Source organism: Microscilla marina ATCC 23134 (genome assembly GCF_000169175.1).
GTDB lineage: Bacteria > Bacteroidota > Bacteroidia > Cytophagales > Microscillaceae > Microscilla > Microscilla marina.
The window spans coordinates 1-57,671 of record NZ_AAWS01000043.1; the positions used below are offsets into that span (position 1 = coordinate 1).

A 57,671-nucleotide genomic window follows, 5' to 3' on the forward strand; every position below is an offset into this window, starting at 1 on the left:
AGCCTATGCGCAAATATGACTCGTTTGCAGCAAGAGTTGTTTGCGCAAAGCAAAGTGGTAAAAGTGAAGGAGGGCACTTATAAAAACCAACCCATCAAGCTTATCACGATGCAGGTAGCGCCCAAGGCACAACAAAAGTTCAAGGTAAAAGAAGTGGTGTATTATTTTAACCCAACAAAAAGGTTCCTTGAAAAACAAGTGGTTCGCTTTACCAAAGCCCATGTGCTCACAAGCCAGGAGATTTATTACCTGCAACTCAATGCGCATTACAAAGGGTATGTGCCCGCCACTGCTCAGGCAGCCATCAAAGGGGGCAAGTACCAAGGTTATACTTTAGAAACAAGTCGCTAAGTAACGTGCTCAAAAAACGGACAGCTTCAAAGCCCCGATTTCTTATCGGGGTTATTGTTGAGGGCTACGCCCGAAATCCCGTTTACGGGGCGAACACGTTACTGACAATCAAATTTGAAAAAAATGAATCATTTAAAATATATACTTACGGTGGTTGCCTGGGCAGTAGTGGGGCTTGCCTGTACCCAGGCACAGGTGTACAAAAACAGCCATTATACCCACCAACGCATACAAGGTGCCGCCAATGCTGGTCAGACTGTACACTTGCCGTTACCTGTCAGTCCGTCGACAAGCATAGGCGAGGCAAGACTAAAAGTTCAACTAGACCTGGGTGAAACCTACAGTTTTGGAGATTTGGACTTTACGACAAGTCTGGAGGTAACCGTTACCGGAGAAAAGGACGGTAATTTTGTGCAAAACCTCTGCAACTGTCAACTAGAGATTAGTGCCAAGGTACCCGAAAGGCTGTACCACTTTGACTTTGCCAGTACCATCAACAACTTTGATGCATTTAAAATAGCCATTACTGCCCGTCAGGTAACAGTAAATGTGGCAGACCCTACCCAAAAGCAAAATCTTGAAAATGCCCTCAAAGCCAGTCTTCGGGTAGTAGCAAGTTATGACATTGCTTATGGTATAGGTGCCGCAGGAGTAACCGCCAACAACCTGAAGGTAGACCTTGAAGGTAAAAAAGCTACGTTTAGCTGGAACAGTGATGACTACATGCCCAATTATCAAATCCAGGTGTTGCGTTTGCACAACTATGTAAACCCAGACAACAACAGTTATGATTGGTTTACCTGGGCAAATAACATTGCTACTGTAGCAAGCGTTGATCAGCTGCAAAAACAAATCAAACAGGAACTCATTATTCTGACAGCAATAGATTGGAAACGGGCGCTCACCTTAGAAACCGAAAGCAGTCAAAAAACATTGTCTATGACCCTTGCCGAAGGCACAGGGTACTATGTGTGGAGAATACGCCCCATAGGTACACTTTACCCGGGTGGGGTGGCCAATGCCAAAAACTGGGGGCAGTGGTCAAGCGATGATGTGCCCGGCTCTCATTCTTTCGGTGGTAAATGGGTAGTGGTTGACCTTAAAAATGGCACCCTGAAACCCCGCGACAAAAACCAGCGGGAAGTAGACGTTTTTCACTTTGTAGACCCTGACGAAGGCCGCAACAATATGTACAGTCGTACTTTTACCGAAGGCAACCGGGTAAGCGAAAGTATTACCTATGCCAACAAGCTAAACCAAGTGAAACAAACCCAGACTTACCTGCCTTCTAAGCAAACCACCCTGGTTACCCAACAAATGTATGACTACAGTGGACGACCAGTAATGGCTACATTGCCAGCACCTTTGCAAAACCAAGGGTTGAAGGGGTATTATGAGGGTTTGGTAAAAAACCAAAGCAATCAGCAATTATATCGCCCCAAACACTTTGACAAGGATGCCAACTACCGCAACCCTGCCAAAATAGACCAGTCCACGGGCAACCCTTTTAATTATTATACCGGAAAAAATCAAATTCCTGACGCTGAAGGGTATGCATTTACCCGCACCCTTTTTTACCAGGATGGCAAAGTAAAAGAGCAATCGGGGGTAGGCAAAACCCACATGATTGGGGGAGGCGGCAAAACTGTCAAAACCTTTTACTCTACTGCGACCGAAAACGAATTGATCCGTTTGTTTGGAGATGAAGCACCTGCCGCCAGTAGTGTGCTCAAAACCATTAATATAGACCAAAACGGTACCGCAAGCATTAGCTATGCCTCTAAAGAAGGGAAGGTGATAGCGACTTGCCTTGCCTACCAGGAACAAGACAACATGAACGGGCTCAAAGACGGGGTAATACCTGCTACTACCGAAACCCTCAAGATCAACGCCAACCATCAGGGGTTTACCAAAGTGGTGTCGAGCAAACGCTTGTACCTGGTCAATGAAAGTCCCCTTACCTTTAGCTACAAGGCAAACTGTACCAACCCTGTGAGTGGGTGTGATTTTGCCCTGAGGGTGGTGATTCACAAACTGGATGAAGACGCTGACCCTGCCACCCCTTGGGTAAAAAACCTGGGTACTACACCTGGTACAGGCTGGAACCCCCTCGCAGCCAATAGCCAAATACTGATTAGTGAGGATGTAAACGTGGTGTGTGGAATGAATACACAGTTTGCCAACCTCACGCTGGAACCGGGTGCCTATTTGATAGAAAAGCAGTTGAGCCCCCGTAATTTGGCAGGTACCCGACAACTGCCCCCAGCAGTGCTAAACGCCCAAAACCAAGTAGCAGGCGGTATTCAGCCCTTGATTACTATGTTGGGCAAGTGGATGGACAGTGTAAAGTGTAACAACGACATTCAAGTTTTTTTTGATAAGGTAACAACCCTGCAAAACGATATTGACGCGGCTAGAGTTTCTGGAAACTTTGCTGCGCTGGATGCCAAATATCAGGCAGACTTGGGCACCACCCCGTTTTTTACTGATCAACACGCCGTGGCGCTTAAGGTTCCTTACGACATAGAAATTACCAATCCGGGTTGCGGCATCATTCGCGTGCCTATTAACCTAAGTACGGTGTTCGACTTTAAAAATATGGTATATGAGCTCAAAGACCAAGATGGGGATGGTAAATATCGGGTCAATCCGTTTGTTCAATTTGTGCCTGGCAAAACTGAGTTTTTTCCTGACTTTGAAGGCTTTGCCTATAGTTTTTTCTGGAAAATAGTGCCCGAAAGTATAGGCAGTATATCCGATACCATTACCCAGCTGGTGGCTGATGCCGGAGGCAAATTGATGACCGAAGCTACTTTTGAGTCTTCTTACATTTACCTGGGCAACGACCTTACCCAAGGTCAGTTGAACCTGTTGGGCATAGACACTCAAAACCAAAGTTTGGCGGAAGCGCGAAAAGCAGCCAAAGACCGGGTAAAGTACATTTATTATAAGTTTTTGGCGCCTTATATGGAAGGGTGGTACGAGCCGGGCACTTTCAGCCTGATGACCCACCACATGCTGACCGATACCTACAACGCCAGTGGCAAAGACAAAGACCATAATGTAGTGTATGATACACTGGCAACCAATCGTCAGGATGCTTGTGGTCAGTCTTTGAAGCTTGCCGTAGACCCCAACGACACCGACAAAACAGCCCAATACTACGCCGAAGACTTGTTCAAATGCTGGCAGTCGGAGCTGGCCAAGCTAAAGGCACAAGTAGACCCTGATGGGAGCATTGCCATTAATTACAAAGCTGGTTCGGGGGGAGTGTCTAAAGAGGTAGACGACAGAACAGGTGACCCTAAAGTACACGATAGTACCTTTGACGATGCCTTGCCCAAAAACCCTTTGGTGCGTTGGTTTTTGAAAAAAGTGCTCAAAAGTAAGTTGAGCAAAAAAATGCGGGACCAACAGGTAACTTCTGGCACTAACAACCAAAAAGACAATAAAATTGAGATAGAGTACTCGCAACACCTGGTAGAGGAGTATTTGAACTGTACGGGGTATCGTTTTGCCAAAGTCATAGATAACCAACACTTGGCTCAAGGAAGCCATACCCCTTTGAGCCAGGACGTATTAACCAGCTTGCCTACCGAGCAAAGCACCTACGCCAGCAGTGTAGACGACTACTACCAAAAGGTGTTTGCAGATACAGCCACTGTAAACCTGGCGCGCCGCAGCAAGGCATACAATGGTATCGACCGAAGCTATTATCCCGACCGTGAGTGGGCAGTGATGATGGGCTCACAAAACAAGTTTGCCCATATTTTAGACCCAGTGTATGCTTTCAAGTATTTTCATTATGCCATAGACAGCAACAAAGTAGTAGAAGTATTGACCTGTTACCGTGACTTTGATGGTTGTAATTTTTGTGGCATAGGCGAGGTACAGTGCGATATTACAGGCAAAGACTGGACAGCCGCCCAGCGGGAAGTGTTTTTGCAAATGTTGCGTAGGTTTAAATCGGGAGGACTCAAGGGCGAATATGACGAATTGGTCAAAGCCAAAGATTTTGTCTCTCCTGTATACATTGACGCCAGCGGTGAGGTGAAAACCTGGAAAGACGACACCAAAGTAGACGACTATGACGCATTGAAAAACAATGGCTTTAAGGATGACCAAGGCAATCGCCTGCCTACCATGGTGGAGGTGCAGATCAATAAAATGAATCAACAGGTGGTCAACTTCTGCGACTCAAGCCGCATTGTATTTATGAAAATGCTACAGGACACTCTTCAGAAAAAATGCTACGAAATAGTAGACTGTAAAGGGGATGTAAAAAGTGAAAGCCAAATATCTCAGGAAGACATACAAGTACTGGCAAATGTACTGGTAGATGAATGCAAGCGTCGGGCAATGGTGACTTCTTACCAAAGCAAAACCGCCTCGTGCAAATACCTGCAAGACACTACCAAAACCTATACTGTGCCTGTCATAGAGTATGGCGTGGGAGGGGGCGCTGCCACCAGCGATATTTACGGAGTAATGCACTACCGAAACCAAGGAAATTTTAACAGTGATTTTACCCAAACCACCGATACGTTGGTAACGATCAATTACCGGGGCGATACGACCAAAATCAAAGATTTTACGAACAAGCCTCTGAGCTATTTTGAGTGGCTACGCTACCTGGAAGTAACCACGATGGCGCCATTGATTGATATGCCCAATGTGTGTGGTACTACCAAGATACCTTCTGCGCTGGACGAAAACCCAGAGGGGACTCAAGGCATCAGCACTGACAAGGCAAATAATACGATGCCTCACCCCAATAAACCATTGGGAGACCACCTGTCGCCGCTGACCAAGCTCAAGGTAGAAATATCAACCAATGAAACGACCAAAAAGGAAGAGGTGAAGGTCAATGGGCAAACATTTGAAAAGGATAAAAAATAAACCTTCAGAAGTAGGCCAGGCTGAGTGGATCGGCCTGTGCTTTTTATTCACAAAAAACATCGCTTTGAAAATTTTATACGCATGAAAAAGCATCAAACTTTGAAAAAAAACAAACCCCCCAAGTATTTAGGGAAATTTGGGCGCGGTTGGTCTACGCTGAAGGCAGGCCTGCTTTTGGTAAGCCTATTGGCAATCAGTCACTTTGCCCAGGCACAGGTCACCTACAATACCTGGCTGGGAGGCCACAACAACAACGATTGGAACACTGCTGCCAACTGGGATCAGAGCAGGGTGCCATTGGCTACCGATCACGTAAAAATTAATGCAGGAACCGTGAACCTGAATGGCTCGCATACCACTGCCGGCTTTTGGGTAACCAATGTAGCCACGGTTAATATTGGCGCTGCTAACACCCTGACGGTTAACGGAAGCTCAACTATTACTAATGGGCAACTCAATGGTGGAAAACTGATAAGTAATGGCAGCAATACGCATGATTTCTTCACTACCAATGCTACTTTATTTACTGAGGTAGAAGCTGTTGCCAGGGAGGTGAATTTAACAAGTTCACAGTTTCACGAAAAGGTGCGTTTTACCAAAATGCTTAACGCGTCTTATAGCAATGGTAATACCTACCACCAAGAGGCTACTTTTATAGGCAAAGGTGGATCGGCCTGGTACGTTTCCTATGCAGCAGCAGACACCTTTAAAAGCCACATCATTGTAGGTGGAGATAGTGGAACTTATGTAACCGTAGGAAGTCAAAGTTTTACAACTACCCTGTTGGATGGGAAAAAAGTGTTGATAGACCAAAATAATTCAACATTTGCTGGGCTGTCCCTCATCAAACTACATCAAAAAGGAAGCACTCTACAAAACTTTGATCTTCAAGGCACATTGGTTCTGAAAAACTGTATTTGGGAAGCCGCCGCAGTAACTTCTGTCAATGCGAGGGTTTTAAGTGCCTACTCTGTATATCATGGAGAAGCCATATTTGAGGCAGGTCATTATCCACAGAGTCAGAGTTATGGCAATACCTATCATCAAGAAGCATCTTTTACGGTTTCTAATTCAAGTAACTATGGCTGGTATGTTTCCAGAACAGACCCAGACATTTTTCACGAAGATGTAACTTTGGGAGGGCATGTTTACAGCCTTATGTACTTTGGGGGAGACCAAACCACCATTATTCCTGATGGAAAAGCACTAAAACTGGCGCCTAATAATTACTATCCTACAGTGCTCGATATTAAAAACGTACACCAGCAAGGGAATACCCCTCAAGAGCTGCATGCCGGACAAAACGTGCATTTGACAAATAACCAGTGGGAAGGCGAGCTCTCAGTAAAAGCGGTACGAATCATTGGTAAAAACTCTACTTATCACAACAATGTGTCTTTTTCATCTGGCTCTTACCCTGGAGGTTCTATCAACGGGGATACTTACCACAAACAAATGACCATTAACCACACTGGTGCCTACGACTGGCACATAGCCAACACCACCCCTAATATTTATCATGGGGCATTGTTGCTAAGGGTAGAAGGTCAGGGAAAGCTACACATGGCATATGGGGCAGGTACGCACCGTTTTGCCCACGACATAGTGCTGGAAAGAAAACATGCTGTAGGTAAAGTGGTGTTTGGTGCTGGCGGTGGGCAAACCATATTAGAAGGAGACAACCTGCAAACCATCAGAGCAGTAACGGGCAAAGTCGGAGAGGCTGATTTTCATCACTTAAAAATTAACAAAACTACAAACCATGTAGACCTGCAAACCAATATCAATATTGTAGGTACCCTTGAGTTTGCTCAAGGGTTGGTCAAGGCTACCCCCGAAAGTAGTGGCTTGCTCACGTTTGATACCAACGGAAGCTACCAAAATATCTCTGCCACCAGCCACGCATCGGGGCAAGTGCGTAAAAAGGGCACTGGAGACTTTACTTTTCCGTTGGGCGATGGTACCCAATTACATCCGCTCACCCTCAGCAACTTATCGACCCTTGCCTGGATCAATGCTTACTATAAGGGCAGCAACCAACCCACTGGACAAGCAGTAGGAGGTGTTTGTTACAAAATGAACGATTGTGAGCATTGGGTAGTAAAAAGTACCTCTCCGGTAAGCTTTCAGGCGGCAGTAGGCACTGCCAACGCTTGCGACTTGCCCGCCAAGCCAGTATTGATGTGGTACAACAATACCGACTGGGAAACGCTGAATACTACCCACAATACGAGTAGTCAAACCCTCAACGCCAACCAAACCACGGGTACTTTAAAAAATATTACACATTACCTTACTTATGGAGAGGCAGTAGAGGTAGGTCCCATTAGTACCGCTGGCAACGGAGGCGTTACCTGTCAAAACACCAGCCATACCTATACGGTACCTTTAGTAGCCGATGCTGCCTATCAATGGACCGTGCCCGCAGGTTGGACCATTACCCAAGGGCAAGGCACCCACCAGATGACGGTAAACATAGGTGCCAATGCCGCTACCGGAGGCAATGAAATACAAGTAACCTATACCAAAAATGGTTGCACTACCTTGCCCGGTAAGTTTATTGTCATTATAAACCCAGTGCCTACTACAGCGGGTACCATCAGTGGAGCAAGCGAGGTATGTGTGGCTACCCAAAACCTCAACTATTCGGTAACAGCCATTGGCGGTGCCGACGAATATGTATGGACCTTGCCCGTGGGCATGGTACAAGCGGGTACCGGGGTGAGTGGCACCATCAATACCCAGGACAACTTCATCAATGTAGATGTATTGGGCAGTTTCAATGGTGGAGACATTACAGTGAAAGGCAGCAATGCCCAGTGCAGTGCTGGAATAGAGAGTACTTTAGCCGTGACCCAAAAGGCGGGAGCTAATGTGGTTCTGACCATTACCCAGCAAAACACCTGTAGTACGGCTGCCGATGGTAGTATAGAGGTAACCACCGATGCGGTTTCTTACACTTTGTTTAAAAACGGGCAAGAGGTAAGCACCCACAAAGACGTGGCGGTAAGTACCTCGCCTTTTACTATTGCCAATTTGGGCGATGGTGACTATTACCTGAAGGTAATGCAAAGCGGAGGCTGTAATACCTTGAGTGATACGGTGACCCTCAAAACCGATGACTTGGTGTGGGTGAGGCAACTGGGTTCGTCAGGTTTAGATGATGTATATGCTTCGGCTACCGATGCCGTCGGAAACGTGTATGTGACAGGGGTTTTTAACCAAACACTTACTTTGGGCGAAGGCGCCCACCAGGTAACATTAAGCACTAGTGGGGCTTATGATATGTTTGTGGCAAAATACTCACCAGATGGCAAGCTACAGTGGGCAAAAAAAGCCGGGGGTAACCTCGATGACTACGCCAATAACATAGATGTAGATGCCGCCGGAAACGTATATGTGACGGGTTTTTTCAAAGGTACCGCTACTTTCGAGCATATTGTCGTGGCTACTCCCACTCCCCATAATGTATTAAATTCTAATATGTTTGTAGCCAAGTATGATACCCAGGGCAACCTGCTGTGGTTCAACCGCAGCAGCGATGCCCATGTAGCACAAGGCAAAGGGGTAAAAGTAGATCCATCAGGAAATGTGTTTGTCAGTGGTTGGTTTTATAGCACCATAGATTTCAATGGGGCAAAACAAATGACCTCAGCTGGTAGATCTGATCCATTTTTGGCAAAATACGATGCCAATGGAAATTTTTTGTGGGCACAAAGTGGAGGAAGCGATACGCTTGACCACGCTTATAATATGGAGGTAGACCAAGCCGGAAATGCGTATTTGTTGGGTAATTTTGCGGATACTAGTACCTTTTCCGGGCAAACCATTGAAAGCAAAGGTTTGCAAGATTTTTTTGTTGCCAAATATACCCCTACAGGTACGCTTGCCTGGATAAAATCGGGTGGAGGCAGTGGCAACGAAAGTGTGCAAACCAAAGCTGTAGTAGATGCAGCGGGCAATGTATACCTGGCGGGCTATTTCAATCAAAACATTTCTTTTGATGGGCAACAGCTTACTTCCAGTACTTCCATATTTGATATGTTTGTGGTGAAATACAATGCTCAGGGAAGCCTTCAGTGGGCGCAGGCAGGTAATTCATCGTTTGGCATAGTAGCTACCGGAATTGCGCTTGCGCCTACCGGGGATGTTTATGTAGGCGGTTGGTCGCAAGGGCAAACCTACCTGGGCACCAATCAACAATTGCTGCAAAGTGAAGGACTGGTAGGGTTTGTGGCGCAGTACACCCCCGATGGAATAGTAAAACAAATAGATAAAAAAATTACCGGACCTAAGGTTGTAAACTCCACTTGGCCATTCTGGGTAAACAACCTGAATATTGTGGGTCAAAACGAGCTTTACATGATTGGTGGATTGGCTACAACTGCTACCTATGGTAATACTACTTCGCTCACCAACAAAGGCAGTGTAGATGGGTATTTGGCCAAGTTTAGCAACAAAGGCACCGCTACCCTCACAGGCATTACAGGCACCGCAAATGGATGCGCTGGGGCTACTCAAAACTACCTGGCTACAGGAGTAAGCGGGGTGACCTCCTACAATTGGGAACTTTCGGCGGGGCTCGAAGAAGCAGGCACCGGAAGAACGGGTACATTTAGTACCAATACTCCGCAGGTTGCGGTGACGTTTCTGGCGGGCAATGCCAGCGGCACCATCAAAGTAAGCGGTACTGGAAGTTGCGGCGTTACTGCCGTGGTGACGCAAGCCGTGTCTATAGGTACAACGCCTACTGGCACGGGCACCATTACTGGAGCTGCTGCCGATTGTGCCAACCAAACCGCCTCTTTTAGCACTACTGCCATTGCAGGTGCCAGTCAATATATCTGGACTTTTACCCCTGACGACAGCAATATTGCGCCTACCATCACCACCACCAATACTCCTGCCTATAGTTTTGCCCTGAGCCATAGTGGGCAACTCACTGTAAAAGGAAGCAATAGCTGTGGCGAAGGTGCCTTGAGTAACCCTTTGGCGGTTATAGTACACCCATTGCCAGAAGTAACTGCTGGGTCAGCCAGTGTGACTACTTGTATGAATGCCATGGGAGGAGAACTTGCTTTTAACCTTGCTTTTAGCGGAGCAGCTACTTACACCGTGTTGAAAAACGGTGCCCTATACAACAATTTGGTAGACCAAACCGCTACCGCAGGAACCCTGAACCTGAGCAGTTTGCCCTTGGGTACTTACCAGGTAACCCTGACCACCGCCCAAGGCTGTGTAGCCACCAGTAGCAACACCGTAACCGACGGCAGCCCGGTCATTACAGGCATCGAAACGAGTGCCATTAGCTGCGATGCCAGCAAAATGGGCGTATTTGCCAACAGCAAAATCCGTTTTGACATTCGCACGGGTAAAGTACCCGCTGGCTTTGCCGACTATACCTATGCCTTGCTCGACGAACAGGGCAATGTAATCGTACCCGAAACCGTGATCAGCAACGCAGGCAATATACTGGCAGTAGACGATGTGGTATTGACAGTGCCCAATCCGGTGCAAGGTGCCGAGTATGCCCTGGTGCTAAAGGCTTACAAAAACCTGGACCCTGTAAGTACGGGCTGCACCACCTGTAGAGTAACCTATTGTGAAGCCCGTAAAAATATCAAATTTGCAACTTTGGGAATCAACGCCTCATTGCTTGGCGACGATCCTCAATACGTGTGTGATGCTGCGGGTACTAAAACTATTCAGTTTCAGGTAGGGGTTACTACCAACGACTTGAGCCTGGCGCCTGCTGGCGGATTTAAAATGGAGTTGTATAGCGAAAGCGCGGGACTGGTGGCCAGCAAAACCGAAGCTACCTTGCCCGCAAACAATAGCTGGAACATAGACAACATAGGAGTAGGTAAATATACCGCTTACTTTTATGGAGGTCTGAACAACTACAATTGTCAAAAAAAGGTGACATTTGAAGTAGAAGACCTGGAAGTAGACATTACGATGAATACCACCTCAGAAACTTGCCTGAATGCTCAAGATGGCAAAGCCAATGTGGTGGTGGTAGGCGCCAAAAAAGAGGTGACCTACGAATGGCAAAAAGCCGATGGTACAGTATTGAAAGACGACCAGGGCAATACAATTACTGCGGCAAGTATTGAAGACCTCGCTCCGGGCGACTATAAGTTAATAGTGACCGTAGGTGGCATTTGTCCCAACGAGAAACCCTTTACCATAGAGGCTTACAAACCGCTGGTAGAGTTGTTGGTGGCAGAAGTGGCGCTGCAAGAATGCGAAGTAGTAGCCCACGCTGAACTAACTACTGAGGGAGCAGCCCAATACCCCAATGGAGCGTATAAAATTACCTGGTATGAATTGCCCATTGACGATAGCTTTACCCCAGGCAACGAACAAGACTCCACCAAGTATGCTTTCATCTACGAAGCCACCGTATTGGCGGCTGTGTCGTCTACCGAACCCGATATAAAAGATACCATTCCGAGAGATAAAATGGAAAGTGAGGGTTGGTATTATATTGAGATAAGCGGACCAGACGGGTGTGTGGTCAAGGGTGAATATACCCACATTGAAAAACCACGCATAAAGCGGGTATATGACCTCAGCTTGCGCTGGAAAACACCAGAGGTAAAACCTAAAGAGCCTGAATTGCCCAGGTTTGAGTTTGATGTGGCGTTTCAAGATGCCAAAGAAACCATCAACACCCAAACCAGCAAGTGTATAGAAGACCAACAAGATGTATTGGCGGCTACGTTCAAAGCCAACTGTGTGGCGCCCGACGATGAACTATCGGTCACTTTTGAACAAAAGCAACACCACTACACCTTGTACTATTTTGACCGCGCCGGGCAACTGACCCAAACCGTGCCGCCAGCTGGGGTAAAGCCCTTAACTACGGCCACCCGCAGCCAACGCCCGGCACACACTATGCGCACTACTTACAACTACAACAGTTTGGGGCAAATGGTGAACCAACATACCCCCGATGGGGGCACCACCAACTTTGTGCACGATGACAAAGGGAGGATTCGCTTTTCGCAAAATGACAAACAAAAAGATGAAAATGCTTATGCTTATGTAAAATATGATGCCTTGGGCAGAACCATAGAGGCAGGGCGTGCCACCCAGTTTATCGACAATGGGCAAACCCTGGCCTTTCCAGCGAATGCCTTTGAGATTGGGCAGGTAAACCTGAATGATGTGTTGGCGGGCAACAATTCCTTCCCGAATACCGGGCTGAGCGAGCAGGTATTGAGCTTTTATAATGTGCCGGGCGCCTTTGCCAACGACCAACATACAGACAAAAATGCCTTTTACTTCAATGAAGCCAATACCCAGACCTATTTGCGCAACCGGGTGAGCTATACATTGGCGTATAACCAAGGCAGCACCGACCCCGTGCGCACTTATTTTAGCTATGATCCGCACGGCAATGTTACCTGGCTGGTGCAAGAAACCCCCGGCTTAGACAATGGCAAAACGGGCAGCGAAAAATTCAACTACCGCATGCACCTTGCCTACGACTACGACTTGATCAGTGGCAAAGTGCTCAAGGTGAGGTTCAACGACGATACCAGTCGTGCCGACCGTTTCTTGCACCGTTATGCCTACGACGAAGACAACCGATTGACCCTGGTAGAAACCTCGCGCGATGGCTATATTTGGGACAAAGACGCGAAGTATGACTATTACTTGCACGGACCGCTCAAGCGTACCGAATTGGGCGAAGATAAAATTCAGGGCGTAGACTATGCCTACACCATCCACGGGTGGATCAAGGGAATGAACAGCCCAATACTGGATGTAAACCAAGACTTGGGCGGCGATGGTAAATCGGGCAGTGCTTTTGCCCCCGATGTATGGGGTATGTCGCTTACTTTTTACGACGGCGATTTTGTCCACAACAACGGTAACTCGGCATTTGCCCATACTGGAGCCTATACTTTGAAACCGGGCGCCAATCGCAACCTCTACAATGGCAACATTGCTACCTGGACCAGTGCCTTGCGAGGGGTGAGCCAACACCAACAGATACAAAGGGCTTTTCAGTACAAGTACGACCGCCTGAACCGGATCAAAACGGCGCACATGTATGAGTGGAACGGCACCGCCTGGGCGACTGCGGCTACTAATAACGCCTTGCACACCAACTATAGCTACGATGGCAACGGCAACTTGCTGACCCTAAAACGCTACGACAAAACGGGTAGCTTGCTGGATGACTTGACCTATAGTTACAAAACCAAAACCATCAACGGCATTGCCCAGCCGATCAACCAACTGGACAAAGTGACGGATGCAGTGACGGGCAACAAAATTGAGAAAGAGGTGACGGGCACCAACCAGTATGACTACGATGACATAGGCAACCTGGTACACGACCACGCTGAAGACATTGTGATTGTGTGGAACATACAAGGCAAGGTAAGCGAGGTACGCCCTGCCACCGACACCTCCAAAAAGCCCCACATTCGCTATTGGTACGATGCCAGCGGCAACCGCCTCAAAAAAGAAGTGAGCTATTCGCCTACTATAGCGGCAGCCACTGATAACAGGGGAGGTTTTGTAAGAAGCTTTGCCGATGCCCCCGAAAAGGTGAAAGTGAGCTACTACACCCGCGATGTAGACGGCAACACCATGGCGATTTATGACCAGGCGTACGACCAAACCAATAGTACCTGGAAAACCACCCAAAAAGAGTTAAGTTTGTACGGCAGCGAGCGTTTGGGTACGGTAGAAACTAGTCAACCATTGAGCAATGTATCTGGTATTACCAATGCTGTAGCGCGTTTGGTGGGCGAAAAACGCTACGAGCTCAAAGATCATTTGGGCAATGTACGTTCGGTAGTGACCGACCAAAAACGTTATATAGAAGAAAACGGCTTATTTACCGAATATGCCAATGTACGTACCTTCAAAAACTACTACCCCTTTGGGATGAAACAGCCCGGCGATGAGATTGACCCGATGCTGACCCCGGCAAGCTTGCCTACTGCCTGGACAGTGGTTACTCAACAAGGGTGGGAAGGTGACCCTCAGCAAAACGCCCTTAAGGTGAGTTTGAGCACGACACCCACCACGGCATTGTGGGAGGTAAGTAAAACCCATGACTCGAAAGTACAAGGCACTTACCAAATTGGTTTTGACCTGGTGTTGGAAACCAACAGCGACAATCAGCTCACTATAACGGTCAAAGATTCGGTGAGTGGTCAAGTGCTCAAAGAGCAAGTGTTTACGACAGCGGGCAGCCACCAGGTAGGCTACCAGGCTATAGGCGACAAAACCCAGGTAGTGTTCAAACTGACCGACCCTACCCCTAATGTGGGGAGTTTGCTGGAAGTAGTGGGCATTACTTTTAATAAAACTGATTTTGGTGACTACCGTTATGGATTTAATGGCAAAGAGAACGATCAGGAGTGGGGCAAACTGATTCAGGATTATGGTGCAAGACTTTACAACCCTGCATTAGGACGGTGGTGGAGTGCTGATCCAAAAGAAAGCAAGTACCCTAGTTTAAGTTCTTATCATGCTATGGGTAATAATCCTATTATAACTATTGATCCTGATGGTAAAGAGAATATTGTTGTCATAGGTAATCAAGGTGTAACGTTGAGTGCTGATAGGCGAGCTTATCCTAATAACCCTGAAAAAAGTATGTTTCTTCAGGCAGGCATAGAAGAGGCAAGAACTTTAAAAAATAATAAAACGCAAAATGGTGAAGCTACCACTATCATTGTATATGAGGGTACTTATACAAAAATCCAACTTAGCTATTATAAGCGCATTGCTGCTGAATCAAAGGTTAACTTTATTGTTGTTAAAAATAACAAACAACTTGTTACCTATGTAAATAAAAGCGGAGGGTATGTCAACGGAAAGCGTTCAAAGCGATGGAAAGACTTAATTACTGATTTTAGTTATATTGGACACGCAGGACCTGAAGCTCTCTATACTGGTTATGAAGCAGACGGAAAAAAGAAAAGTATAAAGGAGAGTTTAGATCCTTGGAAAATCTCTTCTGAGGCTTTTCATAAAAATGCATTTTGCCATTTGAATGGTTGTGGTACAGGAGCAGATAAAATAGTACAAAGGAATGGTTCTGTAGTAAAAGGTGATTATGCGGTGTTCCTACGGTTTAAAGGTGGAAAGAAGTATAGAGGACTTGCAAGGTCTTTAAAAACTTATAGAACCCCTATTTATTGGAGATTTAACGGGGAGTATAAGCCATCAGTCTTTAGGTATGCACGTCCTATAAATCGGAAGTTTTTACTAAAGAAAAAGAAGTTAGGGCGAGAAAAAAATCCTACTAGGAATAATAACAATAATTTAAACACAGGAAGTCAAAAAAATACAAGAGTAAATGGGAGGGCTTTAAAGTAGATAAGTTATGAGATATATTGTGGTAGTTTATTTAATTTTTCAGACACATTTTATTTTTTCACAGGATTCTTTGTCTATTTTTTTAAAACACCCTAATGATCAACTTGATTTATTAGTGGAGGGTATTCAGGTGTCTGGCTCAAGTGTTACATATTTTAAAGTGTTTGGGGATGATTTTGATATTCGTCTTAAACTGGAACGTTATACAAAAACAGTCAAGTTTTTACAAGAGTTAGTGACTGAAAGAGCAGTTCGGCAAATTTATTTGTCAGGAAATGGAGCTAATCAAAGTCATGCATCTACTTTAGAAGTCATTTTTGTTTTTTATTATGGGAAGGCTCAAAAAGATTACTCATTCTATATGAGTAGTAAGCCTAAAAAAAACATAGTATGGAGAGTTATAACTTTTTGGAAACGCTTCCTTGTTGAACATGGGTGCAAAGATTCATACCAAGTTCACAGAGTTAGAAAAAACGAAACTATTTCTTCTATTGCGAGAAATTATAGCCTTGATCCAGAGTTATTAGCTTTATTTAATGATATTTACTTTGATATACTAAGACAGTTAAATAATAAGCTGATGGATGTATTGAGTATTTATGAGGGCAAGAAAAAATTATTAACTAATGACAAATTACTTATTCCCTGCTTGCCAAAGAAGGTAAGTAAATATGAATAACCACCCCCAGTTCTTTTAAGCCCTGGATAATGCGTCATTAATAATCGCAGAAAAACCTTCTACGCTCGTTTTTCGGAATACTGAAAAGTGCCCTCAGGTGCTGGAATCAGGGTCGGTTGCTAAAAGTCTTCCGAAGGGGACTTGAAAGTGTAAAATAATGACAAGTCTGTGACTTGTTTTGCGATAGCAAAGTATGCGAAGCCTGTTCAATTTAAAACCAGGCTGGTTTAAGTTTGGCTCTTATTAAGCATCCTGCGGATACATTTTAGGAGTGTGCGAAGTTTTTAAAATATCTGATATACAGGTATTTATGTATAAATTAAAGTGATAAGTGTAGGGGCAATCCCTTGCTGTAATGCAATGGAAGTTCGCGATTTATCGGAATGGTTGCCCTAGTGAAGAGTAAACATGAGTATACAATAATCCTTCAGCCCAATTCTTTATAAGAGCCTTAAGTTTAAACGTAGTGGTAACTTAAATCAACAAATAGTAGGAAGTTTGTAACTTTCCAAAATAAACCAAAGCCCAAATCAGGTAAAACTGTTTTTGGGCTTTTTGCATTATTTTTAGGCGAAGTAAAAGTGTTTTCTTATTGGTTTGGCAAAAATAACCAGGAGCATCACTGTGTTTTGCCTGACAAAGAAAGATATATTTAAAAAAGTAGGAAATATTTGATTTACGAATTTATTCAAAACTATAGATTAGTCAAATTGATCAAAATAAAATAATCAAGAGGTGAATCGTTTTTTTACTTATAAAAGGGTAGTCGGGTACATTGAAAGCAAGAAAATTTTTTTTGCAAAAACTGTCCTTTTACCACCCACAAAAAAGTACTTAATATAGGAACGACCTGAACTATACCACCCAATGTGGTCATACTGATGAATATATTTAGAAAAAAACTGAAGCATTATTATGCCTGGTGGGTATTGGCATGCTGCCTGGCATGGAGCCCAATGACCTACGCCCAAACCCGTCAATTGCCTAAAGTAAACGCGGCAAAACAACAAGCGCAAAGAGCGCTAGAGGCACGAAAAAAAGCAGTGCACGACAAAAGCAAGGCATTTTTGCAAGAAAAGCTAGATCCTCGTGCCCCTTACCGTCAACTAAAGGCCAAAGGGAAAGACGACCTGCAAAAGCGGTTTGCTATTTTGAAAAACATTTATGGAGAAAGTAAACAAGAAGTGACTGGTTTTCGTTTGCCTCCTTTGCTCAAGTTTAATGGCTTGCAAGCCAACCTGGAACAGCACACCGCCCAACGACAAGGCAATTACCCTTTGGGCATACCCGGCGATTTTACCCGTTTTCAGGTCAATGGTGGAGTAAGCGTATTAGGCATACCACTCAAAGTACAAGGCCTGTTTACCACCGAGCAATCGGAGCTGCGCCAACCAATGAACCAATTTTCGGTGGGGCTGGACATAGCCACCCTGCAACGCCAGCTTCAGCAACGCATAGACGCCCGTTTGCGCAAGCTACAACAAGTGTACAACGTACAAGAGTACCAACAACTAGACAAGCTGTATAAATTTGAGCAAATCAAAGAAATAGAGAATTTTACCCAAAACGAGGTACGCCAACACCTGGGCGAATTGCAACAGCTCGAAGACCTGAAAGAGTTGAAAAACCTGAAAGACTGGGAAAAAAACTGGCAACAAAAGTTGACTACCAAAGGCACTGCCTGGGCAACAAAAGAAAAGACCCGCTATTATCAGCAATTGGGGCAAAAACTCAAAAGCAACCCTACCCTTGCCAAAGCTTACACTACACTAGGCGTACGCCCCGAAGACCTAAGCAATCCCAAGGCATTGGAGAAAAAACTCAAAAATAAATCGGCGGCGCTAAAGCAACAAACCAAGCAATTGTACGAGCAAAAAAAAGCCGGTTTGAAACAAAAATACCAAGGTTCTAAGGGCAAGGCTTTGAAAAAGCTGAACAAACGGCTGGGCAAGTTTTTGGGGCGACAAAACCTAAGTGTAAGCGATTTGAAAAACCTCTACGAAAACCGCGACTCGTTGGCAAAACAAGCCCCCGAACGTTTGCTGGGTTATGAAAATGCCCGTATCCTGAAGTCGTTTAAAGCAGGCAAAAACAAAGAAGGTTTGCAACAACTACAACAAGCGGGCATTATTTCTTTGCCCACGTTTTTGGCGGCAAGCCTGCAAACCCTGACCGTAGGCACCAGTTATCCTGAGTTTACCGATTTTACCCTGAGCGGTGCCCGCATAGATGGGGTGGGCATAGAGCTACAGCCGGGGCAATTACACCTGGCGTATTATGGCGCCAAAAACAGAGTAGCTACTGCTGCCAACAACGACTACGCCCGCAAGCTGAAGGCTTACCGAGCGGGTTGGGGCAAAAAAGAAGGCACCCACTTGTTTATAAACCATGTACAGGGACAAGACGACCTCACGACCTTTAGAGGCGACAGCGTTATTACGGGCATTGGCGATACCTCGTTTTTTGACAAGCCCCGGCACAACACCGTATGGGGAGCAGATGCGAAGTGGCGTTGGAAACAATGGGAACTGGAAGTGGAGTTTGCCCAATCGATGACCACCCTGGACTTAAGCCGCGAAAACCTTCCGGCAACGACTACCCACATTGCCGAGTTTTTGCAACAGCCCCTCACCGACCAGGGAAACCTACAGGTAGGGCAGGCGTATGGGCTCAGGCTACACTATCAGTTGGGAGAACGCACCACCTTGCACGGCAAACTAGAACGGATTACGCCCGGTTTTTTCTCGTTGGGGGTGCCTTATTTTCGCAATGACATAGAAGGAGGAGAAGTAAGCATTGAACAAAAGTTTTGGAAAAACCAATTGACGGTTACGCCTCTGTATGGCTACTGGCACGACAACCTCACCGGACGAAAAGAAATGACGTCGTTGATGCAAGAATATGGGCTAAATGTTAGCCTGACTCCTCAAAAATGGCCTTTTATGGCTTTAGACTACCGCAAACACCTGATTGAAAACAACGAGTTAAACAATGTAGAAATATTGAATGTGCACACCGGGTACAACTACACACAAGGCAGCACACAAATGCAAACTACTTTGACCGCCTTGCTGCAGGAAACCCGCACCCAATCGGAGGAGTTTAACCTGAAAAATATCTCTATCAGAAATTATACATTACAACAAGTGGCAAGCTTTAGCTTTCCGCTTCAGGCGAGTGCTCAACTAAATTTTTTAGACCAAAAAGGAGGGAGAGAAGAAGGGAAATGGCTGACAGTGGGTGGTTCGCTGACCTATACTTTTTGGGGTGTTTGGCAAAATAGTATCAAGGGCAACTACGGCAAAAACCAAAAAGAGGGCATCAAGTATGATTGGGGGCTGGAGTCTTCCCTTACTTTTCTCAATTATTATACCCTCACTATAGGCGTTGAGCAAAACAAGTTGGACACGTTGTTACCACTCAACAATTATGAAGAACTGCGAGGAAAGATCGTGTTAAGTGCGCGGTTTTAGGTAAAGTTTCAAGCTTGAAGCGGCAAGTTACCAGCCACAAGCCACAAGTTCTCAGGTGTCGATGTATATCGGTACTTCATTGACAGTGTATTGACATTTCTTACCTTAAACAGCCGAACAAACCATTAGATAGTCCCTGGCACCCTCTCAGGGAATTTATAAATAACTGAAAAATAAGTGTACTGTGAATTTTTTAGCTGCATCTGAACCGAATCTATTTCTAAATCCCGATTTATATTTATCGGGGCAGCAGCTTGTTGTGATGAGCTCAACGGAATTAAACAAAATATACCTAGTGCATCAGGCACTAAGTTACTTACATATTATTTGGCGACTTTTGCCCCCTGACTTCCTCGTAAAAAAGTTAGATAGCTAACTGACCTTTCGCAGGTCAAAAATTTGTTTTCTGTGAAAAAATACCACTCAGCAAAATATGCTCATAAAAAGCAATGATTCGAGTATCTGTGAGCCATTACTTTTTTCTACAGGTAAAAAAGTAATCAAAAAACCCGCAGCTGTAGTTTGTTTCGCCTAAATCTGTTTCACTACGCCGAAACAGCTCAAACTCGCTTCGCTCAAACAGTGATCTGTTTTTACGGCTTCGTTTCACAGATTCTTAACGGCAACAAACTAAGGCTGAATCCAGCTGACGCAACCTTAGTCCTAAACTGTATTTTTTTGCTTAAAAACAAAAATACGTACTGCGAAAGGTCAGATAGCTAAGGTTCCGATATGCATCGGAATTCAGAAAGCGAACTATCCGCCATTTTCACGACTCGTCAGAAAACAAAATTCATCCAAATTAATAAGCAACTTATTTAATCCCTAATGCACTAGTGGAGGCTATGCCGACATCCCGCTTGCGGGGCACCTAGTCCCTAGAACCTTCTCAGGGCTCCAATTCCCCAGAACCCTCCCTATAGTATTAGCTTGACTATATATAATTATATTTCATTAGTTAGTATTTTTATACTAATTTCCGTTTTCAAACTCTCAAATCATTTCAACATGAAAGAAAATCTGAGCCTAAACGACAAAGTAGCTATAGTAACGGGCGCCAGCAAAGGCATAGGTGAGGCCATTGTACGTTTGTATGCTGCCCACGGAGCCAAAGTAGTAGTGAGTAGCCGCAAACAAGTCGCAGTAGACGCGGTAGCCGAAAGTATTCGCCAAAGCGGGGGAGAGGCTATAGGCATAGAAGCCCACATGGGCAAAATGGACAGTATTAAAACTTTGGTAGACAAAACGCTTGAGCACTATGGGCGCATAGACATTATAGTAAACAATGCGGCTACCAACCCCGTATTTGGTGCAGTAGAAAATTGCAATGAATCGGCTTTTGATAAAATAATGGACGTAAACGTGAAAGGTTGTTTTGAGCTTGCCAAACTTGCTTTACCTTCTATGAAAGCCAACAAAAGTGGGTCTATCATTAACATGAGTAGCATTGGAGGGCTTAAGCCTGAACCAGGTTTGGGTATTTATAGTGTAAGCAAGGCAGCCCTGGTAATGCTTACCAAAGTAATGGCGAAAGAGTGGGGGCGGCACAACATTCGCGCCAATGCGATTTGCCCCGGCTTGATCAAAACCAAGTTTAGCCAGGCGCTTTGGCAAAACGAGCAGGTAAGCGACCACTTTATGAAAAACCTGCCCATTGCTCGTTTGGGTACGCCCGAAGACATTGCCCGTTTGTCGCTTTTTTTGGCTTCCGACGCATCTTCTTATTCTACAGGAGGGGTGTTTACTTCCGACGGTGGTTTTTTGGTATAAAGGGCTAGAGTAATCAATAGATAGTTTCAGGCAACAAGGCATACAATTATCTAACACTTCCTTGTTGCCTGAAGCTTATTCTAATTTTTGCACCGTATCTTGATGAAACCGCTGTTCAGCAAATTTTTGTTCGGTGGCATCATACCATTGCCCTATGATGTACTCATCGCTTGTGCTACGGGTGAGTTGTTCACTGAGCAATGCTTGTTCGTATTCTTTGACCACCATTACAGGGCCTCCGGACAAATGTTGTACTTTATCGCCAACTTTAAATTTTCTCATATCTTGTCAATCAGTTAAATGAATACTATCAAACCTCTTGTGGGCTTGTTTAAAAACACTGATCAGTTTGGGTGAATATTCTTGGTGTCACAGTACGTGAAAAACGTTTTTTAGCCAGACAATCACCACGCCAAAGGCGAGCATTGTTTTACCACAGGCAAAGGTTAAAGGCTCCTTACAATGCGCCATCTTTTTTCAACCAATACTAAAAAATCACCTCACACCCAGGCAACCAATGACTTATTTCCTGTACATGTTCAGGCGACATCGGGTTGTTTTGTACATCAAGCAGCTGGAGGTTTTTCAAATAGCTAATACTGGATGGCAAACGGCTTATTTGATTATTTGCCAACCATAACTTTACAATACTGCCCTGCGTATTGGTGATTGAAAAATTGACCTGATCAATGCAATTATTACTGAGGTTTAATTGATATAATTGGGGCAAATCAAACACTCCAGCGGGCACCTGCCTAAGTTGATTGTGAGTCATCCAAAGCTTTGCCAAAGCATTCATTTCCAATATTGCCAGCGGGAACTCGGCCAAGCGATTATGATTGAGCTCAAGTATGCCCACCTTTTTTAGGAGACCTATAGTATCAGGCAAATCTTTGAGCCGATTATGACTGACGTTTAAATGACCAAGGTGGCGCAAGTTGCCTATTTGGGCAGACACATTACTTAATTGGTTGTGCTGAAGGGCAAGAATTTGCAGGCGGGGCAATGAGCAAATAACCTCCGGAAAATCTTGTATTTTATTGCCGTTGATAAACAAATATTTTAGATGTTTACACTGTTGCAGTTCGGAGGGCAAGCTCTGTAATTGATTATCATACACCTGGAGTACTTCCAGCGATTTGATTTGCCCTATTTCTGGCAGGAGCCGGGCGAGTTCATTCTTTGCTACCAATAGATTTTGCAGTTGGGGCAAATACCCTATTTGGGTGGGTAAATCTGACAAAAAATTCTCGTTTAAATGGAGGTTTTTCAAACGCCTAAGTGCTACTACCTCAGCAGGTAGTTTTACCAAACCCGTATTTTGCAAGTCTAGCTTGGTCAGTTGTAACAACTCACAGATATTTTCAGGCGTTAAAGCGTTCAGTGTTTTACCCAGGGCTACCCGATAAAATAAACGGTATTTATCTAACTGTTCCTGAAACTCAGGATAGTTTTGTCCTATTTCCAGGGCCAACTCTATATTGCTCACATCTTCTGAGTAGAGCAATGTGATGAGCTGATCTTTTACTTCTAAATAAGCTTGTGATGCTATAGTCATTACTTCCAATAAATTTCTATTACTTCATGGCCTATGTCTATGGTAGTTCGTTGGGTAGTGCGTTTGTGACGCTTAATCACCACCTTCTGGTCTTTGCCTACCTTCATGCGTTGTTGGTGCTGTACCTGGTATTGGTCACGCTTATGAAAAACCACCACCTTTTTGGCTGTCAGCTTTTCCAATACCAGTTTATCCTTTGTTACTTCCATTGTTTTTACATTGTCGGGCTTCCATAGAGGCTCATTGATGAGCTTAAGTGCCACATTTGCTTGTGGAATGCCGTACCCAATATAATTATTACCATAAGGATACAAGTGCGCCGATTTTTCTATGATGGCTCTTAACTCGGTGTTTTTGAGGGAAGGTTTTTTTTGTAAAAGACAAGCTGCAAGCCCTGAAATGACCGGAGCCGAAAAAGAAGTACCATTAGAGGCAAAACAAGAAACGTTGGGCTTGAGGTAAGGCAAAAAATCAGGACCAATACTGCTGTAGCCTGCCTTTGCCCTAAAGTTTTTGTTGGTAGCACCCACCGACAACGCCTCTTTAGCATCACCAGGGGTAGACACCACCTTCCATTGAATGGCGCCTTCATTGCCCGCCGATACTACCATCAGCATCCCCTTTTGTTTGACCGCAATATCAGCAGCGCGGCTTATCTTGCTGGTTTTGCCATCCATTTCCTGAGGGGTATAATCTTCCTTACGGTTGGTAAACCCGTCGGAGTAGCCCAACGAAGTGTTAACAATACGTACCCCAAGGCTATCCATCCACTCTACAGCAGCTATCCAGTTATCTTCTTCGGTGCGGGTTTCGGTTACGCCATGGTCAGTACGGGCTATATAAAACTGGGCTCCGGTGGCAAGCCCAAACTGGCGTTGGGTAGTTTTGCCAGCAATGGCGCGCCATACCTGGGTGCCGTGGTAGTCGTCGTTGGTTTGTCGGTTAAACATTTTTTTGTTGGAAGGTTTCACAAAATCGCGTCCACCCAAAAAACGCTTGTCTTTGAAAATGTGCTTCAAAGCACTGAGCTTATCTGCCCCGTCAAAGCCTACGTCAATGATGCCTATTTTAATGCTTTTGCCGTTCAAGCCTGCTTCTACCAGAAACTGTGCTTTCATCTGCTTAAGTACAGTAGCAAATTGTTTTTTGGAGGGTTCATTGGTTCGTTGCTGCGCTGCTATTACACCTTGGGTGTACACAAGGCTTACTTCTTTGACAAAAGCTTGTTGCCGCAACCAGGTCCGTTGTGCGGCATTTGCCCTTACCGATACAGCATTGAGCCATTTAGATCGTTGGCATAGCCGAATCTTTTGTTTTTGTAATTGTTGAATGTATTGAGTAGCTACTGGTACATCGCTTATTTGCTGTAAAGGCAAGCCCAACAAACGACGGTTTTGCCAGGTTTGGACAGACACATAGCGGGCATTTGGAGCAAAGGCTCCTTTATCTCTAAACACTACCCAATACTTATGGGTTGCCTGTATGGGCTCATCAATGTAAGTGGTTTTTCGTAGCTTGGCTAAATTATTTTGCTGAGCGGCTAAAAAAGTATTAACAAGCAATATTAGTGGCAGTACTTTGATGAAAATTACAATATTTTTTTTCATTTTTGTTTGTAGTTTAAATACTCTACCCAGCTTTTAACTTCGTTGAGCTCAACACAGTAAAACTGTAGCTTCGGTTTTTATAAAAGTACCTTCCTCGTCTCGGTTGTGTGTCTTCACCAACCGATCGAAACCCTAAAATAAGCCGTTTTTTAAGCTTTTGGGTGAGGTGATTTAGCTGTGCTGAGCACCGATATTTATCGGCATCTAAGGACTCGTAAACTCGGTTGTGAAGATACAAATCAGGGCGAAAAATAGTAGGGTAGAGTATAGTTTAAATACACCTCAATAGCTATAAATTCAATACTCTAACAACGCTGAACACATTTTCGTTAGAGAATCATCTTAGTAAAACTACAAAAATAACTTAACCCATAGAACAGTATCTATGTGAGGGGGCTTCTTCAAAAGTTTTACCCTACAAGGGGCTACCATAGCTTTGACTAGGCAAGTTTCCTTCGGGACAGGTTTTTCGTTGTCCACCCAACAGATATTTTGCTCTTCTGGACTACTTTATTTTTTCCATTTTACTGAACTGATTTCACTGTGTGTGTAGGCAAAAATATAATTAATTCTCATGAGATATACACCAATCCAAAAAGAAATATACATTCAAAACAGACGAAACCTGGCAAAAAAAATAAAACCTAAATCGCTGGCTGTATTCAACTCCAACGATATTATGCCTACCAATGCAGATGGTACCATGGCTTTTCGTCAAAATAACGATATTTTTTACTTAACTGGCATTGACCAGGAAGAAACGGTGTTGTTGTTGTTTCCTGAGTGCCCACAGGAGCGATACCGTGAAGTATTGTTTGTGAGAGAAACCAACGAAGAAATTGCGATCTGGGAAGGGCACAAGCTTACCAAACAAGAAGCTACTGAGGTATCAGGTATTGAGACGGTATTTTGGTTGAGCGATTTCAAAAAAATATTCCATCTGTTGATGGGCAAATGCGAAGAGGTATACCTCAACAGCAATGAGCATACCCGTGCTGTAGTAGAGGTAGAAACCCGCGACGCTCGTTTTATCAAGTGGTGCAAAGACACCTTTCCGTTGCATTCATATAACCGCATTACTCCACAAATGCACGATTTACGGGCGGTAAAGTCTCCTGCCGAAATTGCCCAAATCCAAACTGCTTGTGACATTACCGAAGAAGGGTTCAGAAGGGTACTCAAGTTTTTAAAACCTGGGGTAATGGAATACGAGGTAGAGGCAGAGTATATACACGAGTTTGTACGTCGTGGTTCGCGTGGTTTTGCCTATACTCCTATAGTGGCCTCTGGGTTCAACAGTTGTGTGTTGCACTACATCGAGAACGACCAGCCTTGCAAAGAGGGTGATTTGTTGTTGATGGATGTAGGGGCAGAGTACGGCAACTACAATGCTGACATGACCCGTACCATTCCAGTAAGCGGACGTTTCACCCCAAGACAAAAAGAGGTGTACAATGCAGTGTTAAGAATAATGAAGGAAGCCAAAAAGATATTGAAAACAGGAATCCTCATTGATGATTATCACGTGCAGATAGGTGAAATTGTTACCAAAGAACTGATTGACCTGAAGTTGATCACAACAACCGAGGTGAAAAACCAAGACCCTGCCTGGCCAGCCTATAAAAAATACATGATGCACGGCACTTCGCATCATTTGGGCTTAGATGTACACGATGTGGGCAATTGGGACAATGAAGTAACCCCAGGTATGGTATTTACCATAGAACCAGGCATTTATATAAGAGAAGAAAATTTTGGTATTCGTCTCGAAAACGACGTAGTAGTTACCCCAGGTGGCAACGACGACCTGATGAAGAATATTCCGATTGAAGCCGAAGAAATAGAAGAATTGATGAATAGTAAGGTAGGAGTAATGTAGTTGTATTGACTACGTTTTTCAAAGTACTACCTAAAAGCTCATTGTGTTGATACACAGTGGGCTTTTTTTATGACATGTCATTACCTTACTGCTCTTTTATTCGCTTGTGCAAATCAGCCTGCAAAGCCTTGGCCTCCTGCATAATCAACTGAACCTTTTCAACTGGACTCTGTATGCGTTGGTGGTGCAAATTGTTTTGTTGATTTTGGTTCCAAACCAATAATTTACCCTGGGCAAAGTACACTTTTACTTCACGATAAGGGTATTTTTTTTCATCGTTTTGTTTTTCTTGAAAATAGACTAACTCACCCTCCTGATTAAACAAAAACTCTTTTTGATAATCAACATTTCCCCGTTCACTGCGCACCAGCGCCAGCCTTAAGTATACTTGTTCTTTTTGCCAGTTATAATACAGTTTTTGTGAGTAATGTCGGTAGCCTGAGTGGTGGAGGTTGTGGCGTTTAAGGTTAAAAGTAAAATGGCTGGTACCAAGTTTTTTACGGCTGATATTATTTCTTACCTCCTGGTATACCTTATTGATCTGCTTTACCTGAGTGTTTACCGTTGTTTGAGCTTGTAGCGTATAGCTTGCCCAAAAACTCAGGCTTGCCATGAGGAGGTGTTGTCTAAATATTTTTAACATTATGTTTCTTGTGGAAAGTTGTGTGGGTAAGGCGCTCAAAAATCAGGCGAGGCTTGACGTTTACATCAAATCATCGTCGCCTCGGCAACTATAACAAAATCCCGTAAGCGAATGAAGAAGGTAGCGGGGGAGCAATTCGCCACATCCGGGGCAGTAGTTAAATTGAGTGGCAGTTTGTGCCATAGGCAAAAGTTGTTGATAGAGCCAATCGTCAAAAACAAATGAAAGTGTTTGAGTACCAAAAATAAAACTTACCTGCAATCCTTCAAAAGAATTACTCATGATAAAATCCTTATTTGCTCCAGTGGGTTGGCTCATAGCTATGAAAATACAAAAAAATACCCTGTTGCTATCAAGAGTAACAGGGTATTTTTGAGTACATAAGTACCAAGGCAGCATTAAACATAACCTAATGAGTAGATGTAACTGCCATATTATGAGTAAGTTGCTCTTACTTGTAGCACCTAAGGACTTATAGCTAATTACTTACTGTATATGTCTTTTAAAATGAAAACCCAACCGTTACCACTGCACTAGTCATGCTGTTGGTGGTACTGGTAGTAGGGTGGGTGTTGTCGCTTAGGGTGTAAGGTACATATACCGAGTTGAAGCGACTGTTTACCAAGGCAATGTCTATAGTAGCCCCTGGTAGTCTAAAGCCCACCCCTCCGGTGAGGTGCAACACCTTGCGGTCTACATTGTCTATATTATTGTAAGGGTCGCCAAACAAAGCGGCTCCGGCACGTAGTCTAAACATAGAGTTTACCCGGTATTCGCCCCCCAACTTTACATTTAGGGTAGTTTTATAAATATTTTTGATGGTTTTATTATCTCCGTTAAAAGTAAAACTGCTTGCCCCTTGCAATCGGGTTTGGTTATAAGAGTTGAGTTCTACATCGCCCGAAATAAATCCACGTTTGCCCAGAAAAAAAGCAATGCCTGCACTTAATCTCAAAGGAGTTGTCAGTTGATAGTTAAATGTACCAGGTACAGTTTCAAAGCTTTCGGTATTTAGCACTACTCCATCATAGGCAAAGTTGTCAAAGTTGGCCGTAATGCCCGTTTTAAAGTTTTCGGTCAAGGCATAAAAAGTAGGTGTAGTAACCGATGCCCCAATTCTTATAAAATCAACCGGGCGGTAAATAAGCCCCAGCGAAAAGTTAATACCTGTTCCTTTTACCTCTAGTTCATCTGCAATGGTATAATCTAGCAAACTCGGAATCGCATTATTTTCATAAATGACTGTTTCTTTAAATTCTTTGCTTTGCTTAAAGTTCAAAGTACGAATACCCATGGCGAGTCCAAAGTAAAACTTATCGTCATAATTGCCCCCATAAGCAAAACTCCACTGGTACTGTGCCCCTCGTGTATTGATTACTTCTTGCTGTAGTACCCTGCCCAGCAAGTTGTTGTTTCCATCGCGTGCCAAGGTGTAGTATTCCCCCGGAGCATCCAGGTATTCATCTATCAAAAAGGTATTAAAGGCCAATTCAGGTAAATTAAAAATACTATCGGTAGGTACCAACAAACTATTGCGGTCAACACCAAAAGCCGATTCGGCCAGGTAGTCCCCCATAGTATTTTGGTTGTTAATGCCTTCATAGCTAAACCTGTTCTGAAAACTATTAATGCGATTAAACGAAATAGCAAAACTTCCCCCTCTCCATTTATCCGGTAAAATATCATCTTTGATCAGGGTGAGTACCAGACTAAAGCCATTGAGGTTACCATTCAGCTTTGAGTCTCCAAGCTCTTCTCCCAAAAAAGTAGTGTTGGTGTTGGCAACTCCAAAGGCAGGACTGATGCCAAATTTTGATTTGCGTGATAAACCTAGCCCGGCAGGATTACCGTTGCCTGCGGTATAACCATCTCCAATGGCATTTTCTACACCTCCCATTGCCTGGGTTCTTGCCGATCCAAACAACGAAGTGTGCCGTGAAAAACGCAAAGCATCGGTAAAATACCCTAGGGCATTAGGGTCTATTTGTTGCGCCTGAGCAATGGTGCTGGTCAGTATCACAGCTAGCAAACAGGCAGCTTTAGTGGCAATACAGGCACGATAAAATCTCTTTTTCATAAATCTGATTGGTTATTGGTCTATTGCTATCATTTTTCATTAATCGTTCATTATCAGGTAGTTTGTCTCTCTTTTATTGATGCTCTTTTGTAAATTTGACCATAAAAAATGTGCGAACAATACAGCGATTATCCTCACATTTTTTATCAAATGATTGTGTTATACTATAAACTACTGAATAATCTTCGTATTCAGGCAATCACTACATACAAAATATCAATTATCTTTTTCTTCTTTTAGAGCTTCCACTGCTACGCTTAGGCGAACTTTTTCGGCTTGGTCGCGATGTAGTACGAGTTCTTGTTCGAGTACTTGGCCTTGAAAAAGTAGAGCGACGATTTGTGTTAGAGCGTCGGTTAAACGAGGGTGTCGAGCGCTTTCGGTTAAAAGAAGAACCTCTGCGACTACGGTTGCTGTTGGGGGTGCTTCTTCTGGTTCTTGTACGGGTAGTACTGCGGCGCGTGTTAGTACCTGTAGTGTTAGTGTTTACTCTTTTGTTGTTGCCAGTCGTTCTTTTGTACCTTCTACCAGCAGTTTGTGACCTTTTATTCACATCACGTCCACCACTATTGTTTAGGTTACTTTGTTTTTGTCGCTTGGTAGTATTTGTATTGGTCAATATCACATTACCTCGTCTGCCTGCCCCGTTTCTGCGTGGTCCTCGGTTAATGATTTGTGGACGGGAAACAACCCTGGTAGTATTATAAATAGGGCGGTTGATGTAGTTAGGCGGACACCAGGGATTTGTGTTATAGTAACCCCAACCACCACCATAGTTCCAGGCATTGCGTCTATACCAAAAATCATTGCGAAAATAAGGATTGTACCAACCGTTGCGGTTATACCACCTGCGGTAACGCCAGCCACGTCCCCAGCCTACGCGTACCGAAAAAGGTACTACTGCAGATTGTACTGAGTAAGGGTCATAAAAAGGACTTGAGTGGTCTAAGTGTGGATCATAAAACACCCCATTATTGGCATTTCCCCAACTATCATAATTGGCTCTGGGTACTTGCACCCTGCTTGCCCGGTATTCGGTATAGTATTCGTTTTCTGTGTAGTTGTTGCTATTGTTGGTAATAGTAGAATTACCGTTGTGATTCTCTACATATTCGGGGTTTATATTGGTTTGAGGCTTAGTTTGGGTAGTTACCCCATAAGTAGGGTTCACGTCCATTCCAGTAGAGTTATTAACCACCTTGGGGGTAGTTTTCACTTCGGCTTTTTTGGCAAGTTTTGCCTTCTCACGGTCTTTGCGTGAAAAATAGACATCATCATCTTCATAGTTGGCGTGCTGAAGATTTGTAGTAGAAGTACAGCCCCAGCCCCCTGCTACTACAGCTACCACCAGAAAATATTTAATAATTGATTTTTGTATATTCATAGTATATGTTTTTTAGAGAGCGTATGATCTTATTAATATCAAGCAATAAATGTATCATAGATGACCTTGAAGGTCTTAAGATAGTACAAACTTACAGTTAACAACTAACATAAGTTATATATAGTTAACGAATTTATACTAAGAATGTGGCTTTTTATACAAAAACAGGCGGGTTTTGAGCACCTAAGCCTGGGTTTGGTCTATCAAAGCCGTCACACTAAAAACGCATTGGCAAGGCGATTAGTTCTGAAGCTTGGGCATCAAGGTTGAAAAACTCCAGTTCAACCGTTTGATTTCCATCAAAAAATAGCAAATTTGCAATTCTTTATAACAAAAAACAGCCTGGTCAGGCAATCATACTTGCACTCATACAAAAATGATTTTGTGGTGTAGGTTGACGGTCAGATACTAGTTGCTGTAAATCAATAAACTTAAATAAAATTATAAACAGTATGAGCAAGGGAATCACCAAACGCAGCGAAGATTACTCGGCTTGGTACAACGAGCTGGTGAAGAAAGCGGATTTGGCAGAAAACTCAGACGTGCGAGGGTGCATGGTAATAAAGCCCTACGGATTTGCCATCTGGGAAAAGATGCAAGCCGAAATTGATCGTATGTTCAAAGCCACCGGACATAGCAATGCTTACTTTCCCTTGTTTATACCCAAGTCTTACCTAAGCAAGGAAGCCGATCACGTAGAAGGATTTGCCAAAGAATGTGCTGTAGTAACCCACTACCGCTTGAAAAACGCCGAAGATGGTTCAGGGGTAGTAGTAGACCCTGACGCCAAACTTGAGGAGGAACTCATTGTGCGTCCTACTTCTGAAACTGTGATCTGGAGTTCTTATAAAAAATGGATTCAATCGTACCGCGACCTGCCTATCCTGTTGAACCAGTGGGCAAACGTAGTACGTTGGGAAATGCGTACCCGTATATTTTTGCGTACTTCAGAGTTTTTGTGGCAAGAAGGGCACACCGCTCATGCGACCAAAGAAGAAGCTGAAGCTGAAACTATACAGATGATGAATGTGTATGCTGAGTTTGCCGAAAATTTTATGGCTGTACCCGTTATAAAGGGGATCAAGTCGGAAAGCGAGCGTTTTGCCGGAGCTGATGAAACTTATTGCATAGAAGCGCTCATGCAAGATGGCAAGGCACTACAGGCAGGTACTTCTCACTTTTTGGGACAAAACTTTGCCAAAGCGTTCGATGTGAAGTTTTTGAATAAAGAAAACAAAGAAGAACTTGTGTGGGGAACTTCATGGGGAGTAAGCACTCGCTTGATGGGAGCCCTGATTATGGCTCACTCTGACGACCACGGTTTGGTGCTGCCTCCTAAATTGGCGCCTATCCAGGTAGTGATTGTGCCTATTTACAAAGGTGATGAGCAATTCGCGGCAGTGTCTGCCAAAGCCAACGAAATAAAAAAAGCCCTGGAAGCAGTAGGGGTAAGCGTAAAGTACGACAACCGTGATACTTACAAGCCTGGGTTTAAATTTGCTGATTGGGAAATGAAAGGGGTACCTGTACGTTTGGCGTTGGGAGCCCGCGACCTGGAAAATGGTACTGTAGAAATGGCACGCCGCGATGTGGTAGACCCCAATAACCGCAATGCAGGCAAGAAGGTGGTAAACTTTGATGAGGTAGTGGCAGAGGTGCAGGCTACTTTGGAAGATATGCAACAAGGCATTTATAAAAAGGCGTTGGACTTCCGTACCGAAAAAACAACCAAAGTAGATACCTACGAAGAATTTAAACAGGTATTAGACGAAAAAGGTGGTTTTGTATTGGCGCACTGGGATGGTACAGCTGATACTGAAGATAAGATTAAGAATGAAACAAAAGCTACCATTCGTTGTATTCCTTTAGACGATGAAGCAGAAACCGGACAATGCATTTACTCTGGGCAACCTTCTGCTCGTAGGGTACTGTTTGCCAGGGCTTACTAATTAGTCGCTGTGATGGTGGTATAATAGGAAGCCTGTTACTTTTGAGTAGCAGGCTTTTTTTGGATTTATTATTCTAAAAAAATCAGAAAGTTAGGTGCAGGTGGTGAGATTATTTGGAATGATTTGAACTTTTTGTCCTTGGGATTAGTTTTATTATTGTAATTAATAAAGTTACATTAAAAATAGCCCATATCAACAGCCAAGGCTATTATTTCTATAACGCAACTTCTTAAAAACAATGGATACTAACATATTGAAAGCAAGCGTAATTACGCAACAACACCTCGAACAATCCCAAACTTATGCTGAGTACCGCACAATGATTGACCAACTGTTAAGCGAAGGCAAAACTACAGGTGACAACCACAGCGATGATATGCTACATTACACCAAAATGAATGTGCAGCGTATGAAACGTCTGGATAAGACTGCCAAACTCAACGAAGAGATGTTGGCAACCATTGCTAAAATTAACCGCCCGCAAACCTGGGTAGTGATTACCGAGGCTTGGTGTGGTGATGCAGCTCAAATTGTACCAGTATTGGCAAAAATAGCGGAGGTTACACCCAATATAGACTTGAAGTTGATATTGAGAGATGAGCACCTTGATGTGATGGATGCTTACTTGACCGATGGAGCCCGTTCTATTCCTAAGTTGATTGCTTTAGATACTGAAACATTGAAAGAGCGAGGGGTGTGGGGGCCTCGCCCAACGCCAGCCCATGAGATGGTAATGGAGCGCAAGAAAAATGACAATGGTGAGAGTTATTTGGAGTTTTCTACCCGTTTGCATGGCTGGTATGCCAAAGACAAAACCCAAACTACCCAAAAAGAACTGAACGAAGCGATGCGAAGTTGGATTTAGGAAGATAAAAATGAATTTTAGATATGAAGTAGAGATTATTTTTATACTTCTGGATAATAATAAAAAATCCCTTTGGAATACATTCTAAAGGGATTTTTTATTATTTGCTCTTTTACTGAAAATTGATGATCAAACCTACATTGAGTACCAACATATCAGTTCTTGACTTGCGTGGACCTATGCCACCTCCATTGATTACTGCACCATACTCGTCGCTACCTACGCCGTTGTTGGCAGTAATGGCCACATCAAAATCGCGAATGTCTTGCCTGGTATAATACTTGGCGGGGCTCCCCCATAAGTAACGCAAGCCAATATTTGCCCCAAAAAACTTGCTAAACATCATTTGTGCACCTATGCCCAAACCGTGACTAAAGGCAATGCTGCGTTGCAATGACTCTCCTCCAACACTGCTGTTTCGGGTCAGTTCTTGCTCGCTTACTGCACTATTGCCTGTGTTGATTTCTTTGATAAAAGTTCGGGTATAAAAATACTTCAAACCTACCAGTCCTTCTACATAAGGTTGTACTCCTTGGGTAGGTACTTTGGCTCTTATTACAAAATGCCCACTGAATAACCTGTTCCTGTTGGCGAGCTTAAAATCTATTGGAACACTGGTGCCGTTTACATCTGTATTGGCAACTTTGCTTACCTCACGTGCTCCCATTCCTTGAAAGTTGAGGTCGACTCCCCAAAATACTGGGGAACTTTCTGAGTGGGGAAAAAACATATTGATGTTAATGCCAAAGGCAGTGCCAGGGTTTTGTGCTTTAAATTCATTCAGAGGAAAGCCAGTGGTAGCATTGATACCTGTGTGTATTTGGGCATTTGCAGTGAGCGCTAATGCAAATAAAAAAACTAATGTGACTAGTTGTTTTCTCATGATCATAAAATACGTTCCAGTTAAAAATGAATAATTTGTGGTTGTGTGTCATTGTCTGGAAAGTGGCATCTTGGTATTATTCTATTTTATACACGTAAAACCATCAAAAACTCCAGAAAATTTATTTCACCCTATCAAACGCGTAAAGGTTAAATATTTTATATTAAAAAAGCAAATGGTGGTCACACATTCAACAATCCTGTTTTTACCATCAATGGTCTCTTTACTGCACAAACCCTACATTTCACCGTTTTTGTGCCTTCTTTTAATTAAATTAGCAAGAAATATAAAGAGGTGAGAAACGTTTTTTTACTATGCTATGAATTTGTAATAAACTTTTAGGTGAGTTTTACTCAATAATACTTTGCAATTGTTTCAGTCAAAATGACTTGTTGACTATCAGTTGTTTATAAACACCAATAGTCCATAGCTGATTCGAGTAAATGTTCACCTTGTTAAATGCTGTAAACCAGCATTTTATATTAAGGTTGTATACTCCTTTATTTTTAAAAGTGTGTCGGTTTTATGCCTAAACACCCAATTAAATAGTTTTTAAATTCATAAATAACTGATAACCAGCAAACAACTTTGACTAAAATCACTGCGGAGTATTGAAACACAGAAGCGATAAATAAAATGAATGGTTTTTGAGCTAACATTTAACTAATGTAACTATAAATACTTAAAAATAAGTGACTTATACACTTGTTAATTGCTAGTAGAAACAGGTGCTAACACCGGTATTCATTGATATCTAAGGACTTGCGACTTGTTGCTTAAAGCTTGCCCCTGTAAGGGCTTTCAATGAACTCTTTCATGGATGTTGTTAAATTTAGATACATGATAAATAAAAACTTATGGTACTATATAGTGGCCATTGCCTTACTGGGGGCATGTGTACCTTCGAAAAAGTACAAATCTCTTGAGGCAAAATACAATGCCTTGAATGACTCTACCAGCATACAAATAAAAGTGCTAGAGGCAAATAATACGATATTGAGGCAAGAGCTGGATACTTTGAAAAAGCAAAGGGCGATGCTTGAGCAAAAAAATGCGACTTTAAGGTTGGGCAACGAAAAAAGTGTGGCAATGCTTAACAAAATGATGCGGAACTATACAGTGCTTGAAAGTGAGCATATTACCTTATTGAAAAACAGTGCTCAGGAAGCCTCTTTTAAAAAGAAAGTGCTCGCCCAAAACCAGGAAAAACTGGTTACTTCCAGCCAGTTGCTGCGCAAATACCGTCAGCAGATATTTAAACTACAAAATCAGCTTACCTCGCAAAAACAGGTCTTGAAGCAAAACACGGTGCCTCCTGTACGCCACGAAGACGACAACCCCGTAGATTTGCGTAGCCGTATTATGGCAAAAATCCCTCCGCAAGATCGTAAATATTTTGATATTGACGTAGACAATGGCAAGGTGTATATAGAGATTGTAGATTCGGTATTGTTTGAACCAAACCAGAACAAATTGACGCCAGAAGGAGAAGCGTTACTTGCCAACCTGAAAAATATACTCAAGGGGTACAATCTGGCGGTAAATGATAATGACGAAAACGCTGCCGAAAATGGTAAACAAAACCACAGAACAAGCCAGGTTAACCGCATACTACAATTGCCCAATGGCAAAAAAAGAAAAACAGAGTTGCCCACTTCCACCATTGATCCTCATAAAAATGCTACCTCACTGGTGCCGCTCAAAGGCCGTAAAAAGTTGGATAAAAGCCCCAAGGGGAAAACCCTGATCGTGGTGTCAGAGCAAGACTAATACCTTATCCTCTGAGTAAATGCACTATTACTTCGGATGAGTTTTGGCGGTTACAGCACTTTAAAAATCGCGCATAACTAAGCCTTTTGAAGTAAAATCAAGGGACTAAAGTCGCTGAAAGAGTGGGAGAGGTATTAGGTTAGTGTACTAATCACATCAATTCAAGTGCTTATAATGGTTACATTCAAACAATGTGGCCATTTTTTGTGATATACCCCCAAAAGAAAAAAAATAAAAACTTTGCGTCTTTTTTATAGCTTTGCCGTCTTGTAGGCAAATTAGATAATTTACCCCTATAATTATAGAAAATACAATGGAACATTACTCGACATTACCTACGGCTATTATTGGTGGAGGACCAGTAGGTTTGGCTGCTGCTGCCCACCTTTTTTTGGCCAATCAACCCTTCATCTTATTCGAAACAGGTAAAAGCGTAGGACATAATTTACTTGACTGGGGGCACGTGCGAGTGTTTTCGCCCTGGCAATACAACATAGACAAAGCTGCCAGAGCATTGTTGCAGCAAAGTGTCTGGCAAGCCCCTGATGACAAAGGTTTGCCTTTGGGGGCTGAAATCGTACACAACTATTTGCAACCCTTGGCCAACTTGCCTCAAATAAAGCCACACATTCATCTGAATAGCCAAGTAATACAAGTAGGGCGCAAAGGTTTAGACAAGATGACGACTAAAAACCGTGAGCAATGTCCTTTTGTATTGAGGGTAAAGCAAGGAGATGTTTACCAACGTTATGAAGCTAAAGCGGTAATAGATGTTTCTGGTACCTGGCAAAACCCCAACCCGATAGGTTCGGGAGGAGTAAGTGCATTGAACGAAGAAAATTGTCAACAACATATCTTTTATGGGATTCCTGACGTGCTGGGCATACACCGCGAAAGATTTGCTAACAAAAGCGTAGCAGTAGTAGGAGGGGGGCACTCAGCCATCAATTCTTTGCTAGACCTGAACAAACTCAGGGCAGCTTTTCCTGCTACCCAGCTTCATTGGGTGTTGCGTAAAAAAGATATGGCAGAAGCGTATGGAGGCAAAGAAAATGATGGTCTCAGGGCAAGAGGAGCTTTAGGCAAAAGAATTGAAAAACTGGTAGAAGCCAAAAAAGTACACATACACACTCCTTTTCATATCGACGAAATTATGTGGCAGGGAGCGCCGCCTTTTACTATCAAAGACGTAGCAGGCAACACATTGGAAGGCATCCAGGAGATTGTGGCCAATACTGGCGCACGTCCCGATTTTTCGTTTTTGCGAGAAATACGCTATGCCCACAACTCAGCCCTTGAGTCAGTACCTGCTTTGGCAAACCTGATAGACCCCAACATCCACAGTTGTGGTACCGTACGCCCCCATGGAGAAAGAGAATTGCGTCAACCTGAAAAAGACTTTTACATAGCAGGCGCCAAGAGTTATGGAAGGGCCCCTACGTTTTTGATGGCTACAGGATACGAGCAGGTAAGATCAATAGTGGCAGCCATTGCGGGTAATTGGCAGGCAGCTAAAGAGGTAAAACTTGAATTGCCCGAAACCGGAGTGTGTAGCACAGAGCTACCCTCAGCACCAGCTCCAGTTACTACTTGTTGTGGCATAGGTCAGGAGCAACCCGCGACTTTGTCAAAAAAATGCTGAGCCATAGCATAGCCATAAAAAAGCCCCTTACCTATCAGGAAAGGGGCTTTTTTTGAACCTAAGTAGCAGCCTAAACTGCATAAATTTAATTGATATAGATAGTTACAAAACAGCAGATAAATCTCTCATTGCCAATGGTTTGGGCAAAGTAGCAGTTACAAAAGGGTAATTCAATGCCTTGCTTACTTCGGTTTCCTGAGCCATTTCCGATATAATCAATACCTTGGTTTGTGGGTATTGTGCGCTGTATAGTTGTTCAAATTTTTCTAAGAAATATTCACCTCCGCCCAGCTTCAAACGCCAGTCAAGAGTAATCAATTCAGGAAAGCTTCCTTTTTTGTGCATCTCGTGCAACTTGTCAATGGCTGTAGCCATACTCATACTAAATTCTATGTTTGCATATTTAATAATGCTTGAAAATATCTTGTGATAAGTCACGATAAAAATACGGTCATCATCAATTAATAAAATGTTTTGGTAGTGGTTTTTAATCTTTGCCATAATATTCAATGCCTAATAGTGGTGTATGTAGTAATCAACGTATTTGAGTGCGTGCAGCCCACTGTTTTCGATAAGTCGTGTATTTTTACCGATGAGTGGATAGATGCCTGATGTATGGTGTTAATACTTCTTAATCTTTGTTAATAAATACCAAACAAAGACCATTGGACGGAGGAATAGACGTATTTTTAGCATAAAATTTTTCAAATCATGCAGAGGAGAACGATTCGTTTGATTATAGCCCTGGCAGTATTTTCTATTGCTGGTATCATTGTAACCCAGGTATATTGGGTGCAGCGTGCATTTGATATGAAAAGCAAGCAGTTTCATCAAACCATTCATGTGGCCTTGCGTGATGTTGCCCAGCAAATAGCCCGAATTAACCAGCATACTGTCAAACCTGTAGCCATCACACAACTATCGTCTGATTACTTTGTGGTAAACGTAAACGATGTGATTGATACCAATGTGCTGGAGCATTTACTTAAAACAGCTTTTAGCAAACGAGGTTTGTTTATGGAGTACGAATATGGCATTTATGATTGCTCTACCGATAAAATGGTGTATGGAAATTATATAAGCTCTAAAGCCAATGCCCAACCTAATCGCCGCGTCAACTTGCCCAAATACGACGACTATATTTATTATTTTGGGGTGCGTTTTCCCAACAAAACCAGTTATTTGGCAAGTCAGATGGATATTTGGATTTTTCTGTCTTTGATATTGGTGGTGGTTATTTTGTTTTTTGGATATACCCTCTTTGCCATTCTCAAACAAAAACGTTTATCAGAGGTTCAACGCGACTTTATAAACAATATGACCCACGAACTTAAAACACCCATTTCTACCATTGCCATTACTGCCGATTTATTGACCAACCCCAAAATACTCGATAAAAAAGATAGCTTGATTAACTATGCACATATTATAAAAAACGAAAACGCCCGCCTACAAACCCAAATAGAAAAAGTGTTGCAATCGGCACGAATGGACAGAGAAAAGCTGGAGCTTCAGACAGAGGGATTGGTTTTACGCCCATTGTTAGAAGATATTGCGACTAACTTTGAGTTAAAAGCAAAAAATGCCGGGGGTAGCTTACAGTTGCGACTTGCGCCAGAAGAAGTGAGCATTTGGGCAGACCCCAACCACCTGATCAATGTAGTGGGTAACTTGCTGGACAACGCGCTTAAATATGCCACCCCTCATCCTAAGATTGTGATCATCACTGAGGTGATTGGAAGTACAAAGAAAAAAAAGTTACATTTAAGCATTCAGGACAACGGTATTGGAATTAAAAAGGAACACCAGAAAAAGATATTTGACAAGTTTTTTAGGGTTCCTACGGGCAATATTCACAATGTGAAGGGGTTTGGTTTGGGGCTTGACTATGTCAGGCAGATTGTGCAAGCCCATGGTTGGAAAATATCACTGGAAAGCGAACCAGGCAAGGGCAGTACTTTTCGTATAATAATGCCAACGCGCCTGATAACTAAAGACCAATAATTGAATGAAAGCACATATATTATTTGTAGAAGACGACGCAAGCCTTGCTTTGGTTACTAAAGATAGTTTGGAGTTAAGAGATTATCGGGTGACCCATTGTGCCAATGGGCAACTGGCGCTGGAACAGTTTCAACAAGACAATTTTGACTTGTGTTTGTTTGATGTAATGTTACCCCAAATGGACGGTTTTACCCTTGCCGAAAAGGTGCGTACATTGAATCATGAAATACCCATTATATTTTTGACCGCCAAGGCAATGCAAGAAGATAAAATAGCTGGGCTTAAACTAGGGGCTGACGACTATATTACCAAACCTTTTAGTATAGAAGAGGTAGTACTTAAGATAGAGGTTTTCTTGAAACGTAGCCGTTTTGCTCAATCAGACACTCGCCAAACCAAGTTTACTATAGGACTATACGCCTTTGATTTCCAAGACTTAAAACTACAGTACCAAGACGGTCAACCCCGTCGCCTGACCCAACGCGAAGCAGAGTTGTTGCGCTTTTTTTGTCTGCATCAAGACAAAATTCTTAAGCGTGAAGATATTCTCAAAAACATTTGGGGTGATGATGATTACTTTTTTGGGCGTAGCCTCGATGTCTTCATTACCCGCTTGCGTAAATACCTAAAGGCTGACCCTGCCATTAAGATCGAGAATATTCATGGAGTAGGGTTTAAGATGATAGTGAAAAATTGAGCACAAAAAAAGGAACCTACCCTAAGGGCAAGTTCCTTTTGAATGACTTGAATGGTGTACATTTAATTCATTTAAGCACCAAGGCAGAATTAAATATACCTCATGAGTAGGGATAACAATCTTAGGAATGGTGAAAAAATAAATTTCTATAGTTTACAAAATATAGCAACAAAAGATGAGGTTAAGAATGTAAATTTATTTTGGAAGCATTCCTTATAATGGGTTGCTCTTACTTATAACTACACTTTTCGTAAGTTGCTGAAAAACAACACGATACAAAAGTGTAGTTACTTGTGAACCGAATCTACAGCAATTTGCTGTGATGAGCTCAACGCAGTTAAACAGGGTTTGCCTAGTGGAGGCTACGCCGACATCCCGCTTGCGGGGCACCGATATTCATCGGTATCTAAGGACTTGCGACTTGTCGCTTGAAGCTTGCCCCCTGTCGGGGCTTATAGCTCATTACTTGCGGCTACTTAAGTGCACTTACCTTGTCTATTTCAATGCCCATATTTTGCATCAGTTTACTGGCGTTGAAGCTGCGGCAAATGCCAGGAGTCAATTTATAATCAAACAAAATTTGGTCACCGTTGATCTGGCTATTAAAGCTATAATTTTGGATAAAGTTGGTTTGCTCTTCCAAAATGCCCAATTCCAAGTCGTGGGTAGACACCAAACCAGTAGAACGGTGTCCATGCAACTGAAAAACCAACGCCTTGGCGCCCAGGTGACGGTCTTGCGAATTGGTACCCTTCAGAATCTCATCCAACAAGTAAATAACTGGCAGGCGTGGATTGGTTTCCAGGTGGTCAATCAATTGCTTCAGACGCTTAAGCTCCGCATAAAAAGACGAAATATGTTCTTTTAATGAATCTTGAGTTCGCATACTGGTAAATACCTGCATGGTCGATACTGTCATGCGATCGGCACATACCGGAGCCCCCGCCAACGCCAACACTATGTTTACCCCCACAGTACGCTCAAAGGTGGTTTTGCCCGACATGTTCGAGCCCGTAATGACCATACTATTGCCCAAACCCTCTAATTTCATCGTGTTAGTTATTCGCTCCTTTGCATTGATAAGCGGGTGCCCCAGATTAATAGTGTCTATGATATAGTCTTTGTCTGAAATAGTAGGCATTTGGTGTGCTGGATTGGCGTAAGCATACCCGGCAATACTGTTCAAGGCTTCCATTTGGTTAATGGCTTTGAGCCAGCCTACAATCTCACGTCGAGTAGTTTGGCGCCATTTTTCCAGCCTTGCCGTCCATACCACATCCCATAAAAAAAAGAAGTTGGCCACAAATATAAATAACAGGTTTTGGCGTTGGTCGAGGCTGGCAAGTATACTGGCAAGTTTTGAGATTTTTTCGGAAGCAGTTCCTTCTGCCGAAGCAGTCAAGCCTTTGATCTTCTGGAGTTTTTCGCTGTTGAAGTTGGCTTCTTCTATGTTTTTCAACAATTGCGTGTATGATTTGAGCGTGGTACTTGATTTACTGGTTTTCTCATGAATGTTTTGTATATCTTTAAAAGATCCTCCCAAAAGAAAACCATTGATAAAAATAGGAATGAACAAAATGTGGTAAGTAGTGAAGCCCAACAGCACGGCAGCAAACGCCGCCAGCGAAACTATTGGCATGATGTAAGTCATGGTAATGAGCCATTTTTTGGGCAATACCTTGGCGGGTTCGCTGCCCCAGGCAAACAATTGGTTTACTGCCCGCCCATCTTCTTGTCCGTGCTTGCCCTTAGCTTCAAAGTCTTGTCGCCATTCTATATTATTTTTTAGCTCTTCAATTGCTTGCTGGCGTTGGCGAATCTCTTGGGTGCGTGCTGGAGCCAATAACCATTGTGCCAGGGTTTTTTCACCTAGTTGGGTAGTGGTACGGTTCAATAATTGAAAAATGGAATGTTTGCCAAAAATATCCAGGTCGGAATCATAAAAATGCCCTGGAGTCATATACTGATCCCCTTCCGCAAACCCTTTAAGTTCATTGCTGAGCCGCTGAATTTCGGCTTCGTTTATTTTCTGCAAAAACCGGTAATGGTTGCGTTGGTACACAATGCGGTTGTGTTGTTTGATCAGGGCAATAAAGATACCCATACCCACAACAAATGCCCCCAAACCTGCCGCCCAGTGTTGGGCAAACTGATAAGTATAATAGGCACCTATAATGGCACCCAAAAACACCAGTAGACGAATGGTAGATATACGGTTGTACTTGGTCTGAAACTGTTGGGCGAGTTCCTGAAATTGCTCAATACGGGTTTCAAAAACTTGCCTCTCGGCAGATAGGTTTGAGTGAACGCTCATGGTTTTATTTTTTTATACAAGACTGCAAAGTTAGTAAAACGAAAAACATAAAGTAGTTCAAACTTTGGGAAATATCTTGTGGTGAGACAATTGACAGGGCAGCAACAGGTAAGGCTGTTTTTGTAGTTTTACTTCAGGAGTTGATAAACTTGTATATAAGCTACCAGCACCCAATAGCGACTTATACCGAAAATACTTGAAGTTCACTAAAAAAAATTGATTTGAATGCTCAGACATAAAATGACTATCAGTCAAATGTGGTTTTACTCCTGTTAACTCCTGTAAACGAGAACTTAAGATTGTAGGCTTTTGCATTTATTAAGCCGATAGGTATATTTGCACGGTGGCTTTGATTGGGAAAACCCGAATTTTTATCGATTGGAAATTACCCCTGTGGATTTACCAGAATTAAACTCGGATTTATCATCTTTTTATCAAAATAACAGAACAGGGCGGGCAAAACAAGTACACCAAGATTTGGCAATCTTTTATGAGTGCAGGCAATCATCCATTACCACTACACATAAACACATGCATATATCATTATGAGAAGAGTAGTAATTACTGGTTTGGGAGCAATTACCCCGGTTGGCAACGATGTAAAAACTTTTTGGAACAATATACTTGAGGGCAAGTCGGGGGTAGATAAAATTACCCGATTTGACGCCACTGGTTTCAAAACACAGTTTGCCTGCGAAATCAAAGACTATGATCCATTAAATCACTTTGACCGCAAAGAAGCCCGCAAATTAGACTTATTTGGGCAATATGGGTTGGTTGCCGGAGATGAGGCGGTCAAAGATGCGAATATCGACCTTGATAAATATGATACCAGTAGGGTAGGGGTGATTTTTGCCAATGGTATGGGAGGTTTAGATACCTTCGAAAAAGAAATCTTCAGTTATGTCAAAGGTAAGCCTTCTCCCCCCAGGTTCAATCCATTCTTTATTACCAAAATCATTACCAATGGTTTGGCTGGCTTGTTATCTATTAAATATGGGTTTCAAGGGGTAAACTATTGTCCGGTAACTGCCTGTGCCTCATCAAATCAGGCATTGATTCACGCCTTTAACTATATTAAGTGGGGCAAAGCCGAGCTAATTCTTGCCGGAGGCTCTGAAGCCCCCATTACTGAAGCTTCTATAGGTGGGTTTAACTCTACCAAGTCTTTGTCTACCTGTAATGATCAGTTTTCGGTAGCTTCCCGACCATTTGATAAAAACCGCGATGGTTTTGTGATGGGAGAGGGAGCCGGAGCTTTGGTAGTAGAAAGCCTGGAAAGTGCTTTGCAACGAGGAGCAAAAATATATGCCGAAATAGTAGGTGGAGGAGAAGCCGGAGATGCTTACCATATTACAGGCACTCATCCCGAAGGTTTAGGGGGGTACCTGGCGATGAAAGAAGCCATTCGTGAAGCAGGTATTTTGCCATCACAGGTTAACTACATCAATATGCACGCTACCTCTACCAAAGTAGGTGACTTGTCAGAGATAAAAGCAGTGGCAAAACTAGTAGACAATCAGCCCGAAAATTTACAAATAAGTGCCACCAAGTCTATGACCGGGCATTTGGTAGGTGCAGCAGGCGCCATCGAGGCAGTTGCCACTTGTATGGCAGTACACACCGATGATATTCCGCCTACCATCAATACCCAAGAGGTAAGCGATGAGATTGCTGCTTTGGGCATTGACCTTACCTTGGGCAAAAAAACACACCGCCGGGTAGAGTATGCCCTCAACAATAGCTTTGGTTTTGGGGGACATTGTGCTGCTATGGCCATGAAAAAATACGAAGAATAAGCCAACAAAGAGCAACTTAGAGAAAATAGACTCTGTCATATTTGGCAGAGTTTTTTTTGTTTTCCGTAGCACAGCAATTATTATATGACCAATATTCGTTGAGTTTTTTCAATGATTAATCCTTGGAGGCTTCTTTTTGTTTTGCCCATACCAACCCTGCTCCGGTAATGGCAGTTATTAAAGGTAAAAAAGCCACCCAACCTATGGCTGGGTAAATGATATACACCGCCACTCCGCTCAATCCCAATAAAGCATTCAGTCCAGTAAAACCAAGGGCTGTTTTATGCAACCATGCTTTATGACTGTACAAATTAGTCAATGATATTATTAAGCCAATCATAGTAAAAAGCCCTAAAATAACTGTTATACCGTACCAGTAAGCGGCTTTTACATCGTGGGGTGGTACCAGTCCCTGTGCATATAAAGAAGGCACACAAACAATGAGCAACAACAAACTAAAGAGTATTTTGTCCATTAGGGGGTATTTTTTGATAAAAATAATGCAGACAAAAATAGGAGAGTTTTGGCAGATTAATAACTATTCAAGCGTGGGAAGTTTTTATAAGCCAAATTTTGAGGCGTATTGGGGCAGTTGTACCTACTGCACTGTGCGAGCGACATTAAACTTTAAAGCCAATAATCAACATGTCATCTGTTTGTTCATTATACCCTTGCCATTTTTTTAGTTCAGCGTTTACCTCCTTTTTTTGTTGGTGCATGGGTAAATGCGCAATGCTTGCCATAAATTGCCGGAAACGCTTGGCGAGGTATTTTTTTGCTTTTTTACCGCCAAACTGATCCTGAAATCCATCAGAAAAAATATAGAAAATATCACCGGGTTGGGTCATTATTTCATGCGCTTCATACACTTTTTTAGTATGGTATTGGGTGCCCCCAATAGGGTATATAGAGCCTTTTATTTGGGTTAGCTCACCTTCTCTTACCATAAAAAGCGGGTTTTTTGCCCCAGCATAGGTCAACACCCCTGTAGCTTCATTCAACGTTACCAGCGCCAGGTCCATCCCATCATTGTTTGTTTCTTCTTCTTCGGTTTGCCGTAAGGCGTTAATTACCTTATGGTCGAGTTGAGTCAAAATTTTGGCAGGCTGAAAAATGCGTTGGGTGTGCACAATTTCATTCAATATACTATTGCCCAACATTACCATAAAAGCCCCTGGAACTCCGTGCCCAGTGCAGTCTACCGCAGCAATTATTTTGAGCAATGCTGCTTTTTTAGGTATCAATGACTGAGGTCGTAGTTCATCCAGGTTGGTATCTACTTCGGCATACCAGTAAAAATCACCACTTACTATATCTTTAGGCTCAAAAAACACAAACATTTCCTTAAACTTAGACTCTATTGAATGAATAGGCTTCAGAATAGAAGTTTGAATTTGTTTGGCATAATGAATACTATCAATAATACTTTGGGTTTGTTGCTCAATCTTTTGGTAAGCCTGTTTTAGCTCCACATTTTTCAATTTATGAATTTCTGCCTCTTGTTGAGCCTTTTCAATGCTATTGATTGAGTTTACATTTTTTAGTTGGGTAGACTTTTCCTCTCCCATTACCTCTGCTTTCAGCCCTTGGTGTTGTTCATAGTATTGAATGGCCTTCCAGGGGTCTTCTAGCTTTTTGTATAAACGGGCAAGCGTTTCATAAATCAAAATTAATTTAGGCTTGGCACTTTTCAACTCTGCCAGTCGCTCGCCCTGTAGCAACAAGTGCTCGGCTTTTTCATATTGAGTCAGCTCTATGTGTGCCGTGGCAAGGTAAATCAATCCGGTAATTTCGCCCTGTTGGTTGTTTACCTTACGCCTAAAAGCCAGCCCATAGTTTAAATAGTCAATGGCATCCTGGTATTGTTCTGTGGCCAGGTAAACCATTCCTATTTCGTGCATTGCTTGTCCCTTCATCATTACCAGGTTGTGCTGGGTAGACATGATCAACGCCTCTTGATGAATAGCAAGGGCAAGGTCGTACTGCCCCAATGCCTTATAAATATCACCAATGCCAATAATGGTGGTGATATGTCCAGGTACATCACCAATTTTTTTAAATAATTTAAGTGCGCGTTGGTGATACCGAAGCGAGTTTTCATAATCTTTTAGGTCATGGTAAAACTCCCCCACAAGATAGTTTATCCAAGGCAACCAATTGAGGTCATCTGCTTTCTCGCTAAACCTGAGAGCTTTCATAAGCGAATTGAACCCCATTTCATACTCTCCAGTACTCCAGTAAATCACCCCCAAAATACCAAATACCTCGCCCAAACCATTGTTGTAACTGAGGGCTTCAAATACTGGTATTGCTTCGTTACAAAGCAAAAATGCTTCTTCGATGGCTCCTTCCTGGTAATACTTACCAAAGGCGACATTGGCTTTGGCTATAGCTATAATTTTACGATTAGCGGAGTTTCTCGCAAGTTCAAGGGCTTCCTGAGCGTAAAGGTAAGATTGTTTGTTGTCGCGGTTGCGTAGTTTTCGGCTCAATTCATTGAGGGTATTAATCCTTTCGTTCAAAGGCAACTCAGCTTTGAGTTGTGTTTTGAGGGATTCTACATGTTTGTTGAATGGGGGATGAAAACTATCCATATATTTTTATAAATTCTAAAGCCTAAGTATTGAAGGCATGATAAAGCACTGCAAGGCTTTGTTTACATCTTATAGTTCGTGTTGGAGGTGCATTTACAAGTAGCTTTGGTATAAACCACTTGTTCCAGATAGCTGACAAGATATGTAAGCTAAAAATGTGCCTTTTAGCTCATTTCTAAGCGAAATTATTGGTTGGCGTTTACTTAAAAATGGACTGTGATCTAATATACTATTTTCTTTTGGTTTTACTGGCAAAAAACCCCTTGTTCGACCACAAGGGGAGCAAAAGTTCAGTCATTATTTTACTTCAAGGCTTTGGGTACCTTCAAAGCGAAATACTGGATAACGCATATGTTCTTTTTCATAATAAAGCGAATTTTGATAGATAAAGTTCAATTGCTGGTAAGCACTTTCTCGGAACGCCTTACTTTCTTTTCGTTTAATTTCAAATCTTTTGCGTAAATCAGCATTTTCCCGAAGTAGTTTTTCGGCTATATCTTCAAATACATAACTTGAAAACCCTTCTTTTTGCTGAAGAATAGTATCGAAAAAATTCCAACTAAAAAATGAGTCAGTTGCTTGTGGTTCAAGGGTTTCTATGATGTAGCGATTACTGCTTTGGTTTACAAAGACCACATAGTCGTTTTTATAAAACCGAACAGTCTGTCGTTTTATTTTCACCTTGGTATTATAGTGTACATAATGCCCTTCAAACGGTTGAGAAAAGCTTTTATAATCGGTGATATAGTAAGCATCTACCTTGACTTGCTGGTCTTTGGTGAGTTGCTTTACTACTACCCCGTTTTTTTTAAGTAGGGTGACTACATCATTCCAGGCCTGAGAGATGATATAAGCCTTAGGAGCCTTTACTGTCAGTGTTGGGTTAAATACATTGTAATACTTTATTTGTTGGGTGACTGGCTTGTTACGGTCATAAAACAAGCGTTTTTGCCCCGTAAACTTGCTTGGAATCATTTGAGGAGTATACCCCTTAAAGGTGATTTTCTCAAACTTGGTTTTATCTCTTTGCCAGCCTATAGTAAAATTCTTTTGTTGAGTTACCTTACTTGCAGTAGCTGCACGCATTATTTTTATCTTAGCCCCATTTTCATGCAGGTGTTTTACCATACTCACCATAAAATCATACGTAGCATTTACCCGTTGCTTGAACGGTTTGAGCATGTGGGTTTCATTTATAAAACCTAAACTATGAAACAAGGTAGTATAACCGCTTGAGTACCGGGGTGAATCAAAAAATTGAGGAATGCCAAACTGGTTGGGAGTGCGGTTGCCATACACGTTTACATAAGGGATAATATCCCAATTGTTTGCCTTCATTGTTTTTTTAAGGTCAGGTATCATCTGCTTACGCAAATAACTGCCCAACACCCCACCGAGTTTATCGGCTTGAGTAGCAAGATAAGTAAGTACATGCTGATAATCTGCCCCATTACTTACGTGGTTTTCTATGTATATATCTGGGTTCCAACGTTGAAAAATATCCACAAAGGTATGGGTGTTTTGAGCGTCTAGCTTGATAAAATCCCGGTTAAGATTCAAGTTACGCGAGTTGCCTCTAAAACCGTATGCTTTAGGCCCATTCTGGTTGACACGGCTATAGCTACTGCGATTGAGTGCACCCCCTACATTGAAAAAAGGAACCATTATAAATACGGTATTTTTAGCCATTGCCTGTAGCTTGGGTTGGGTAGCCAAGTCGCGAAATAGCATCAGGCTGGCATCTACTCCGTCAGGTTCGCCAGGGTGAATGGCATTATTAATCATAAAAACATTGCGCCCTTTGCGCTTCAACGATTCTGGCTTAAAATCTTTGTCCAACGAAAAAATCGCCAGATGCAAAGGTTTGCCTATGTCAGTAGTACCTATGCTTTGTAATTGTATAGTGGCAAACTGGGTTGCCAATTTTTGTAAGTAAGCAATGCCTTCTTCGTAAGTCACTGTTTCAGCGCCTTTGGTTTGCTCGAATTTAGTCATGGGTTCTTGCTTGGTTTGGGCAACAGCTATTTGACCAAATAAGCTCAAGAGCAATAATAACAAGTAGTTGTTTTTCATTGAATAACAATTGGTAAGTAATAAATAAATAGCTGATGCAGCACTGCACCAGGTAGACAGAGCAATTTACAAATGTAGGCTTATTAAAAAATCAGAAAAGAAATAAAACTGCTGTAAAGAGGAGGGGGAAATAGTGTTGGATTGTTGGGGTAGGTACAAAAAAAGAAAGGTTAAGTGATATTAAAATCACTTACCTTTTCTAAACCTAACTAACCACAAAACATAATTTTTTTGAGAGGTATGCGCCTCTATTATATATCTTTTATCTTACCTTTATAACTCTTTTAGGGTTGCTTTTGTTGTGAAAATGCAGGAAGTTTTTTTGCAACTCCCTGTTTTTATATCCTAACCACAAAGCTTAAATAATATTGCTTATATATTATTTTTATAAGTATTTTTTCAATTAACCTTTTAAAGTTGCTTACAGTATTATCAATTTGTGTACCAATTTTGTGAATCAAGTTGAAATATTTTGTAAGTAACTGATATCCAGTTATAAATTTTTTTTGAAACTTGAAATGTAAAATGTGTATAAACATGTGTTTTCCACGAAATACCGTAATAAAATCGAAATATCGTACTATTTAGGCACTACTCTATACTGCCTCTTAATTGTAAACGTGGTGTCTCTACCTCTGTATTTATAAGTTAGACGACCCTGCCAGGTATAAGTCCCTGGTTTAGTTGGACGAAAGTGTACCCTGCTTTTATCTTTATATGTTGGTACTGGTTTACCATTGACTTGTACCCGAAGGTTGCGGTTAGAGGTACTGGTTTTACTTAAAAACATCTCAATGGGGTACTCTTCGCCTTCTATTACTGCTTCTGATTTTGTGAGGGCTTCTAAATAGTATTGGGGAGTCTGGGTATATTTCAGTACAAAAGCGATGTTTTTAGCCTGGTGTGTCATAATACGCTGTTGTGTTTGAAGCAATGCTACTTTCCACTGTACCAAATCGGCATAAGCCACTATCCAGGAAATGTCATTACCTTTAGCATTGAATAGAACAAGGTTCTGTTTTGTTTTTACTTGTTGAGTGAGTAGTTGTGAGTACTTTTTTGCTAAAGAGTCTTCAAATTGAAGGACTGGACGAAGTAAAGCTATCAAAGGTTTTACCTTCAGGCGGGGAGTATTGGGTTTCATAAATTGAGTGAAAAACTGTAGATCTGCTGGCTTAGTACCCCCTTGGCATACAGAATTTGCTACAGCATCAAGGGTACAAAGCTGTGCCTGTACACTTAGTTCAAGCGCTTCCCATTGTCTATAGGTGTTATGTTGTTGTAAAGTATTACGGTAACTTATTTGATATAAGTACTCTTGGTTAGTATTATGGAGGTTTGCTTTTTGTTGATGAAGAGCTTTAATAACATCCCATAATATTACTTTATCTGCCTGTTCGTTAGGCTGACAGCCGAGCAAAGTGCAAATGCTCCCTAGAAGTAGGCATATTTTTTTGAAGAAGCTTATCATCACTTATGATTTTGAGGTTTGTAAACTGATTTTCTTAGCACTGTATAAGGTTTTTTGATGTAGAGTGTAGTATCTCTTCCTTTACTTTTAAAGGTAATGCTCCCTTTCCAATAGCGAGTTACTTTATTGATGTGAGTAGGCACCGAACTTGGGATAGTTCGTGCCTTGAAGACAATATGTGCTTTGCCACTTGATACAGCCACAGGCGATCCGTTAAAAATCATTTTAGGACTTGCCCTACTTACTACATTGGCAATACATAAACCTGCCCGATAGGTTTCTCCTACTTTAATTACTGGGCTGTTATCGGTGACTCCTATAGTAAAGCGTGGTATACTGAAGTGGTTTGAGTCTATCCTAGCACCCTCAAGTTTTGTCATCACTATTTGGGCATACTGCAATATCCCTATTTGTAGTTGAGTAAGCCAGGCATTGGCAGTAACAGCAGTGGCATTGGTAAAATGAAAAAGTAATAGTTCATCAGGTTCATATTTATAAGTATACAGAGTCATTGTTTTTGTAAAATATGCAAGGTGAGATAACTCCAAATCTGTAAACTCAGCATTCAGCCAATCAATATAACTTTTGAGGTTGTTCATTAAGTTTTTACCTTCATCGCCTAAAAACAGCATACGAACTTGTGTATCAGGCGTGCCAACAGGTACCAGGCTACGCCAGTAGTCCAGAGAGTCGCATAAGCGGGAAGTTTTTGTTTGTAACAATTTTGCCCGACTTATAAGTTGCAGCCCATAGCGTGGGTTACCTGCATGTTTAACTTTTAACTGTAGAGCGTTCATTACCCTTTTGTTTTCCCGTTCAGTGTTAGTAATCACGTTTTTTAGAACATCTGAAGTGGTTTTGAGCTTTTGTCGCAGGTCGGTTTCTGGGGCAGTACAGCCCACAAGCCAGAACAATATTAGGCTTGTCAGTAATTTATTAGTTATTCTCATCAATACTTTTTTTAAAAACATATCACCAAGTACTACTCTACCCTGCTATTTTTTCGCCTCGGTTTGTGTCTCCACAACCGAGTTTACGAGTCCTTAGATGCCGATAAATATCGGTGCTCAGCAAAGCTAAATCGCCTTACCACAGCGTCTGGGAACAGTGTTTTTCAAGGTTTCGATCAGCTCATGGAGACACGAGCTGAGGCGATGACCGTGCTTTTGAAAAACCGAAGCTACAGTTTTACTGTGCTGAGCTCAACGAAGTTAAAAGCTGGGTAGAGTAACCAAGTACCATCACACACAGCATGAATAGAGCAAAAAAAAAAGCCAATGATTTATAGGGGCGACACTTGTGATTTAATATTGACCTGTATTCAACTATAGCCCCATTTGCGAGATTCCAATTTATTTTATATTGTATATATATGGAAACACTAGAAATCACCAAAGATACAGATATAAAAGAATACCGTCGTCAATTAATAGTACGTCTCTCAAAGCATGATTTAACTCAGGAAGAAATAGCTGATGTAGTGAGTTGTAGTCAAGGTTTGGTCAGTCAGACCTTACAAAACTATGCTACTGATGGGTTTTCTGGTATAGCCTCTGTGCCTCATAGCGGACCAACCTCAGGCTTAGATTCCTCAGACTTGGCAACACTTGAGCAATTACTATCCAAAGGAGCTTCTGACTATGGATATTCAGAAGATTACTGGGATCGCAGCCGTGTTCAAAAGTTAATTTCTTCTCATTTTGGTTTGGATTATTGTTTGTCCAATATTAGTAAGATTTTACAAAAAATTAGGTGGAGTTGAACTAAACCTGACACTTACTGCCCTAAACAGGATGCCAAAAGTGTCAAAACGTGGAAAGAACAACGTTTACCAGAATTGCGCAAACAAGCTCAAAAAGAGGGTAGAGTGATCTTTTATGGTGATGAATCCAGTTTTTTGCTTAACCCTTTAAAGCAACGAAGCTATTCTCCTGTGGGAAAAACTCAGCACCTACCACTTTGGGATAAAGGTTTTAAAAGCTATATGGTTTGTGCAGCAATTTCTGAAAAAGGACAATTAGTGTATACACACCAAAAAAAGCCTTATGATGGGGAGGCAAGCGTAGAGTTTCTAAAAGTACTGATTAAACAAACTGATATCCCTGTTACTCTGATATGGGATGGAGCGAGTATCCACCATTGTAAAATAGTGCAGGAGTTTTTGGAGACATTACCAGAAGGTAGGTTGTTATTGGTCAAACAACCTAGCTACTCTCCTGAGTTAAATGCTTCTGAGCAAGTATGGAATTATCTAAAAAATGTAATAATGAAAAATCAGGTATTTCCAACTGTCAAAAAATTAGGCCGAAAGCTAAAGCAAATACTTCGGGAGTTTAAAAACAAAAAAAGCATCATCAAGAAGTTTTTTGAAAATCCTGATGTTGCTTTTTATTAATTATCCAGTGTCGCCCCTATAAATCATTGGCTCAAATATTATTTTTAGTAAAATAAATTTAATCGTCGTCGTGGTCATCCCATAAGCGGCTTCCACAATACTTGCAATAAGAGGCGTTCAAATCGTGCCCTGTCATACCGCAGCCAAAACACTCTTTATTGCTCAGTACTGGGGTTATTTCCCGTTGTTTGGCTATTTCGGCAGACACTATACTGGTAGGCACCACTATAGTACTAAAGCCTAGCAGCATAAGCAACGATGCCAATGCTTGTCCATGCAAGGTTTTAGGCGCCATGTCGCCATAGCCTACCGTTGTTACTGTTACAATTGCCCAGTAGATGCCCCTGGGAATACTCGTAAAGCCGTGTTGAGGGCCTTCTATTACATACATAACCGACCCAATGATAGTTACTGAGATAACTACTGCAATGATAAATACAGTGATTTTGTGTCGGCTTGACTTGAGTGCTTCTACCAAAGTACCTGCTTCGCCAGTGTATTCTACCAGGTTAAATACCCTGAATAATCTGAACAACCTCACCAGGCGAATCACCATAAGGAAAGTAACTGAGGTGAAACCCAACAATCCCAGGTATGCCGGAAAAGTAGCCAAAAAGTCTAAAATACCTAAAGGGCTGAGCACATAGCGCAGGGGTTTGGGTAAACAGATGACACGTAAAATATACTCTATAGAAAACAAGATAGTAGTAGTCCACGCTATGAAATTAAAGACCGGCCCATAGGCTTGTTTATAGTCTTTGACAGTTTCTAGTATCACCGATGAAGCACTTAAACAGATAAAGAAAAGCAGTGCTACTGCAAATACCTTTGAACTGAGTGTGTCGGAGCGGTAAATGGTTTTATATAAATTATATCGCCATTTACTTGCAATTACTTTTCGGGCTGATTTCATATATTTTGCCTGAGCGCTCAATTTTTTCTGGGTTTCTTTTCTGTTCGTTTTTGTGTTGTTTAGTGTTAGTGTCCTTTCCATGTATTATTCTCGTCTTTTATAACTATATGATTGACCTTACCTATTGCCACTATTTTTCTTCAATATTCTTACCAATTCTTAAGGTTTATTAGATAAGTACAATTTATTTTCTTATTAACTGTAATATTTACCATAAAAATGTTTTTTTTTGTGGTAAATACTTGTATGTATAAACGTTAGTATCAAGTGTATATAAATAATAGTTTGTATAACTGCTTGATTTTCAATTGCTATCTTACAGTCAATCAATGGACACTTTGCCTTTTTATATGTATTAATCCAAGATAAAGCTTGTTGGTTTACACCTAAAAAAGATGATTTCTTTAACAATTTTCAATACAAAGAGTTATCATGAGTTGGCCTTATTTTATCAATAATTTACCAATGAATTTAAATAGTTTTACCATTGACTTCAGTCATTGTTTTAGGTTTTACGTATAAGTAGCTTTTTAGACGAACTACAATCAAAAAACACCATGAGTAACCGAAAAAAACGAGCTGAAATAGCTCAAGAGACCTTACAAATTCTAGCCCAAGGCAAGTACATTGATCAATCACAAAATACCATTGATATTAAAAACTCATTGACAAAGTCAGTAGACGATACCTTATTATATACACCTACCAGTTTTGATGAAAAAGTACTTGTATCTAGCAACCAAGCACTTAAGGAGCTAGATTTTGATACCCAATATGAGGTAACCACCGAAACAACCTTACAGGCAGCCAAGCGTTTGGTAGAGGGTGAAAATTATACCAAGGTGGGAGTTTTAAACTTTGCTTCAGCCAAAAATCCAGGTGGTGGATTCTTAGGAGGTAGTCAAGCGCAAGAAGAAAGCCTGGCACGTGCATCAGGTTTATACGCTTGCCTTGAGCCTCAGCAAGAGATGTACCTTACCAACCGTAAACGCAAAACAGGTTTGTACCTCGACTATATGGTTTACTCGCCCGATGTTCCGGTATTTCGTAACGATGACGACCAGTTGTTAAATTCACCCTATATGATCTCTGTAATTACGGCTCCTGCGGTGAATGCTGGGTCGGTAAAAGCCAACTATCCTGCTGAGCAAGATTTGATAGCAACAACAATGCTTGCACGTACTGAAAAAGTTTTGACCTTGGCGGTTTTGCACCAACACGAGGTGTTGGTATTAGGTGCCTGGGGTTGTGGTGTGTTCAAAAATAACCCAAAAGATATCGCACAATACTTTGCTACACATTTATTTGGTGAGGGCAAGTTTAATCGGGCATTTCGCAAAATTGTTTTTGCGGTATATAGTGGGCAAAAACAAAACCCCAACTTGCCAGCATTTGAAAAACACTTTGGTCATGAACAAATTTTATAGACTTAGTAAGCCAATACAATGGGTGTTGGCTATTTTTTTGGTGTTCCTGGGAGCAGGATTATTTTTAGGACCTTTTACAAGGCCTCAACTATGGTATTTTCTTATTTTTCCTTTTGCCTTGGCAATGATGCAATTTGCCCTGACTCCCCTGTTTACCTTGTTGGGAGTTTATAAATATTACTCCCCTATGTTGTTGGTATACAACCCAAATAAGGCAGTATATGATCTTCATACAGGCACTTCTTTTGATTATTTGATGGTGATGCATTGGCGCGATCGAGGGCTCGTAGCTCGTCAAAAAATTTGGTACTATTGTTTACAAGGATTGATAGCTATAGCCAAAGACATAGAACAAGGCAAGTTGCCCAAAACTATACAAGTGGTGGGCACCTCTTATTTTTTTAGTTCAAATACCGCCAAGCGTTTAGGGTTTCATCTGACAAAGCCTTCCTTAAGTTATCGCATCAATCTCTTGATCAATGCCCTTGACCTGACCTGGATGTATTCTTTTGCTCAGGGTAAAATAGCTGTTCCTCCATTGCTCAAAGCACAAAAAGCAGTGATTAATGGAGACGAGTTGTTAAAACAAAAGCCTACACTTGAGCAACTGATGTCAAAAATTGAGAAGCGCCTCTCTTAAAATAGTTTTATTCTTAGGCATACTATGATGGTGCTTGTTGGACATTCAAAATATTTCTTCGAATACTTCAAGTAATGTTCGATTTATAATTTGCCAATCAAAACTTTAGTTTTTAAAAATTGATTTTAACAAAATATAAGATCTTTTTTATGTGAAAATTTAAAATTAAAAACTGTTGTATGAAGGTGAACATAAATAGTGAAACGGGGAAACTAAACACGGTTATCTTGGGTATTGCAGATGATCGTGGCGATATATCTTATCTTAATAATCCTAAACATGCAGAAATTGCCCAAAAGGGAGAAGAACCTTCCGAAGGTGTTTTGATTGAAGAAGTAGAGCATTTTAAGAATATCCTGGAGCAAAATGGAGTAGAGGTGTTCAGACCAGAAAATATAGCCAATCAAGATCAGATTTTTTGCCGTGACATTGGTTTTGGGGTTGATCAGGATTTTTTTCTGGCAAACATGCGCAAAGCCAACCGCCAACCTGAAGTTAACGCCATTCAATCCATTACCAGTGGTTTATCGCAAGTGCATACACCACCCCAAGGTGCAGTAATAGAAGGAGGAGATGTAGTAGTTTGGAAAGACCACGTTTTTGTGGGGTTGGGTGAGCGCACAAATCAGCAAGGGGTAGATTTTTTAAAATCTGTGTTGAAACACAAAAAAGAAGTAGTGCCATTACCTTTAAGTGTAACCAATGAAGGCGCCACCAATATACTACACCTTGATTGCGCTTTTCAGCCAGTGGGTACCCACCACGCCTTAATCTATAAAGGGGGCTTCCAACAAATACCAAATGCTATTTATGATATATTTGGCGAAGACAACCTCATAGAAGTGTCACAAGCCGAAATGTATTATATGTTTCCCAATGTTTTTTCTATCCATCCCGAATTGGTAGTGATCGAGCAATCTTTTGAAAGATTGTCAAAAGAGCTTGCCAAAAGAAACATTCAAACCATCAAAACTCAATATAGTAACGTGTCAAAGCTAGGAGGTTTACTCAGGTGTTCGGTGTGTCCCATAGACCGTGACGACATTAGTTAACAATTATACTTAATATCAGCTGTATATCCTTTCTTTGCAATTATTTAACAAGTTTGTTGTGGGAGCTTGGAATAAAAAATGCTTTTATTTTGTTTATCACTATAAAGCTGATTATTTCAATCCAAAGGCATCTCTCTTGTTGCATGAAAAACTTATTGTCTTATCTATTGTTTAGTGGCGTCATTTTGTTGGTGGGCTGTACCACCAAGCAACCAAAAGCACCTGCTATATCAAAAGGCACGCTTGATCTTTCTACCTGGAGTTTTGATCACAACCACTTTGTGACATTGGATGGACAGTGGTTTTTTTATTGGAAAAAACTTTTGTCACCACAAGATATTGGCAAAAGACAACTCCCTCCTTATACTTTAGTAGATGTTCCCAATAGTTGGACAAATTACCAGGTAAACCAGGTTAAATTGCCCCCACATGGATATGCTACCTATTGTTTACGTATTAAATTGCCCAACACCAACAAACCCTTAGGTATCTTTATCCCCAAGATATGGT

35 protein-coding genes and 1 pseudogene (1 of these 36 running past the window's edge) are annotated in these 57,671 nt (G+C 42.1%); 20 read left to right on the forward strand and 16 right to left on the reverse strand.

Annotated features, from left to right (window positions below):
- The 6 genes from M23134_RS28080 to M23134_RS28105 form a co-directional block, all read left to right on the forward strand.
- Window positions 1-351, forward strand: a 351-nt coding sequence (locus tag M23134_RS28080; RefSeq protein WP_232296841.1) for a hypothetical protein, incomplete at its 5' end; no start/stop codon positions are given.
- 123 nt (window positions 352-474) lie between these two features.
- Entirely contained in the window at window positions 475-5,250 is a 4,776-nt protein-coding gene (locus tag M23134_RS28085; RefSeq protein WP_045114505.1) for a hypothetical protein, read from the forward strand.
- Window positions 5,251-5,331: 81 nt separating this feature from the next.
- A complete protein-coding gene (locus M23134_RS28090) occupies window positions 5,332-15,603 on the forward strand; it encodes an RHS repeat-associated core domain-containing protein (protein ID WP_002702097.1) in 10,272 nt (3,423 codons plus the stop codon).
- A gap of 7 nt (window positions 15,604-15,610) precedes the next feature.
- On the forward strand, window positions 15,611-16,282 hold the full coding sequence (locus M23134_RS28095; protein WP_002702098.1) for a LysM peptidoglycan-binding domain-containing protein: 672 nt from the start codon (window positions 15,611-15,613) through the stop codon (window positions 16,280-16,282).
- Between the two features lie 881 nt (window positions 16,283-17,163).
- Entirely contained in the window at window positions 17,164-19,755 is a 2,592-nt protein-coding gene (locus M23134_RS28100) for an AAA family ATPase (RefSeq protein WP_002702099.1), read from the forward strand.
- Between the two features lie 1,008 nt (window positions 19,756-20,763).
- Entirely contained in the window at window positions 20,764-21,525 is a 762-nt protein-coding gene (locus M23134_RS28105; protein WP_002702100.1) for an SDR family NAD(P)-dependent oxidoreductase, read from the forward strand.
- Between the two features lie 75 nt (window positions 21,526-21,600).
- On the opposite strand, the gene M23134_RS28110 is transcribed toward M23134_RS28105, so the two are convergent.
- The 3 genes from M23134_RS28110 to M23134_RS28120 all read right to left on the reverse strand — a co-directional run bounded on the left by M23134_RS28110 (window position 21,601) and on the right by M23134_RS28120 (window position 24,690).
- The gene (locus M23134_RS28110; RefSeq protein WP_045114507.1) at window positions 21,601-21,807 is read right to left on the reverse strand and encodes a DUF2158 domain-containing protein; all 207 of its coding nucleotides are present in this window, start codon (window positions 21,805-21,807) and stop codon (window positions 21,601-21,603) included.
- A gap of 205 nt (window positions 21,808-22,012) precedes the next feature.
- Window positions 22,013-23,083, reverse strand: coding sequence for a leucine-rich repeat domain-containing protein (locus tag M23134_RS28115; protein WP_002702104.1), 1,071 nt, complete (start codon window positions 23,081-23,083; stop codon window positions 22,013-22,015).
- Entirely contained in the window at window positions 23,083-24,690 is a 1,608-nt protein-coding gene (locus M23134_RS28120; RefSeq protein WP_002702106.1) for a S8 family peptidase, read from the reverse strand. Before M23134_RS28120 ends, M23134_RS28115 begins: the two co-directional genes overlap by 1 nt.
- A 574-nt stretch (window positions 24,691-25,264) precedes the next feature.
- Here M23134_RS28120 and M23134_RS28125 point away from each other — a divergent pair.
- The gene (locus M23134_RS28125; RefSeq protein ID WP_002702108.1) at window positions 25,265-26,569 is read left to right on the forward strand and encodes an aminopeptidase P family protein; all 1,305 of its coding nucleotides are present in this window, start codon (window positions 25,265-25,267) and stop codon (window positions 26,567-26,569) included.
- An 85-nt stretch (window positions 26,570-26,654) separates the two neighbouring features.
- Here M23134_RS28125 and M23134_RS28130 read toward each other — a convergent pair whose 3' ends face one another.
- From M23134_RS28130 to M23134_RS28145, 4 genes are all read right to left on the reverse strand, one after another.
- Window positions 26,655-27,212, reverse strand: coding sequence for a hypothetical protein (locus tag M23134_RS28130; protein ID WP_157558688.1), 558 nt, complete (start codon window positions 27,210-27,212; stop codon window positions 26,655-26,657).
- A gap of 60 nt (window positions 27,213-27,272) precedes the next feature.
- Window positions 27,273-27,494 carry a hypothetical protein gene (locus tag M23134_RS28135; protein WP_157558689.1) on the reverse strand — a complete coding sequence of 74 codons (222 nt, stop codon included), beginning with the start codon at window positions 27,492-27,494 and terminating at the stop codon, window positions 27,273-27,275.
- Between the two features lie 220 nt (window positions 27,495-27,714).
- Complete coding sequence (locus tag M23134_RS28140; RefSeq protein WP_002702115.1) at window positions 27,715-29,289, reverse strand: OmpP1/FadL family transporter; 1,575 nt, start codon at window positions 29,287-29,289, stop codon at window positions 27,715-27,717.
- A 220-nt stretch (window positions 29,290-29,509) separates the two neighbouring features.
- Window positions 29,510-30,673: a hypothetical protein gene (locus M23134_RS28145; RefSeq protein ID WP_002702119.1), complete on the reverse strand. Its 1,164-nt coding sequence runs from the start codon at window positions 30,671-30,673 to the stop codon at window positions 29,510-29,512.
- Window positions 30,674-31,125: 452 nt separating this feature from the next.
- Here M23134_RS28145 and proS point away from each other — a divergent pair, with 452 nt between their 5' ends.
- Together proS and M23134_RS28155 are read left to right on the forward strand one after the other, a co-directional pair.
- A complete protein-coding gene (proS, locus tag M23134_RS28150) occupies window positions 31,126-32,622 on the forward strand; it encodes a proline--tRNA ligase (RefSeq protein ID WP_002702123.1) in 1,497 nt (498 codons plus the stop codon).
- Window positions 32,623-32,860: 238 nt separating this feature from the next.
- Complete coding sequence (locus tag M23134_RS28155) at window positions 32,861-33,487, forward strand: thioredoxin family protein (protein WP_002702125.1); 627 nt, start codon at window positions 32,861-32,863, stop codon at window positions 33,485-33,487.
- Window positions 33,488-33,599: 112 nt separating this feature from the next.
- On the opposite strand, the gene M23134_RS28160 is transcribed toward M23134_RS28155, so the two are convergent.
- Window positions 33,600-34,370, reverse strand: a complete 771-nt coding sequence (locus tag M23134_RS28160; RefSeq protein WP_002702127.1) for a hypothetical protein — start codon at window positions 34,368-34,370, stop codon at window positions 33,600-33,602.
- 840 nt (window positions 34,371-35,210) lie between these two features.
- Here M23134_RS28160 and M23134_RS28165 point away from each other — a divergent pair.
- Both M23134_RS28165 and M23134_RS28170 read left to right on the forward strand, forming a co-directional pair.
- Window positions 35,211-36,140 carry a hypothetical protein gene (locus tag M23134_RS28165; RefSeq protein ID WP_002702129.1) on the forward strand — a complete coding sequence of 310 codons (930 nt, stop codon included), beginning with the start codon at window positions 35,211-35,213 and terminating at the stop codon, window positions 36,138-36,140.
- Between the two features lie 313 nt (window positions 36,141-36,453).
- A complete protein-coding gene (locus M23134_RS28170) occupies window positions 36,454-37,782 on the forward strand; it encodes an NAD(P)-binding domain-containing protein (RefSeq protein WP_002702132.1) in 1,329 nt (442 codons plus the stop codon).
- A 102-nt stretch (window positions 37,783-37,884) separates the two neighbouring features.
- Here the strand turns inward: M23134_RS28170 and M23134_RS28175 are convergent, their stop codons facing one another.
- Window positions 37,885-38,283: a response regulator gene (locus tag M23134_RS28175; protein WP_002702133.1), complete on the reverse strand. Its 399-nt coding sequence runs from the start codon at window positions 38,281-38,283 to the stop codon at window positions 37,885-37,887.
- 210 nt (window positions 38,284-38,493) lie between these two features.
- On the opposite strand from M23134_RS28175, the gene M23134_RS28180 reads away from it, so the two are divergent.
- Both M23134_RS28180 and M23134_RS28185 read left to right on the forward strand, forming a co-directional pair.
- Window positions 38,494-39,786, forward strand: a complete 1,293-nt coding sequence (locus M23134_RS28180; RefSeq protein WP_045114510.1) for a sensor histidine kinase — start codon at window positions 38,494-38,496, stop codon at window positions 39,784-39,786.
- 4 nt (window positions 39,787-39,790) lie between these two features.
- Entirely contained in the window at window positions 39,791-40,483 is a 693-nt protein-coding gene (locus M23134_RS28185) for a response regulator transcription factor (protein WP_002702137.1), read from the forward strand.
- A 472-nt stretch (window positions 40,484-40,955) separates the two neighbouring features.
- On the opposite strand, the gene M23134_RS28190 is transcribed toward M23134_RS28185, so the two are convergent.
- Window positions 40,956-42,797 (reverse strand): MutS-related protein, encoded by a 1,842-nt coding sequence (locus tag M23134_RS28190; protein WP_002702142.1) that lies wholly within the window; start codon window positions 42,795-42,797, stop codon window positions 40,956-40,958.
- 545 nt (window positions 42,798-43,342) lie between these two features.
- Here M23134_RS28190 and fabF point away from each other — a divergent pair.
- Window positions 43,343-44,596 carry a beta-ketoacyl-ACP synthase II gene (gene fabF, locus M23134_RS28200; RefSeq protein WP_002702145.1) on the forward strand — a complete coding sequence of 418 codons (1,254 nt, stop codon included), beginning with the start codon at window positions 43,343-43,345 and terminating at the stop codon, window positions 44,594-44,596.
- A gap of 115 nt (window positions 44,597-44,711) precedes the next feature.
- Here the strand turns inward: fabF and M23134_RS28205 are convergent, their stop codons facing one another.
- The 5 genes from M23134_RS28205 to M23134_RS28230 all read right to left on the reverse strand — a co-directional run bounded on the left by M23134_RS28205 (window position 44,712) and on the right by M23134_RS28230 (window position 51,684).
- Window positions 44,712-45,071 carry a hypothetical protein gene (locus M23134_RS28205; RefSeq protein WP_002702147.1) on the reverse strand — a complete coding sequence of 120 codons (360 nt, stop codon included), beginning with the start codon at window positions 45,069-45,071 and terminating at the stop codon, window positions 44,712-44,714.
- A 145-nt stretch (window positions 45,072-45,216) separates the two neighbouring features.
- Window positions 45,217-47,190, reverse strand: a complete 1,974-nt coding sequence (locus M23134_RS28210; RefSeq protein ID WP_002702149.1) for a tetratricopeptide repeat protein — start codon at window positions 47,188-47,190, stop codon at window positions 45,217-45,219.
- A gap of 297 nt (window positions 47,191-47,487) precedes the next feature.
- The gene (locus tag M23134_RS28215; protein ID WP_002702150.1) at window positions 47,488-49,263 is read right to left on the reverse strand and encodes a M14 family metallopeptidase; all 1,776 of its coding nucleotides are present in this window, start codon (window positions 49,261-49,263) and stop codon (window positions 47,488-47,490) included.
- Window positions 49,264-49,843: 580 nt separating this feature from the next.
- On the reverse strand, window positions 49,844-50,734 hold the full coding sequence (locus M23134_RS28225) for a hypothetical protein (RefSeq protein WP_002702152.1): 891 nt from the start codon (window positions 50,732-50,734) through the stop codon (window positions 49,844-49,846).
- Window positions 50,734-51,684, reverse strand: a complete 951-nt coding sequence (locus M23134_RS28230) for a hypothetical protein (protein ID WP_157558690.1) — start codon at window positions 51,682-51,684, stop codon at window positions 50,734-50,736. The genes M23134_RS28225 and M23134_RS28230 overlap by 1 nt, the downstream gene beginning before the upstream one ends.
- A gap of 422 nt (window positions 51,685-52,106) precedes the next feature.
- Between M23134_RS28230 and M23134_RS28235 the strand changes: the two genes are divergently transcribed.
- The gene (locus M23134_RS28235) at window positions 52,107-52,496 is read left to right on the forward strand and encodes a helix-turn-helix domain-containing protein (protein ID WP_002702156.1); all 390 of its coding nucleotides are present in this window, start codon (window positions 52,107-52,109) and stop codon (window positions 52,494-52,496) included.
- A 63-nt stretch (window positions 52,497-52,559) separates the two neighbouring features.
- Window positions 52,560-53,129: pseudogene (locus M23134_RS42265) on the forward strand (IS630 family transposase); the annotation flags it as partial.
- Window positions 53,130-53,187: 58 nt separating this feature from the next.
- Here the strand turns inward: M23134_RS42265 and M23134_RS28245 are convergent.
- Window positions 53,188-54,123, reverse strand: a complete 936-nt coding sequence (locus M23134_RS28245; protein ID WP_002702160.1) for an ion transporter — start codon at window positions 54,121-54,123, stop codon at window positions 53,188-53,190.
- Between the two features lie 476 nt (window positions 54,124-54,599).
- Between M23134_RS28245 and M23134_RS28250 the strand changes: the two genes are divergently transcribed.
- The 4 genes from M23134_RS28250 to M23134_RS28265 all read left to right on the forward strand — a co-directional run.
- On the forward strand, window positions 54,600-55,469 hold the full coding sequence (locus tag M23134_RS28250; RefSeq protein WP_002702162.1) for a TIGR02452 family protein: 870 nt from the start codon (window positions 54,600-54,602) through the stop codon (window positions 55,467-55,469).
- The gene (locus M23134_RS28255) at window positions 55,453-56,109 is read left to right on the forward strand and encodes a hypothetical protein (RefSeq protein ID WP_045114514.1); all 657 of its coding nucleotides are present in this window, start codon (window positions 55,453-55,455) and stop codon (window positions 56,107-56,109) included. Before M23134_RS28250 ends, M23134_RS28255 begins: the two co-directional genes overlap by 17 nt.
- Window positions 56,110-56,288: 179 nt before the next feature.
- A complete protein-coding gene (locus M23134_RS28260; protein WP_002702166.1) occupies window positions 56,289-57,161 on the forward strand; it encodes a dimethylarginine dimethylaminohydrolase family protein in 873 nt (290 codons plus the stop codon).
- A gap of 143 nt (window positions 57,162-57,304) precedes the next feature.
- Window positions 57,305-57,671: the 5' end (the start) of a PP2C family protein-serine/threonine phosphatase gene (locus M23134_RS28265; RefSeq protein ID WP_002702168.1), read on the forward strand. The gene runs 1,814 nt beyond the window's last position; only the first 367 of its 2,181 coding nucleotides appear in the window; it begins with the start codon at window positions 57,305-57,307; the stop codon falls past the right edge of the window.

Bases quoted from the DNA above. Each gene is read 5' to 3' on its own strand.
- M23134_RS28245 (WP_002702160.1), bottom strand. From the start codon at position 54,123: ATGGAAAGGACACTAACACTAAACAACACAAAAACGAACAGAAAAGAA.
- M23134_RS28260 (WP_002702166.1), top strand. From the start codon at position 56,289: ATGAAGGTGAACATAAATAGTGAAACGGGGAAACTAAACACGGTTATC.
- M23134_RS28120 (WP_002702106.1), bottom strand. From the start codon at position 24,690: ATGAAAAAAAATATTGTAATTTTCATCAAAGTACTGCCACTAATATTG.
- M23134_RS28170 (WP_002702132.1), top strand. From the start codon at position 36,454: ATGGAACATTACTCGACATTACCTACGGCTATTATTGGTGGAGGACCA.
- fabF (WP_002702145.1), top strand. From the start codon at position 43,343: ATGAGAAGAGTAGTAATTACTGGTTTGGGAGCAATTACCCCGGTTGGC.
- M23134_RS28215 (WP_002702150.1), bottom strand. From the start codon at position 49,263: ATGAAAAACAACTACTTGTTATTATTGCTCTTGAGCTTATTTGGTCAA.
- M23134_RS28190 (WP_002702142.1), bottom strand. From the start codon at position 42,797: ATGAGCGTTCACTCAAACCTATCTGCCGAGAGGCAAGTTTTTGAAACC.
- M23134_RS28085 (WP_045114505.1), top strand. From the start codon at position 475: ATGAATCATTTAAAATATATACTTACGGTGGTTGCCTGGGCAGTAGTG.
- M23134_RS28095 (WP_002702098.1), top strand. From the start codon at position 15,611: ATGAGATATATTGTGGTAGTTTATTTAATTTTTCAGACACATTTTATT.
- M23134_RS28230 (WP_157558690.1), bottom strand. From the start codon at position 51,684: ATGAGAATAACTAATAAATTACTGACAAGCCTAATATTGTTCTGGCTT.
- M23134_RS28140 (WP_002702115.1), bottom strand. From the start codon at position 29,289: ATGAAAAAGAGATTTTATCGTGCCTGTATTGCCACTAAAGCTGCCTGT.
- M23134_RS28160 (WP_002702127.1), bottom strand. From the start codon at position 34,370: ATGAGAAAACAACTAGTCACATTAGTTTTTTTATTTGCATTAGCGCTC.
- M23134_RS28130 (WP_157558688.1), bottom strand. From the start codon at position 27,212: ATGTTAAAAATATTTAGACAACACCTCCTCATGGCAAGCCTGAGTTTT.
- M23134_RS28115 (WP_002702104.1), bottom strand. From the start codon at position 23,083: ATGACTATAGCATCACAAGCTTATTTAGAAGTAAAAGATCAGCTCATC.
- M23134_RS28235 (WP_002702156.1), top strand. From the start codon at position 52,107: ATGGAAACACTAGAAATCACCAAAGATACAGATATAAAAGAATACCGT.
- M23134_RS28205 (WP_002702147.1), bottom strand. From the start codon at position 45,071: ATGGACAAAATACTCTTTAGTTTGTTGTTGCTCATTGTTTGTGTGCCT.
- M23134_RS28210 (WP_002702149.1), bottom strand. From the start codon at position 47,190: ATGGATAGTTTTCATCCCCCATTCAACAAACATGTAGAATCCCTCAAA.
- M23134_RS28100 (WP_002702099.1), top strand. From the start codon at position 17,164: ATGAATATATTTAGAAAAAAACTGAAGCATTATTATGCCTGGTGGGTA.
- M23134_RS28225 (WP_002702152.1), bottom strand. From the start codon at position 50,734: ATGATAAGCTTCTTCAAAAAAATATGCCTACTTCTAGGGAGCATTTGC.
- proS (WP_002702123.1), top strand. From the start codon at position 31,126: ATGAGCAAGGGAATCACCAAACGCAGCGAAGATTACTCGGCTTGGTAC.
- M23134_RS28135 (WP_157558689.1), bottom strand. From the start codon at position 27,494: ATGAGTAATTCTTTTGAAGGATTGCAGGTAAGTTTTATTTTTGGTACT.
- M23134_RS28105 (WP_002702100.1), top strand. From the start codon at position 20,764: ATGAAAGAAAATCTGAGCCTAAACGACAAAGTAGCTATAGTAACGGGC.
- M23134_RS28185 (WP_002702137.1), top strand. From the start codon at position 39,791: ATGAAAGCACATATATTATTTGTAGAAGACGACGCAAGCCTTGCTTTG.
- M23134_RS28155 (WP_002702125.1), top strand. From the start codon at position 32,861: ATGGATACTAACATATTGAAAGCAAGCGTAATTACGCAACAACACCTC.
- M23134_RS28125 (WP_002702108.1), top strand. From the start codon at position 25,265: ATGAGATATACACCAATCCAAAAAGAAATATACATTCAAAACAGACGA.
- M23134_RS28110 (WP_045114507.1), bottom strand. From the start codon at position 21,807: ATGAGAAAATTTAAAGTTGGCGATAAAGTACAACATTTGTCCGGAGGC.
- M23134_RS28250 (WP_002702162.1), top strand. From the start codon at position 54,600: ATGAGTAACCGAAAAAAACGAGCTGAAATAGCTCAAGAGACCTTACAA.
- M23134_RS28090 (WP_002702097.1), top strand. From the start codon at position 5,332: ATGAAAAAGCATCAAACTTTGAAAAAAAACAAACCCCCCAAGTATTTA.
- M23134_RS28180 (WP_045114510.1), top strand. From the start codon at position 38,494: ATGCAGAGGAGAACGATTCGTTTGATTATAGCCCTGGCAGTATTTTCT.
- M23134_RS28145 (WP_002702119.1), bottom strand. From the start codon at position 30,673: ATGAATATACAAAAATCAATTATTAAATATTTTCTGGTGGTAGCTGTA.
- M23134_RS28165 (WP_002702129.1), top strand. From the start codon at position 35,211: ATGATAAATAAAAACTTATGGTACTATATAGTGGCCATTGCCTTACTG.
- M23134_RS28255 (WP_045114514.1), top strand. From the start codon at position 55,453: ATGAACAAATTTTATAGACTTAGTAAGCCAATACAATGGGTGTTGGCT.
- M23134_RS28175 (WP_002702133.1), bottom strand. From the start codon at position 38,283: ATGGCAAAGATTAAAAACCACTACCAAAACATTTTATTAATTGATGAT.